The sequence below is a fragment of the Paraburkholderia franconis genome (genome assembly GCF_009362735.1).
GTDB classification, from domain to species: domain Bacteria; phylum Pseudomonadota; class Gammaproteobacteria; order Burkholderiales; family Burkholderiaceae; genus Paraburkholderia; species Paraburkholderia franconis.
The window spans coordinates 1-55878 of the sequence record NZ_WHNP01000051.1 but is presented as its reverse complement, the minus strand read 5'-3'; the positions used below and the strand labels follow the sequence as shown (position 1 = coordinate 55878).

General features: G+C 61.6%; 44 protein-coding genes and 8 pseudogenes. 34 read left to right on the top strand and 18 right to left on the bottom strand.

Annotated elements, in window-relative coordinates; translation table 11 throughout:
* Nucleotides 1–573: pseudogene (locus GCT13_RS34595) on the bottom strand (IS6 family transposase); the annotation flags it as partial.
* Nucleotides 574–617: 44 nt separating this feature from the next.
* On the opposite strand from GCT13_RS34595, the pseudogene GCT13_RS34590 reads away from it, so the two are divergent.
* From GCT13_RS34590 to GCT13_RS34525, 14 genes and pseudogenes are all read left to right on the top strand, one after another.
* A pseudogene (locus GCT13_RS34590) lies at nucleotides 618–1079 on the top strand (thiolase family protein); the annotation flags it as partial.
* Nucleotides 1080–1208: 129 nt separating this feature from the next.
* Nucleotides 1209–3749, top strand: coding sequence for a nitrite reductase large subunit NirB (gene nirB / locus GCT13_RS34585; RefSeq protein WP_152766064.1), 2541 nt, complete (start codon nucleotides 1209–1211; stop codon nucleotides 3747–3749).
* Nucleotides 3750–3780: 31 nt separating this feature from the next.
* A complete protein-coding gene (gene nirD, locus GCT13_RS34580; protein WP_152766062.1) occupies nucleotides 3781–4128 on the top strand; it encodes a nitrite reductase small subunit NirD in 348 nt (115 codons plus the stop codon).
* A pseudogene (locus tag GCT13_RS34575) lies at nucleotides 4125–5410 on the top strand (NAD(P)/FAD-dependent oxidoreductase). The gene nirD and the pseudogene GCT13_RS34575 overlap by 4 nt, the downstream one beginning before the upstream one ends.
* Before the next feature lies 1 nt (nucleotide 5411).
* Nucleotides 5412–8220, top strand: a pseudogene (locus GCT13_RS34570) (molybdopterin-dependent oxidoreductase).
* Between the two features lie 306 nt (nucleotides 8221–8526).
* A pseudogene (locus tag GCT13_RS34565) lies at nucleotides 8527–9167 on the top strand (substrate-binding domain-containing protein); the annotation flags it as partial.
* A 206-nt stretch (nucleotides 9168–9373) separates the two neighbouring features.
* On the top strand, nucleotides 9374–10624 hold the full coding sequence (locus GCT13_RS34560; protein WP_321574816.1) for an ROK family protein: 1251 nt from the start codon (nucleotides 9374–9376) through the stop codon (nucleotides 10622–10624).
* Nucleotides 10611–12164 (top strand): sugar ABC transporter ATP-binding protein, encoded by a 1554-nt coding sequence (locus GCT13_RS34555; protein WP_152766058.1) that lies wholly within the window; start codon nucleotides 10611–10613, stop codon nucleotides 12162–12164. Before GCT13_RS34560 ends, GCT13_RS34555 begins: the two co-directional genes overlap by 14 nt.
* Before the next feature lie 40 nt (nucleotides 12165–12204).
* Nucleotides 12205–13242, top strand: a complete 1038-nt coding sequence (locus tag GCT13_RS34550; RefSeq protein WP_152766056.1) for an ABC transporter permease subunit — start codon at nucleotides 12205–12207, stop codon at nucleotides 13240–13242.
* Nucleotides 13243–13353: 111 nt separating this feature from the next.
* Nucleotides 13354–14298: an ABC transporter substrate-binding protein gene (locus tag GCT13_RS34545; protein WP_152766054.1), complete on the top strand. Its 945-nt coding sequence runs from the start codon at nucleotides 13354–13356 to the stop codon at nucleotides 14296–14298.
* A 61-nt stretch (nucleotides 14299–14359) separates the two neighbouring features.
* Nucleotides 14360–15970 carry a glucose-6-phosphate isomerase gene (gene pgi / locus GCT13_RS34540; protein ID WP_152766052.1) on the top strand — a complete coding sequence of 537 codons (1611 nt, stop codon included), beginning with the start codon at nucleotides 14360–14362 and terminating at the stop codon, nucleotides 15968–15970.
* 9 nt (nucleotides 15971–15979) lie between these two features.
* Nucleotides 15980–16918, top strand: a complete 939-nt coding sequence (locus GCT13_RS34535; protein WP_152766049.1) for a carbohydrate kinase family protein — start codon at nucleotides 15980–15982, stop codon at nucleotides 16916–16918.
* A 9-nt stretch (nucleotides 16919–16927) separates the two neighbouring features.
* Complete coding sequence (gene zwf / locus GCT13_RS34530) at nucleotides 16928–18409, top strand: glucose-6-phosphate dehydrogenase (RefSeq protein ID WP_152766047.1); 1482 nt, start codon at nucleotides 16928–16930, stop codon at nucleotides 18407–18409.
* A 70-nt stretch (nucleotides 18410–18479) separates the two neighbouring features.
* Nucleotides 18480–19508 carry a hypothetical protein gene (locus GCT13_RS34525; protein ID WP_227747160.1) on the top strand — a complete coding sequence of 343 codons (1029 nt, stop codon included), beginning with the start codon at nucleotides 18480–18482 and terminating at the stop codon, nucleotides 19506–19508.
* A gap of 624 nt (nucleotides 19509–20132) precedes the next feature.
* On the opposite strand, the gene GCT13_RS34520 is transcribed toward GCT13_RS34525, so the two are convergent.
* From GCT13_RS34520 to GCT13_RS34485, 10 genes and pseudogenes are all read right to left on the bottom strand, one after another.
* Entirely contained in the window at nucleotides 20133–20471 is a 339-nt protein-coding gene (locus GCT13_RS34520) for a type II toxin-antitoxin system RelE/ParE family toxin (RefSeq protein ID WP_152766045.1), read from the bottom strand.
* On the bottom strand, nucleotides 20468–20704 hold the full coding sequence (locus tag GCT13_RS34515) for a type II toxin-antitoxin system ParD family antitoxin (RefSeq protein ID WP_152766043.1): 237 nt from the start codon (nucleotides 20702–20704) through the stop codon (nucleotides 20468–20470). Before GCT13_RS34515 ends, GCT13_RS34520 begins: the two co-directional genes overlap by 4 nt.
* A 211-nt stretch (nucleotides 20705–20915) precedes the next feature.
* Nucleotides 20916–21524, bottom strand: a complete 609-nt coding sequence (locus GCT13_RS34510) for a hypothetical protein (protein ID WP_227747157.1) — start codon at nucleotides 21522–21524, stop codon at nucleotides 20916–20918.
* On the bottom strand, nucleotides 21511–21861 hold the full coding sequence (locus GCT13_RS49755) for a hypothetical protein (RefSeq protein ID WP_227747156.1): 351 nt from the start codon (nucleotides 21859–21861) through the stop codon (nucleotides 21511–21513). Before GCT13_RS49755 ends, GCT13_RS34510 begins: the two co-directional genes overlap by 14 nt.
* Nucleotides 21862–22007: 146 nt before the next feature.
* Nucleotides 22008–22196: a glycoside hydrolase family 15 protein gene (locus GCT13_RS50655; RefSeq protein ID WP_407670905.1), complete on the bottom strand. Its 189-nt coding sequence runs from the start codon at nucleotides 22194–22196 to the stop codon at nucleotides 22008–22010.
* A gap of 135 nt (nucleotides 22197–22331) precedes the next feature.
* A pseudogene (locus GCT13_RS50650) lies at nucleotides 22332–22929 on the bottom strand (glycoside hydrolase family 15 protein); the annotation flags it as partial.
* A 156-nt stretch (nucleotides 22930–23085) separates the two neighbouring features.
* Nucleotides 23086–24231 (bottom strand): extracellular catalytic domain type 2 short-chain-length polyhydroxyalkanoate depolymerase, encoded by a 1146-nt coding sequence (locus GCT13_RS34500; RefSeq protein ID WP_227747155.1) that lies wholly within the window; start codon nucleotides 24229–24231, stop codon nucleotides 23086–23088.
* A gap of 624 nt (nucleotides 24232–24855) precedes the next feature.
* Nucleotides 24856–25440, bottom strand: coding sequence for a fasciclin domain-containing protein (locus GCT13_RS34495; RefSeq protein ID WP_152766041.1), 585 nt, complete (start codon nucleotides 25438–25440; stop codon nucleotides 24856–24858).
* An 80-nt stretch (nucleotides 25441–25520) separates the two neighbouring features.
* Nucleotides 25521–26243, bottom strand: coding sequence for an anti-sigma factor (locus tag GCT13_RS34490; RefSeq protein ID WP_152766039.1), 723 nt, complete (start codon nucleotides 26241–26243; stop codon nucleotides 25521–25523).
* Nucleotides 26240–26842 carry a sigma-70 family RNA polymerase sigma factor gene (locus GCT13_RS34485; protein ID WP_152766037.1) on the bottom strand — a complete coding sequence of 201 codons (603 nt, stop codon included), beginning with the start codon at nucleotides 26840–26842 and terminating at the stop codon, nucleotides 26240–26242. The genes GCT13_RS34490 and GCT13_RS34485 overlap by 4 nt, the downstream gene beginning before the upstream one ends.
* Nucleotides 26843–26998: 156 nt before the next feature.
* On the opposite strand from GCT13_RS34485, the gene GCT13_RS34480 reads away from it, so the two are divergent.
* The 5 genes from GCT13_RS34480 (at nucleotide 26999) to GCT13_RS34465 (ending at nucleotide 31122) form a co-directional block, all read left to right on the top strand.
* A complete protein-coding gene (locus tag GCT13_RS34480) occupies nucleotides 26999–27283 on the top strand; it encodes a DUF3303 domain-containing protein (protein WP_152766035.1) in 285 nt (94 codons plus the stop codon).
* A 668-nt stretch (nucleotides 27284–27951) separates the two neighbouring features.
* Nucleotides 27952–29199, top strand: coding sequence for a tyrosine-type recombinase/integrase (locus GCT13_RS34475; RefSeq protein WP_227747154.1), 1248 nt, complete (start codon nucleotides 27952–27954; stop codon nucleotides 29197–29199).
* On the top strand, nucleotides 29196–29642 hold the full coding sequence (locus GCT13_RS49750) for a site-specific integrase (RefSeq protein ID WP_227747153.1): 447 nt from the start codon (nucleotides 29196–29198) through the stop codon (nucleotides 29640–29642). Before GCT13_RS34475 ends, GCT13_RS49750 begins: the two co-directional genes overlap by 4 nt.
* On the top strand, nucleotides 29555–30133 hold the full coding sequence (locus GCT13_RS49745; protein WP_321574817.1) for a tyrosine-type recombinase/integrase: 579 nt from the start codon (nucleotides 29555–29557) through the stop codon (nucleotides 30131–30133). The genes GCT13_RS49750 and GCT13_RS49745 overlap by 88 nt, the downstream gene beginning before the upstream one ends.
* The gene (locus GCT13_RS34465) at nucleotides 30130–31122 is read left to right on the top strand and encodes a tyrosine-type recombinase/integrase (RefSeq protein ID WP_152766033.1); all 993 of its coding nucleotides are present in this window, start codon (nucleotides 30130–30132) and stop codon (nucleotides 31120–31122) included. The genes GCT13_RS49745 and GCT13_RS34465 overlap by 4 nt, the downstream gene beginning before the upstream one ends.
* A 463-nt stretch (nucleotides 31123–31585) precedes the next feature.
* Here the strand turns inward: GCT13_RS34465 and GCT13_RS34460 are convergent, their stop codons facing one another.
* The gene (locus tag GCT13_RS34460; RefSeq protein ID WP_152766031.1) at nucleotides 31586–33055 is read right to left on the bottom strand and encodes a mannitol dehydrogenase family protein; all 1470 of its coding nucleotides are present in this window, start codon (nucleotides 33053–33055) and stop codon (nucleotides 31586–31588) included.
* Nucleotides 33056–33149: 94 nt separating this feature from the next.
* Between GCT13_RS34460 and manD the strand changes: the two genes are divergently transcribed.
* Genes manD through GCT13_RS34435 form a run of 5 tightly spaced genes read left to right on the top strand, consistent with a single transcriptional unit; the run spans nucleotide 33150 to nucleotide 39091 of the window.
* Entirely contained in the window at nucleotides 33150–34358 is a 1209-nt protein-coding gene (gene manD / locus GCT13_RS34455; protein ID WP_152766029.1) for a D-mannonate dehydratase ManD, read from the top strand.
* Nucleotides 34359–34397: 39 nt separating this feature from the next.
* A complete protein-coding gene (locus GCT13_RS34450) occupies nucleotides 34398–35768 on the top strand; it encodes an MFS transporter (protein ID WP_152766027.1) in 1371 nt (456 codons plus the stop codon).
* Between the two features lie 52 nt (nucleotides 35769–35820).
* The gene (locus GCT13_RS34445) at nucleotides 35821–36858 is read left to right on the top strand and encodes an L-idonate 5-dehydrogenase (protein WP_152766025.1); all 1038 of its coding nucleotides are present in this window, start codon (nucleotides 35821–35823) and stop codon (nucleotides 36856–36858) included.
* Nucleotides 36859–36916: 58 nt separating this feature from the next.
* Nucleotides 36917–38215 (top strand): MFS transporter, encoded by a 1299-nt coding sequence (locus GCT13_RS34440; RefSeq protein WP_152766023.1) that lies wholly within the window; start codon nucleotides 36917–36919, stop codon nucleotides 38213–38215.
* Nucleotides 38216–38245: 30 nt separating this feature from the next.
* Entirely contained in the window at nucleotides 38246–39091 is an 846-nt protein-coding gene (locus GCT13_RS34435) for a GntR family transcriptional regulator (protein WP_152766021.1), read from the top strand.
* Nucleotides 39092–39371: 280 nt separating this feature from the next.
* Here GCT13_RS34435 and GCT13_RS34430 read toward each other — a convergent pair whose 3' ends face one another.
* On the bottom strand, nucleotides 39372–40115 hold the full coding sequence (locus tag GCT13_RS34430; protein WP_152766019.1) for an SDR family NAD(P)-dependent oxidoreductase: 744 nt from the start codon (nucleotides 40113–40115) through the stop codon (nucleotides 39372–39374).
* A gap of 12 nt (nucleotides 40116–40127) precedes the next feature.
* Nucleotides 40128–40541, bottom strand: coding sequence for a DoxX family protein (locus tag GCT13_RS34425; protein WP_152766017.1), 414 nt, complete (start codon nucleotides 40539–40541; stop codon nucleotides 40128–40130).
* A 130-nt stretch (nucleotides 40542–40671) separates the two neighbouring features.
* On the opposite strand from GCT13_RS34425, the gene GCT13_RS34420 reads away from it, so the two are divergent.
* The 5 genes from GCT13_RS34420 to aspA all read left to right on the top strand — a co-directional run bounded on the left by GCT13_RS34420 (nucleotide 40672) and on the right by aspA (nucleotide 46629).
* Nucleotides 40672–41031, top strand: a complete 360-nt coding sequence (locus tag GCT13_RS34420; RefSeq protein WP_321574811.1) for a winged helix-turn-helix transcriptional regulator — start codon at nucleotides 40672–40674, stop codon at nucleotides 41029–41031.
* Between the two features lie 259 nt (nucleotides 41032–41290).
* Nucleotides 41291–42205, top strand: a complete 915-nt coding sequence (locus GCT13_RS34415) for a LysR substrate-binding domain-containing protein (protein WP_152766015.1) — start codon at nucleotides 41291–41293, stop codon at nucleotides 42203–42205.
* A 178-nt stretch (nucleotides 42206–42383) separates the two neighbouring features.
* Entirely contained in the window at nucleotides 42384–43661 is a 1278-nt protein-coding gene (locus GCT13_RS34410; RefSeq protein ID WP_152766066.1) for a dicarboxylate/amino acid:cation symporter, read from the top strand.
* The gene (gene cuyB, locus GCT13_RS34405) at nucleotides 43658–45118 is read left to right on the top strand and encodes a cysteate racemase (RefSeq protein WP_152766013.1); all 1461 of its coding nucleotides are present in this window, start codon (nucleotides 43658–43660) and stop codon (nucleotides 45116–45118) included. The genes GCT13_RS34410 and cuyB overlap by 4 nt, the downstream gene beginning before the upstream one ends.
* Before the next feature lie 92 nt (nucleotides 45119–45210).
* Nucleotides 45211–46629: an aspartate ammonia-lyase gene (gene aspA, locus GCT13_RS34400; RefSeq protein ID WP_152766011.1), complete on the top strand. Its 1419-nt coding sequence runs from the start codon at nucleotides 45211–45213 to the stop codon at nucleotides 46627–46629.
* Between the two features lie 83 nt (nucleotides 46630–46712).
* Here the strand turns inward: aspA and GCT13_RS34395 are convergent, their stop codons facing one another.
* A complete protein-coding gene (locus GCT13_RS34395) occupies nucleotides 46713–47534 on the bottom strand; it encodes a D-alanyl-D-alanine carboxypeptidase family protein (protein ID WP_407670904.1) in 822 nt (273 codons plus the stop codon).
* 779 nt (nucleotides 47535–48313) lie between these two features.
* Between GCT13_RS34395 and GCT13_RS34385 the strand changes: the two are divergent.
* Together GCT13_RS34385 and GCT13_RS34380 are read left to right on the top strand one after the other, a co-directional pair.
* Nucleotides 48314–48783, top strand: a pseudogene (locus GCT13_RS34385) (IS5 family transposase); the annotation flags it as partial.
* A 39-nt stretch (nucleotides 48784–48822) separates the two neighbouring features.
* Nucleotides 48823–49095, top strand: coding sequence for a hypothetical protein (locus GCT13_RS34380; RefSeq protein WP_152766005.1), 273 nt, complete (start codon nucleotides 48823–48825; stop codon nucleotides 49093–49095).
* Between the two features lie 42 nt (nucleotides 49096–49137).
* Here the strand turns inward: GCT13_RS34380 and GCT13_RS34375 are convergent, their stop codons facing one another.
* Nucleotides 49138–49779 carry a response regulator gene (locus tag GCT13_RS34375; protein WP_152766003.1) on the bottom strand — a complete coding sequence of 214 codons (642 nt, stop codon included), beginning with the start codon at nucleotides 49777–49779 and terminating at the stop codon, nucleotides 49138–49140.
* The gene (locus GCT13_RS34370; protein WP_152766001.1) at nucleotides 49776–51191 is read right to left on the bottom strand and encodes a cache domain-containing protein; all 1416 of its coding nucleotides are present in this window, start codon (nucleotides 51189–51191) and stop codon (nucleotides 49776–49778) included. The genes GCT13_RS34375 and GCT13_RS34370 overlap by 4 nt, the downstream gene beginning before the upstream one ends.
* A gap of 201 nt (nucleotides 51192–51392) precedes the next feature.
* On the opposite strand from GCT13_RS34370, the gene GCT13_RS34365 reads away from it, so the two are divergent.
* Together GCT13_RS34365 and GCT13_RS34360 are read left to right on the top strand one after the other, a co-directional pair.
* Nucleotides 51393–53471 carry a carbon starvation CstA family protein gene (locus tag GCT13_RS34365; protein ID WP_152765999.1) on the top strand — a complete coding sequence of 693 codons (2079 nt, stop codon included), beginning with the start codon at nucleotides 51393–51395 and terminating at the stop codon, nucleotides 53469–53471.
* 12 nt (nucleotides 53472–53483) lie between these two features.
* On the top strand, nucleotides 53484–53690 hold the full coding sequence (locus GCT13_RS34360; protein WP_152765997.1) for a YbdD/YjiX family protein: 207 nt from the start codon (nucleotides 53484–53486) through the stop codon (nucleotides 53688–53690).
* A gap of 600 nt (nucleotides 53691–54290) precedes the next feature.
* Here the strand turns inward: GCT13_RS34360 and GCT13_RS34355 are convergent.
* A pseudogene (locus tag GCT13_RS34355) lies at nucleotides 54291–54989 on the bottom strand (aquaporin); the annotation flags it as partial.
* A 98-nt stretch (nucleotides 54990–55087) separates the two neighbouring features.
* Between GCT13_RS34355 and GCT13_RS34350 the strand changes: the two are divergent.
* Nucleotides 55088–55783, top strand: a complete 696-nt coding sequence (locus tag GCT13_RS34350; RefSeq protein ID WP_152765993.1) for an IS110 family transposase — start codon at nucleotides 55088–55090, stop codon at nucleotides 55781–55783.
* Nucleotides 55784–55878: the final 95 nt, after the last annotated feature.

Here is a 55878-nt window from a genome sequence, read left to right as displayed (position 1 = left end):
GCATCGCGGAAGCCGCGCATGCGGCGCTCCCGTTCACGCGTGGGCTGATGACCGTTTTCGGCTCGGTTGTTCAACCGGGCGCTGGCTTTGACGAAGACGTGCTTGACCTTCGCCAGTTCGGGAATCTCGGCTTTCGCGGCGGGATAGCTACGCAGCTGGTCGGTGATGATCTTGCGTGGTACTTCAGGGCACGCTGCAAGCACGCGCTTGAAAAACCGCTTGGCTGCCGCCTTGTCGCGGCGCTTCTGCAGCAGGACATCGAGTTCGGCGCCGTGCTGGTCGACCGCTCGCCACAACAAGGTAAGGTTCGCCGCGCAGCGAAACAAACACTTCATCGAGATGCCATGTGGTACCTGGCTTACGGCGCGCAGCCTTGACGCAATGGGCAAAGCCCTTGCCGAATTTGTCGCACCAGCGCCGGATCGTCTCGTAGCTGACAACGACGCCGCGCTCGAATAGCAATTCTTCAATGTCGCGCAGACTCAACTGAAACCTGAAGTACCAGCGCGCCGCGCAGCTGATTACCGCAGGCGGGAAGCGGTGCCCATGGTAGAGAGATTTCGTATTCTTCATCACGCCATTTTACGCGTCCGTTCTATCGGCAACGTGACAACGCCGGTGTGACGGCCGAAAACGTCGCGAAGGAATACGGCATCACGCGTGAAGACCAGGACAAGTTCGCGGCACTTTCGCAAAATAAGGCGGAAGCCGCACAGAAGTCCGGCCGTTTCGATGATGAAATCGTGCCGATCCAGATTTCGCAGAGGAAGGGCGACCCGCTGTCGTTCACAACCGACGAGTTCGTGCGCCACGGCGTCACGGCCGAATCGCTTGCGGGCCTGAAGCCGGCATTCTCGAAGGAAGGCACGGTGACGGCCGCGAACGCGTCGGGCATCAACGACGGCGCGGCCGCTGTCGTCGTGATGTCGGCGAAGAAGGCCGAGGCGCTGGGTCTCACGCCGATCGCGCGCATCAAGGCATACGCGAACGCGGCTGTCGATCCGAAGGTGATGGGCATGGGTCCCGTGCCGGCGTCGCGCCGCTGTCTGGAGCGCGCGGGCTGGAGCGAAGCCTCACTCTAGATCACAGGTTTTGGACAACGGCGTCCCCCGAATACAGTCGCACTGGCGATTGCATCCGCGGGACGTTTTTTTATTGCTGGACAAATCATGTCGCGAACCGCATCGCAAATGAACGAAACCTCTGTCATGAACGTCGTCGTCATCGGCCACGGAATGGTTGGTCACAAGCTCCTCGAGTGCCTCGTCGACGACCCCAGGCTCGCGCTGCATATCACGGTGCTGTGCGAAGAACCGCGCCCCGCATATGATCGCGTGCACCTGTCCGAGTTCTTTTCCGGCAAGTCCGCGGACGACCTCTCGCTCGTCAAGCCAGGTTTTTTCGAGCGCGAGAATGTGCTGCTCAAGCTCAACGCAAAGGCCGTCTCAGTCGACCGGAATGCGCGCACGGTGACCCTTTCGAGCGGCGAGACGCTTTGCTACGACAAACTGGTGCTCGCGACGGGATCGTCGCCGTTCGTGCCGCCGGTGGAAGGCCGCGACCGGCGCGATTGCTTCGTCTACCGAACTATCGAAGATCTCGAAGCGATGCAGGAATGCGGCGCGCGCTCGAAGACGGGCACGGTGGTCGGTGGCGGGCTGCTCGGTCTCGAATGCGCAAAGGCGCTGCGCGACATGGGCCTGCAAACGCATGTGGTCGAATTCGCGCCGCGCCTGATGGCGGTTCAGGTCGACGAAGGCGGCGGCCGCGTGCTGCGCGCGAAGGTCGAGCAGCTCGGCGTGACCGTGCACACACAGAAGAACACCACGTCGATCGTCGACGGGGCGGAAGGTACGCACCGTATGCAATTCGCGGACGGCTCGCATCTGGACACCGACATGATCGTGTTTTCCGCAGGCATCCGTCCGCGCGACGAAATCGCACGTGCCTGCGGCCTCGAACTCGGTCCGCGCGGCGGCATCGCGATCGATGCGAACTGCCGCACAAGCGACCCCGACATCTACGCAATCGGCGAATGCGCGGCATGGAACGGCATCGTGTATGGCCTCGTTGCGCCGGGCTACGACATGGCGCGCGTCGCCGCCAGGCATCTGCTGGGCGACGATGCGGGCTTCGCGGGCGCCGACATGAGCACGAAGCTCAAGCTGATGGGCGTGGACGTTGCGAGCATCGGCGATGCGCTCGGCAAGACGCCGGGCAGCCGCACCTGTCAGTTCAGCGACGAGCGCAAACAGGTCTACAAGAAGCTCGTCGTTTCCGGGTGCGGCAAGCAACTGCTCGGCGCGGTGATGGTCGGCGACGCAGCCGAATACGGCACGCTGCTGCAAATGATGCTGAACGGCATCGAACTTCCCGAAGCGCCCGAATTCCTGATCCTGCCGCAAAGCGACGGCAAGGCGAAGCCGGGACTCGGCGTAGACGCACTGCCCGGGACTGCGCAGATCTGCTCGTGCAACAACGTGTCGAAAGGCGACCTGTGCGCCGCCGTTTGCGCAGGCGCGACCGACATCGGCGCTTTGAAATGCGCGACGACCGCGGGCACGTCGTGCGGCGGCTGCGTGCCGCTCGTCACACAGGTGATGAAGGCCGAAATGAAGAAGCAGGGCCTCGCCGTCAACAACCACCTGTGCGAGCACTTTCCGTTTTCGCGCCAGGAGCTGTATCACATCGTGCGTGTGGAAGGCGTGCGCAGCTTCAGCGAACTGCTCGCAAAGCACGGTCATGGCCTTGGCTGCGATATCTGCAAGCCGGCCGTCGCCGGCATTCTCGCTGCATGCTGGAACGAATTCGTGCTGAAGAAGGAGCACGCGAGCCTGCAGGACTCGAACGATTACTACCTCGCGAACATCCAGCGCGACGGCACTTACTCGGTCGTGCCGCGCATGCCGGGCGGCGAAGTCACGCCGGATGGGCTCATTGCCGTGGGTCGGGTCGCAAAGAGATACGGCCTCTACACGAAGATCACCGGGGGCCAGCGCGTCGATCTGTTCGGTGCGCGTGTCGATCAACTGCCGCTCATCTGGGAAGAACTGATCGCGGCAGGCTTCGAATCGGGCCATGCGTATGGCAAGTCGCTGCGCACGGTGAAGTCGTGCGTCGGATCGACGTGGTGCCGCTACGGCGTCGGCGATTCGGTCGGCCTCGCCGTGGCGATGGAAAACCGCTACAAGGGCCTGCGTTCGCCGCACAAACTGAAGTTCGGCGTGTCGGGCTGCACCCGTGAATGTGCGGAAGCGCAGGGCAAGGACATCGGCATCATCGCGACGGAGAAGGGCTGGAACCTCTACGTGTGCGGCAACGGCGGCATGAAGCCGCGCCATGCGGAACTGCTTGCGTCGGATCTGGACCGGGAGACGCTCGTGCGCTACATCGACCGCTTCCTGATGTTTTATGTGCGCACCGCCGACCGTCTGCAACGCACGAGCGTGTGGCGCGAAAACCTCGAAGGCGGACTGCAGTATCTGATCGACGTCGTCGTGCACGACAAGCTCGGTATCGCCGCGGAACTGGAGGCGGAGATGCAGCACGTGATCGACACCTACGAATGCGAGTGGAAGCGGGCCGTCACCGATCCCGAGACCCGCAAGCGCTTCCGCCATTTCGTCAACAGCGACAGGCTCGACGAGAACGTGACCTTCGTCGAGGAGCGCGGCCAGATCCGTCCCGCAACGCCCGAAGAACGCCAGTCGAAACTCGCCGCCATTCCTGTCGTAGTCGAAACCGCCTGACCATTCACCTGCCTGACGTGAGGAACCCAGCATGAGCAACGATCAGATTTCAGCTTCCTGGCTGCCCGTGTGTGCGCTCGACGACATCGTGCCCAATACGGGCGTGTGCGCGCTCATCAACGGCGAACAGGTAGCGGTATTTCACGTCGCGGACGGTGACGGCGGCGTGTTCGCCATCGACAACTTCGATCCGGGCTCGCGCGCGGCTGTGCTCTCGCGCGGATTGATCGGCAGCTTCGGCGAGCGCATCGTCGTCGCCTCGCCGATCTACAAACACCACTTCGACCTACGCACGGGCGAGTGCCTGGAAGCGCCCGAGAATTCCGTCAGCGCGTACCCGGTGCGCGTGGAAAGCGGCAAAGTGTGGGTCGCCGCATGAGACGCGAAATCGACGCCCCGTCACAAGGGGGCGCACCGCGGGGTTGTGCCCCGGTTGCCGCGCCTGCGCGAGCGCGCCTCGTTGTGATCGGCAACGGCATGGCCGGCATGCGCACCGTCGAGGAACTGCTGAAGCTCGCGCCGGATCTCTACGACATCTCCGTTTTTGGGGCCGAGCCGTACGGCAACTACAACCGTATCCTGCTTTCACCGGTGCTCGCGGGCGAGAAGACTGTCGACGACATCATCCTCAATACGCGCGACTGGTATGACGAGAACGGCATTCGTCTCCATGCCGGCGATCCTGTCGTCGCGATCGACCGCAGGCGCCGCATTGTGCGCTCGCAAAGTGGCGTCGAAGTAGGTTACGACAGGCTGCTGATCGCAACGGGCTCGAAACCTTTCCTGATTCCGGTGCCGGGCCACGACCTGCCAGGCGTGATCGCGTTTCGCGACATCCAGGATGTGGAAACGTTGCTCGACGCGGCACGCAACCATCGTCATGCCGTGGTAATCGGCGGTGGTCTGCTCGGGCTCGAGGCGGCGAACGGGCTCATGCGTCAGGGCATGTCGGTGACGGTCGTGCACGTCATGGACAGCCTGATGGAGCGCCAGCTCGACCGGAGCGCATCGGCTTTGCTGCAGCAGGCACTGGAGCGCAAGGGTCTGCGTTTCCTGCTGAAGGCGAACACGGCGGAAATCGTCGGCCCGGATCGCGTAAGCGCAGTGCGCTTCGACGACGGCACGGAGATTCCCGCGGACCTCGTTGTGATGACGCCGGCGTGCGCCCGAACATCGACCTCGCGAAACAGGCGGGGCTGCATTGCGAGCGTGCGATTGTCGTCGACGATACGTTGCAGACTTACGATCCGCGCGTCTACGCGGTCGGCGAATGCGTGCAGCACCGCATGGCGACCTTCGGTCTCGTCGCGCCGATCTGGGACCAGGCGCGCGTGTGCGGCGCGCATCTCGCCGGCGCCGGTCATCGCCGTTACGTGCAGCGCGCGACCGCGACGAAGCTGAAGGTGACGGGCGTCGAACTGTATTCGGCCGGCGACTTCATCGGCGGTCCGGACAGCGAGGACCTCGTGCTGCGCGATCCGCGGCGCGGCGTCTACAAGCGGCTCGTGATCGAGGAAAACCGCGTGGTCGGCGCGGTGCTCTATGGCGACGTCAAGGAGGGCGCGTGGTACTTCGAACTGATCCAGAACCGGACCGACATTTCCTCGCTGCGCAGCCAGTTGCTGTTCGGCAAAGCCCTCTGCGAGACGCAGGCCGCCTGACATGGAACACACCGTGAGTTTCCCCATCGCTATTTCCAGCACGCCTGTCAGCCGCGACGCTGTCAGAACCACCTGTCCGTACTGCGGCGTCGGCTGCGGCGTGCGCGCAAGTGCGCGCCCAGACGGCGGGCATGACATCGCCGGCGACGAACTGCATCCCGCGAACTTCGGCCGCCTGTGCGTGAAAGGCTCGGCGCTCGGCGAAACGATCGGACTCGACGGACGGCTTCTTCATCCGAAGATGCGCGAATCGGCAAACGACGGCTTGCGCGACGTGTCGTGGGACGATGCACTCGATGCAGTAGCCGGCGGCTTTCGGCGGATCGTCAGTGAGCATGGACGGGATGCCGTCGCGCTCTACGTATCGGGGCAGTTGCTGACCGAGGACTACTACGTCGCGAACAAGCTGATGAAGGGCTATGTCGGCAGCGCGAATATCGATACGAATTCGCGCCTGTGCATGTCGTCTTCGGTTGCGGGACATAAGCGGGCTTTCGGCGAAGACGTCGTGCCGGTGTGCTACGAAGATCTCGAACTCGCGGATCTCGTCGTACTGGTCGGCTCGAACACGGCGTGGTGTCATCCGATCCTGTTCCAGCGGATCGTCAGGATCAAGGAAGCGCGTCCCGGGATGAAGGTGGTCGTGATCGACCCGCGCTACACCGCGACCTGCGAGATGGCCGATCTGCATCTGCCGCTTAGCGCGGGCACTGACGTGCGGCTCTTCAACGGCTTGCCCAGTTTTCTCGCCGAACACGGCGCGATTGACGCGGAGTTCGTCGATGGGCATACGAGCGGCTTTGCCGAGGCGCTGGCCGTGGCTTCAGCGGGCGCGGCAGCCGGCTTCGACCTGACGCAATGCGCGAAGGCATGCAAGGTCGATCCGCACGACCTGCTCGAGTTCTACCGGCTGTTCGCGCGGACCGAGCGCGTGGTGACGGTGTATTCGCAAGGCGTCAATCAGTCGAGCTCCGGCACCGACAAGGTCAACAGCATCATCAACTGTCATCTTCTGACGGGTCGCATCGGCAAGCCGGGGATGGGGCCGTTCTCGTTCACCGGACAGCCGAATGCGATGGGCGGGCGCGAGGTCGGTGGACTTGCGAACACGCTCGCCGCGCATCTCGAACTCGACAACGCGAAGCATCGCGAACTGGTGCAGCAGTTCTGGGGCGCGCCTGTCGTCGCGTCGCGTCCGGGGCTCAAAGCGGTCGAGCTGTTCGAGGCGATCGAAGAAGGCCGTATCAAGGCGGTCTGGATCATGGGCACGAATCCCGTCGTTAGCCTGCCCGACAGCGACCAGGCCAAGCGTGCGCTCGCACGCTGCGAACTCGTGGTCAGTTCCGACATTGTCGAGAGCACGGATACCAACGCGTTCGCTCATATCCTCCTGCCGGCGCTCGGCTGGGGAGAGAAGGACGGCACGGTCACCAATTCGGAGCGCAGGATTTCGCGCCAGCGTGCGTTTCTGCCCGCGCCGGGGGAAGCGCGCGCGGACTGGAAGATCATTTGCGACGTGGCGCGGCGCATGGGCTACGCGGGCTTCGAGTTCGCGAGCCAGCAGGAGATTTTCGATGAGCATGCGCGGCTGAGCGCATGGCGTAACGACAGCGGCACCCACGCAGCCGGAAGCGAAGACAAGGACGACGGCAGCGGCGTGCACCGCGCGTTCAATCTCGGCGGGCTCGTGGGCCTCGGCAGCGGCGGTTACGCCGCATTGCTGCCTGTCCAATGGCCTTTTCGCGCGAACGACGACGCTGCCGCGCCGGGCACTGCGCGTCTTTTCGACGATCGCCACTTCAGCCACGCGGACGGCAAGGCGCGCTTCGTCGCGACGCCGCCGCGCGCTCCGGCCAATGCGCCGGATGACGACTATCCCCTGACGCTGAACACGGGTCGCGTACGCGACCAGTGGCACACGATGACCCGCACGGGCAAGTCCGAGAAACTCGCAGGCCATGTCACGGAAGCATTCGTCGACATGCATCCGCAAGACGCGCTGCTGTGCGGCGTGCGTGAAGGCGACCTCGCACGGGTGTCAAGCCGCTGGGGTGCAATGGTCGCGCGCGTGCAATATGGCGGCGGCATGCCGCGCGGCAGCGTGTTCGTCCCGATTCACTGGAATGATCAGGTTGCCTCGGACGCCCGCGTGGGAGCAGTCGTGAATCCTTCGGTCGATCCCGTCTCCGGCGAGCCCGAGTTCAAGCACACGCCGGTGCGGGTCGACAAGTTTCATGTCGCATGGCACGGTTTCTCGCTAAGCCGGCGCGGGCCGGTGCTGGACATACTGGACCCGCATACAGGGCGCACAGTTCGTACGCCATGAACTTGCGGGCCGCAACCCGCTAGCCGAACACGGCGATCGTGGCGCGTGGGCGCGTGCGCTTTTCGGCGTCGACGATGCTCACGCCGACTGGCTCGAATACGAGGATCGTGCCGCGGGTATCTATCGCGCCGTTCATCTCGTCGACGATCGTATCGAGAACTGCATCTTTCTATCATCGCGTCCGGAGCTGCCGGCGCGGGAATGGCTCGCGAGTCTTTTTGCAAAGGGCAGGCTCGACGAAACGGACCGCATCGGCGTGCTGTCAGGGCAGCCAGTCGGCAAGGGCGCCGATACGGGGCCGACGGTCTGCTCATGCTTCGGCGTGGGGCGCAACACGATATGCGCAGCGATTCGCGAGCAGGGGCTCAAGACCGCTGCGGAGATTGCCGCGTGCCTGAAAGCCGGCGGCAACTGCGGGTCCTGCGTGCCGGAGCTGAAGAAGCTGCTGGTCGATACGGAACTGGCGCGCCTGAGTGCTGCGTAAGTGTCGGCTGAAACAGACGCAAGCCGCTGATGAAATCGGATGCAATGGTGAAAATGCAATCGGTGCCAGGCAGAGCCCCAGTCCAAAACCTGTCACGCGCTGTGCGTTTCGCCGCAAGGCGAGATTATCGGTGTCATGGAAGCCATAGTCTTCCAGACAAACATCCGTGCCGTGAATTCTGCCGTCGGTTCGGGCGGCCAGCGCACCGCTCAGTGCATTGTTTTCTCCTTGCTGCGCTTGCTGGGCCTATGGACACGACAATAGTTGCGCGTACCGCGTCGCGCTGATGGTTCGCGTCTTACGCAAGTTGCGCGCACGCTCATGGACGACACGCGCATCGCTTTCCTCGAGTAACGGAATTTTCCGTTTGTCGCATGCGGCCTCACGAACATCACGCAGCCCTACTGGTGGTTCGATTTCGACAACGAAGCGGGGCGCGAGCCGCAACCCAGCGGCTGATCGACTTCGGTCATCGCAGGATCGCGCTGATCAGCGCGCCGGTTGCCATGACCTTCGCCGCCCAGCGCCGGGAAGGCTTTGTGAGCGCGCTGCGCGACGCGGGCGTCGCTCCGCTACCTGAACTCATGGTCGAGTGCACGTTCGGCCGCGCAGGCGGTCGTGATGCAGCCACCGCGCTACTAAACCTCGCCGACCCGCCGACTGCGGTGCTCGTGGACAACAACCTCGCAGGCGCGGGCGCATTTCGGGCGATTATCGACAGTGGTCGCAAGCCCGGCCGCGATGTTTCACTGATCGTCTATGACGGCGTGCCTTCCGATGTCTCGCATCCCTATGCAGTGACGGCCGTCATGCAGCCTACCGGTCACGCGTCGGGCAGAGCCATCGCCGAACTCATGCTGGACGCGATCGAGGACCGCGATCGTTGCGCGCACAGGCTTGCGTTGCCTCGCATCGAGCCTGGCGATACGGATGGCCCGATGCATTGACAGTGCAACGCTGGTCCGACGTTTCTGCTCGTGCGCCGGACACGAAGCGTGTGTGCATACAGCTGCCGCGAGTAAGGGTGGCACGTAGTCGCAAACGCGAGCGGGGCGTACACGGGATTTCCCTAGGCTGACTTTCCTCCGCGCATCGGCTTAAATAAATCAATATGATTTATTTAATCTCTCTCGACGGTCGCCCCGGAGGAATCGTGAGACGTCCGCATATCGGCCAAGGCAGCAATTCAGCCAACGTGCGCCGCTACAATGAACGCCTGCTTCTGCAGGCGCTGCGTCGCGCCGGCCATGCGTCCAAAGCGAATCTCGCCCGCCTGGCCAACCTGACCGGAACGGCCGTGGGCAGCATCGTCACGTCGCTGGCCGAGGCCAGGCTGATCGAATTCACGGGCCGCCGCGTCGAAGGCCAACGGGGCCAACCCGCCTCGCTGATCCGTCTTCATCCCCGCGGTGCGTTCGGCATCGGTGTGCGGCTGGATCGCACCAGCATCGAAACCGTGCTGGTGAATTTCGCTGGTGAAGTGCTCGGACGTAAAAGACACGACCGGGTGCTCCCTCATCCGGCAGAAGTGCTGGAAATCGTCGAGCGCGACAGCCGGGAACTGCTGCAATGGCTCGCGCCCGACGAGCGCAAGCGCCTGAGCGGCGTCGGCGTCGCTCAGCCGTATAACCTTGACAGCTGGCTGCGCGAACTCGGACTTCCTGCCGAGACCTTCAGCGCCTGGGGTGACATCGATTTTGCCAGCGAGCTTGGCCGTGCGTTGTCCTTGCCGGTGTTCAGCGAGAACGATGGCAATGCGGCCGCTATCGCCGAACTGTTCTACGGCTGCGGGCGTGAGCGCGACGATTTTCTCTATGTCTTTTTGGGCCCAGCGATTGGTGGTGGAATCGCCATCGATGGTGACTGCCTGTGCGGTTCGGGCGGCAACGCCGGTGACTTCGGCGTGATGCCCGTGCCGCTCAGCCGCCTGCCGTCGGCTCCGCGTCCGGCCGGCAAGTGGGACATCCTGCTTTCGCGTGCTTCGCTCAATGCGCTCGCGCGACATCTGCGCTATCGAGGCGAGTCCATCGACAACCGCGCGAATCTCGAAGACTGTCTCGCTCGCCGTTTGCCCGCCGTCGACGAATGGATCGAAGACTGCATCGACGCGCTCGCCCCCGCCGTGCGCGCAGCGCTGTGCATGCTCGACGCGCCGCTGGTCGTTTTCGACGCGGATGTCGACGCCGGTCTTGTCGATACCCTGATCAAGCGTCTTTCTGCGGCACTTGCCGACAGCACGCCGGAAGCTCGCAGTACGCCTGAAATAGTTCGCGGCACATTCGGGTCGGACGCCGGTGCGATCGGCGCCGCGACGTTGCCGATGTTCTTCAATTTCTCGCCGCGCGCCGGCATCCTCAAAGGTGCCGATGCGCAATTGCAGGAGGTCAATCATGTCTCGCTCTGAGTCCACGCCCGCGCTGCTCGCGATGCGCGGCATCAGCAAGACTTTCCCCGCCGTGCGCGCTCTCCACGACGTGCGCCTCACCGTCCACGCAGGCGAAGTGCATTCGCTGATGGGCGAGAACGGCGCAGGCAAGTCCACGCTGATGAAAATCCTCTCCGGTGCCTATCAGGCCGATCCCGGCGGAGAAATAATGATCGACGGCGAGGCCGCTGTCATCGATGGCCCGCTCGCTGCCCGCGCGCTGGGCGTGGCCGTGATCTACCAGGAATTGAGTCTCGCACCCAACCTGACGGTGGCCGAAAACATCCACGCGGGGCGTGAGTTGCGCAAAGGCGGACGGCGTTGGGGGCTGGTCGATCGCGCCGCCATGGAGCGCAACTGCGAAGACGTGCTCGAGCGCCTCGGCGCGAGTTTTGGTCCGCACACGCGAGTTGGCGACCTGTCGATCGCGGAGCAGCAACTTGTCGAAATTGCCCGCGCGATCCATACGCGCGCCCGCATCCTCGTGATGGACGAGCCGACCACGCCGCTGTCATCGCGCGAAACCGAGCGCCTCTTCAAACTGATCCGGCAACTGCGCGACGAAGGGCTCGCCATCATCTACATCAGCCATCGCATGGCCGAAATCTATGAACTGTCGGATCGCGTCTCCGTGCTGCGCGACGGCGCCTATGTCGGCACGCTGGAGCGCGCCGAGCTATCGGCGGACAGTCTCGTGAGCATGATGGTCGGGCGCGATATCTCAGGGTTCTACAAGAAGGAACATGCGCCTTACGATCCGGGCAAGACAGTCCTGTCCGTGAAAGACGTCGCCGATGGGCGGCGTGTACGTGGATGCAGCCTCGACCTGCACGCCGGCGAAGTGCTCGGTATCGCGGGGCTCGTGGGGGCAGGGCGGACCGAACTCGCGCGACTGATCTTCGGTGCCGAACCGCGCGTGCGTGGCGAAATTGCCATCGACGGCCGCCCGCTGGCGTTGCGCACGCCTCGCGATGCGATCAACGCGGGTCTCGTCTATCTGACGGAAGACCGCAAACATCAGGGCCTCTTTCTCGACATGAGCGTGCGCGACAACATCAACGTCGCGGTGTGCGGGCGCGATGCGCGTCTGGGCGTACTCGATCTGTCACGTGGGGCCGGGCGTGCACGCGACGCGATCCGGTCATTGTCGATCCGCGTGCCGCATGCCAAAGTGAATGTGGGTTCGCTGTCGGGCGGCAATCAGCAGAAAGTGCTGCTGTCGAGGCTGCTGGAGACCCAGCCACGCGTGCTCATTCTCGACGAGCCGACCCGTGGCGTCGACATCGGCGCGAAATCCGAAATCTACCGAATCATCAATGAGCTCGCGAAGTCGGGCGTGGGAGTCATCGTCATTTCCAGCGAATTGCCCGAGATCATCGGAGTCGCCGACCGGGTGCTTGTGATGCGAGAAGGCATCGTTGCGGGCGAACTGGGCGGCTACACGGGCACGCCCATTACCCAGGAGGCCATCATCGAACTCGCGACCGGCTCGCAATCGGGCCTGGACGAAGCCGCCTGATCTTTTGCAATATTTGTTACACAATATTTAGGAGTGCGACATGCGCAATATCATCAATCAACCTGTGGCCGCGACTTCGAGTGGCCATCCCGCGCAGGGCGGGTTGCGTCCGAAATCGCCATCCGGCCATCGCGAGCGCATGAGAACCATGCTGCGCACAGCGGGCATGCTGCCCGTTCTGCTGCTGCTGTGCGTCGGCTTCGGCATTTTGACCGACGGATTCTGCACGCTGCAGAATCTGTCCATCGTGACCCAGCAGGCGTCGATCAATATCGTGCTGGCGGCCGGAATGACCTTTGTCATCCTGACGGGTGGCATCGATCTGTCCGTCGGTTCCGTGCTCGCGGCCGCGGCCGTCGCCGCCATGCTCGTCTCGACCGTTCCCGGCTGGGGCGGCCTGGGCGTGCCCGCCGCGCTGCTGGTGGGCCTCGCGTTCGGTATCGTCAACGGCGCGCTGATCGCCCTTCTGCGACTGCCGCCCTTCATCGTCACGCTAGGGGCGCTGACGGCTGTGCGAGGCATCGCGCGCCTGATGGGTCATGACACGACCATCTTCAATTCGCAGTTGCCCTTCGCGTTCGTCGGCAATGGTACCGTGCTGGGTGTGCCCTGGCTCGTGATCATCGCCGGCGTCGTGGTGGCCGCTTCGTGGTTCATTCTGCGCCGCACCGTGCTCGGCCTGCGGATCTACTCGGTCGGCGGCAATCCCGAAGCCGCCCGCCTTTCGGGCATCAAGGTGTGGGGCGTCCAGATGTTTGTCTATGCGATGTCCGGCCTGCTCGCGGGGCTCGGCGCGGTGATGTCGGCGGCGCGCCTGTATGCCGCCAATGGCCTGCAACTCGGTCAGTCCTATGAGCTCGACGCAATCGCCGCTGTCATTCTGGGCGGCACCAGCTTCGTTGGCGGCGTGGGATCGATCATCGGCACGCTGATTGGCGCGCTGATCATCGCGGTGCTGTCGAACGGCCTCGTGTTGCTCGGCGTCTCCGATATCTGGCAATACATCATCAAGGGTCTCGTCATCATCGGCGCCGTGGCACTCGATCGCTACCGCCAGCGCGGTTCAGCCCGCACCTGATTGCCGACACGCTACAACCTGAGCGCACTGCCGCTGCCGCCGAAAGCGGACGGATGCGAGACGGTCCTCTTGCACCCGATCCTTCTCACGGACCATCCAGGAAACATCGACATGTTCAAGCAGAAAACCGCCCTGTCCACCATCGTCCTCGCGCTCAGCCTCGCCCTGCCGGCTGCACACGCAGCGGACAAACCGCTCAAATCGATCGGCATCAGTGTCGGATCGCTCGGCAATCCTTACTTCGTGACCATTGCTCAAGGCGCCGAAAAAAAGGCGAAGCAGATCAACGCCAACGCGAAGATCACCACGGTGTCGGCAGACTATGACCTGAACAAGCAGTTCACGCAGATCGACAACTTCATTTCCGCTCATGTCGACATGATTCTGCTGAACGCCGTGGATCCGAAGGCCATCGAACCGGCTGTCAAAAAAGCCCGCGCGGCGGGCATCGTCGTGATCGCCGTGGACGTTGCCGCCGCGGGTGCCGACGCCACCGTGCAAACGAACAATGTCCAGGCGGGCGAACTGTCGTGCGCGTTCATTGCGAAAAAGCTCAACGGGAAGGGCAATGTCGTGATCGAAAACGGGCCACCCGTGTCTTCCGTCGTGGATCGCGTGAACGGCTGCAAATCCGCGCTTGCGAAGGCGCCCGGCATCAAGGTGCTGTCGGATGACCAGGATGCGAAGGGATCGCGCGAGGGCGGCATGAACGCGATGCAAGGTTATCTCACGCGCTTTCCGAAGGTAGACGCGGTGTTCACGATCAACGATCCGCAGGCGGTCGGCAGCGACCTTGCGGCGAAGCAGCTGCATCGCGGCAGCATCGTGATCACGTCGGTCGATGGCGCGCCCGATATCGAAAGCGCGCTCAAGAGCGACACGCTCGTGCAGGCGTCCGCAAGCCAGGACCCGTGGGCGATGGCGCAAACCGCAGTGGGTGTCGGCTACGGAATCATGAACGGCCAGAAGCCCGCCAACCCGATGATCCAGATGCCCCCGACGCTGGTTACGCGCGACAACGTGAACAGCTACAAGGGCTGGTCTTCGGCGCACTGAGCACGTGCGCTGCTTCAAGTCGAACCAGGTTCTTCACGCCCCGATCAAGCGAACAACACCCATGTCATCTCTCACCCAGTCGCCCGCCTGGCGGGCGCTCGCTGAACATCACAAATGCCTCGCGCAGACGTCGATCGCCGATCTGTTCGCGCGTGACCCGCAACGGTTCGAGCAGTTTTCGCTGGAAGCGGCGGGCATCTACGCCGACTACTCGAAGAACCTGATCACGCCCGTCACGCTCGATCTGCTGGTGGCGCTTGCACGCGAGGCGGGTGTCGAGGAAAAGCGTCGCGCGATGTTCGCGGGGGAGCGCATCAACATCACCGAAAAGCGGCCCGTACTGCACGTCGCGCTGCGCGAGCGCAGCGGCGCACCCATAGTCGTGGATGGCGAGGACGTCGTGCCGCACGTGCAGGCGGTGCTTGCGCAGATGCGCCGCTTTACCGATGCCGTGCGGACCGGCGTCTGGCGCGGCTATACGGGGCGCCCGATCACCGATGTCGTCAACATCGGCATCGGCGGATCGGACCTCGGCCCCCGCATGGTCTGCGAGGCGCTCAAACCGTATGCACATGAACAGTTGACGCTGCACTTCGTATCGAACGTCGATGGCGCGGATATCACACAGGTGCTGAAGACCGTAGATCTCGAAACGACGCTGTTCGTCATTTCGTCGAAGACATTCACCACGCGGGAAACCCTCATCAATGCGCGCACGGCGCGCGCCTGGCTCATCAGCGGCGGCGCGCCGGAATCGGCCGTGGCGCAGCATTTCGTGGCCGTCTCGACGAATGCCGAAGCCGTGACGGCGTTCGGCATCGACACCGCCAACATGTTCGGCTTCTGGGACTGGGTGGGCGGCCGGTATTCGCTCTGGTCTGCGATCGGCTTGCCCATCGCGCTGCAGGTCGGCATGGACGCGTTCGAGTCGCTTCTCGCCGGCGCGTACGCGATGGACCAGCACTTCTTGCAGGCGCCCCTCACGCGCAATCTGCCTGTGCTGCTCGCGCTGATCGGTATCTGGCACATCAACTTCTGCGGTCTCACCAGTCATCTGATCGCGCCATACGACCGCTATCTGCATCGGCTGCCCGCGTACCTGCAGCAACTCGATATGGAAAGCAACGGCAAGTCGATCGCGCTGACGGGCGAGCGCGTCGACTATGCGACGGGACCCGTCATCTGGGGCGAACCCGGCACCAATGGCCAGCATGCGTTCTTCCAGTTGCTGCATCAGGGTTCGTCAGTGATCCCGGCGGATGTGATCGCCTGCATGCAGCCCCATCACGCACTCGATGTTCACCACGAGATCCTGCTCGCGAACTGTTTCGCGCAAACGGAAGCGCTGATGAAGGGCTCGCACGTGCCGGATGAACCACATCGCAGCTTCGACGGCAACCGCCCGACCAACACGATTTGCGTCGACAGGCTGGCCCCTGCTTCGCTTGGCGCGCTGATCGCGCTCTACGAGCACAAGGTCTTCGTGCAAGGCGCGGTCTGGAATATCAACTCGTTCGATCAATGGGGTGTCGAACTCGGCAAGCGGCTGGCCGTGCAGATCGAGCAGGAAATAGGCGCAGCAGAAGCACCCCTGACGCACGACAGTTCTACCAACAACCTGATCAGCCGGTTCAAGGCGCGGCGCAGGCAACAGATCGAACCGTCACTCTGAGTGCATCCCATGACGAACCCACTTCCTCAGTTGGTCGTGTTCGGCGAGGCGCTGACCGACTTCATCCGTGAAGCGGATCATAACTGGCGCAGCGCGGCAGGCGGTTCATGCTGGAACGTCGCACGCGTCGGCTCGCGCCTCGCCGTGCGCACCGCTTTTGCGGGCACCGTGAGAGGCGATCATTTCGGCGAGGAATTGATGCGGCTTACCGCGCAAGCCGGTCTCGACATGCGTTTCACGCGGCGTGTCGAGCGTGCGCCGCTTCTTGCAATGGTCGTATCGAAACATCCGCCGCAGTACTTTTTTATCGGCGACAACAGTGCCGATCTCGCGTTCGATCCCGATGCGCTGCCGTCCGGCTGGCTGGACGCCGCGCAGATCGTGCACTTCGGCTCGTTGAGCCTCGCGCGCGAGCCGCTTGCGTCGCGTCTGCTCGATGTGGCGGGCGCGGCCCATGCCGCCGGCAAGCGGATCTCGTTCGATCCGAACTACCGCGACCTCATGGCGGGACCTGAATATCGAACCACCTTGCGGCGCATGGCGGAGCTTGCGACGTACATCAAGGTGTCGGACGAAGACCTGCGAGGTCTCTTTCCCGAACTCGACGAAACCTCGGCGCTCGCGCAACTCAGGAGATGGGCGCCCACGGCCGCGATCCTCGTCACACGGGGTGCCTCTGGGATGCATCTCTTCACCGCGCGCGAGACGCTCTTTCAGCCTGCGTTTGCCGCGCAGATGGTCGACACGGTCGGCTGTGGCGACGCCTGCGTGGGCGGCTGGATGGCAAGTCTGCTGATGCGGCCTGATGCTTCGCCCACGTCGCATCTGCGGTTTGCGGCTGCCTGTGCCGCCGTGGCGTGTGAACGGCAGGGCGCCTATCCGCCCACGTCCGCCGAAGTAACGGCGATGCTCGAATCAGCCAGCCTCTGTACGGATCTTCACGACTGAAGGAACGCCATGCCGAAGACTTCCATCGATGATACGAAACTGCCCGCGTTCACGTTCGTTCTGTTCGGCGGAACGGGCGATCTGGCGATGCGCAAGATCCTGCCTGCTCTCTATGCGGCGCATCGTGAAGGGATGCTCGCGGCTGAAGGGCGAATCGTTGGCGTTGCGCAATTGCGGCTCGACGGTCACGCGTATCTGCGCTGGTGCGACGAACACGTCCGACCGCACTTGCCCGAGCCACTGCTCGACGATGCGACATGGCGCAGCTTCCGCGAACGCCTCGCTTACGTCTGGCTCGACGCAAGCCAGCCGGAAGCGTTCGTGGCGCTACGCGAAACGCTCGGTACGATGCACGGCCGGCCTATTTTCTATCTGGCGACGGGACCATCGCTATTCGTCCCGATCTGCCGTGCGCTGGCGTCGGTCGCGCTCGTCGAGAACTCGCGGGTGGTGCTGGAAAAGCCGCTTGGACACGACCTCGAATCGTCCAACGCGATCAACGATGCAGTCGGCGAAATCTTCGCCGAAGATCAGATCTACCGGATCGATCATTACCTCGGCAAGGAAGCCGTGCAGAACCTGCTCGCGCTGCGCTTCGGCAACTCCCTGTTCGAACCGCTCTGGCGCCGCGAATGGGTGGAAAACATCCAGATTACGGTGGCCGAGGAACTGGGCGTCGAAGGGCGGGGCAACTTCTACGATCAGACGGGCGCGTTGCGCGACATGGTGCAGAACCATCTCCTCCAACTGCTCTCGATCATCGCGATGGAGCCGCCGCAGTCGATGGATGCCGACGCCGTTCGCGACGAGAAACTGCGTGTGCTGCGCGCGCTCAAGCCGCTCGCTGATGACGGGATCCGCCAGAACGTGGTGCGAGGCCAATATCATTCCGGCGCGATCAGGGACACGTTTGTCTCCGCCTATCAAGCCGAACCCGGCGTGAGCGCCGGCAGCACCACGGAGACGTTTGTCGCGTTGAAAGTGGAAGTCGAGAACTGGCGCTGGGCAGGCGTGCCTTTCTTTCTGCGCACGGGCAAGCGGCTCGCTGGGCGCCTTGCCGAAATCGTCATCAACTTCAAGCCCGTGCCGCATTCCGCGTTGGGCGCAAAGGCGCTGCGTCCCGGTTCGAACCGGCTGACGATCCGTTTGCAGCCGAACGAATCGATCCGCCTGAGCGCGCTCGCCAAGCAACCCGGCATCGGGATGACGCTGCAAGGCGTGCACCTCGATCTCGCGTTCGACCAGTTCTTCACGCAGGGACGAATGGAAGCGTACCAGCGGCTGCTGCTCGACGTGATTGCCGGACGTCTCGCGCTCTTCGTGCGGCGCGACGAGCAGGAGGCTGCATGGCGATGGGTCGCGCCCATCATCGACGACTGGACTACGCGGGACGGTGAGCCCAAGCCGTACACGTCAGGCACCTGGGGACCCGCCGCAGCAAGCGCCTTGCTCGCGCGCAACAATGCATGCTGGCAGGAAGAAGAGAACTGAATTGAAAACATCCGTACCGCCGATTCACCACGCGCAGCGCGATACCGCAAACCGTCCGACAGAAACGATCATGGATAAAGTCTGGCAGCTCGATTGGCAGTTTGGATCGTTCGAGGTCCACGCGCGCGGCGGAATGCTCGGTGGCGTCACGCTGAAAAAGGGTGACCGTCGATACCAGCCTTTTTACGAAGCCCCCTGGATCAGCGACGGAACCGCGCCGCCGGCTGGACTGCTTGGCCAGCTCAGAAGCGAGTTTCCCTGTGTGCCGTTTGGGGTGCCGTATGAGCCTGAGACGGTCGTTGCAGACTGGCGGGATAGTGTTGCCGCTGCCGTGATGCACGACGACCATCCGCTCGATACGAGCGACAATCTGTTGCATGGTTATGTGTGCGTCGGCGAATGGACGCTCGTCAGTCAGACTGCTCACGAAATTCACATCGCTCTCGACTATCCTGTCAGTTCATCCATTGCGCGTGTCGTTCGCGTGATTCGCGCCGACCCGCACGGGCCTGCGATCGATTTCTCGGTAAAGGTGGAAGCGCGCAGGAAAACGCGCCGCCCGATCGGCCTGCATCCGAATCTGGCGTTGCCCAAGGTGGCCGGCGCGTTTCAGATCCATCCGGGCGTTTTCCAGTTCGGCATGGTTCATCCGGCTGGGCCTGAGCCAGGTGTATCGCGTGCCGTTCCCGGCGCGATGTTCGACCGGCTCGACAGCGTTCCCGTGCGCGACGGCGGAACGACCGCGTTCGACCGGTTCCCGTTCGAGCACGACACGGAAGAGATCATCCAGCTGTGTGGCGTCGATGGAGTCGTCACGCTCACCGACGACGAATTGCAGGTCACGTACCGGCTCACGTGGGACGCTTCGGCGCTTCCTTCGCTCCTGCTCTGGATCAGCAATCGCGGGCGCAGTTACAGCCCCTGGAACAGCCGTAATGTGTGCCTTGGCGTCGAACCCGTGTCCAGCGCATTTGAACTTGGCTGCCGTGCCGGGTTGGCTGAGAACCCGATTAACGAACGTGGTGTGCCGACGGCGCTTTCGATAGAGCCAGACCGGCCACTCGAAATTGCGTACCGTTTCGAAATAATGAATCGATAAAGGGCAGGGCGGCGGGCCTCGCCGCCGTATTCGTAGTAAACGGACGCGGGCGCATAGACGGCGGGTGGCGGCGCTTCATACACGACGGGCGGCTGCTCGACATAGACGACATCGACGTGCGCCAACGCTGCCGTCGAAGAACAGGCCGAGATGAGACCAGCTGCGCAAATGAGTCTGAGGCGTTTCATGTTGTTGCTCCCTTCCGGGCGTCTGCGGATGAATGCCATCCGATAGCGCGTGATGGGAATGTTAGGTATGCAATCGTTTGTATGATGCATCGGTCACGTCGCGTCTGTAACCGTGAGTAACCGTCCACCATATCGCGGGCGATTTCATACCGGGGCATGCTCGATGACCCGATCACGACGCCGTCAGCGAGTCGCCCGACACATGCACGCGCTGTCCGACCTGCACGGGCGGCTGTGTCGCATCTGCGCAAGCCGACGTGTGATGCTGCCGTCGCCTGTTTCGAAGGTCTGATCGAGGTAATGCCCGGATGGCCTCGTCGTCGATCAGATGGTCCGCCGCGTCGAATTTTTATCGCGTCGTCATGCTGTGATTCGAATGAAAAAGCCCGCTATGCCCGTGAAGGCTGCTCGCGGGCCTGGTGACGTGCGGACGGTGTCAATGAATCTCTCCGTCGTTGCTTTCCAGCCACGCCGGAATATCACGCTTGCCGTTCAGCACGCGCCAGACTTCGACATGAGCGTTGCGCTCAATGTAGAAGATCAAGTGCGGATAGCGATCAAGCGGCCACGAACGCAGGCCCGGGATGTCCAGCTCGTACGCGTAACGCGGAGACCCGAAGTTGGGGTGCCTGGAAAGACGCTCGTATGCCTTCTCGATCTCCGCAATGAATCCGAGCGCTGCCTGCTCCGAGCCTTCGTCCACGAGGTAATGCGTCACCTCGTCCTCTACGTCCTGCCTGGCCAGCCGCGTCGGGATGACGGGCTTAGCCGTCATTTGCGAGAGGTACGCACGCGAGCGCGCAACGATTCGAAGTAGTCGGCGTCGACAGGTGCTGCGAGGCCTGACGTCGCGCCTTGCAAGATCATCGCGCGCAGACGCTTGCGATCCTGATCCTTTCGGATCAGTTCGCGGACGTACTCGCTGCTCGTGCCGTAGCCGCCCTCGCCGACCTGCTCGTCGACGTAGTCCTTCAGCGAATCCGGCAGGGAAATGTTCATCGTGGTCATGAAACGACTCTAGCACGAATTGGCAAATTTTGCCAAACCGTACTATCAGTAGTGTATTGATTTAAAGCACCCGCCGGCACACACGGAACAGAACAAACAGACGAGAGCCTGCTTGCCCATAGTGAAAGGTGGGCAGTGAACCGGGACGCATGTAGCAATCCCGCTTCACCGCCTCATTGCCGACGACGACTATAAAAAATTCCGTACGGGACTAGCCATAGTGTCGGGCGCGAACTTTAGCGGCTGCGGCCAGAGCCTCCTGATAAGCAGCTCTTTTGGCTCTGGCCTCCGGCTTCATTTGCTCGCGATTCTCGCGGCTCTTATGGAACGTCTTCGATTCGATGAAAAGACGCAGGCTCCCGCCCGTGACGGATCCCAGGTTACGCAGCACGGGAAGTTGATCCGGATCGACCCACAGGATCTGTTGCATCTCGTTCGTCGTCGGATCGACCCAGCTGATGTATCCGCCGGGGAGAATCTGCCGCGGCTTCTTCACCGCTCCTGTGAAGCTATAACGCGCATCGGGCGCGACATCGGGGTCGTAGAAGTGCGGCGTAATGAAATCGGATACCGCTATACCGTCAATCAGATAAGTATAGGGGTCGGCTTCACATGGGTCGCAGGCTTCGACCAGATATTCGAAGCGACCCGTCCCATCCTGGATTTTGCCGTCGACGATCTCTATCGCATTCGAGGTCTGTAGCCGGTTGCCATTCGGGTCGATGAGCATTCCAATGGTTTCGTGACTCGCATCGACTGCCCACTCGTCACTGCCGGGCGTAACGATCACCTTCGCGTACGGCTGGTTATGACGCGTCATATGGAAGCCGCCTTCGTCGGGGGGGCAGGGTTTTGACGAGCTGCACCGGCCACACGCCCTGCGGGATTGTTTTATGGTCGGTGAGGTATGAGACCGAGGCGCTCACTGGCCAATATTTTGGCAGGTCCCGCGTCACCTGAACATTCAGCGCCGCGGCAACCGCGGCCATCGTTTGCGTATCGACCGTGCCCGTCGTGTCGACAAGCCCAACTTTCGTTGCCAACATAATTGCCTCCTGTACATCCGGACGGATGATGCGAACAGCCATGTCGGGCGGATTTCCGCCGGGTATTTCCGCATCGTCACGCGTCGAAAGGCGGCGGGCGATGCGGTTCAATGCGACTGCGGTAGCCGGTAGCAGACAGTCGCTATTTCTCCAGCGCTGCGCGCCTACCAGTTCACCGCGTCGCACAATGCGGCGCTGCCGGACGATGGCGTATTCAGCGTGCGATTGCCGCCGCCCGGCAAGTTCTGCCTAGTGCATCAGCATTCCCGGTGACGTACAGGCGTTGATGGCGAATAGCCCGAATTCTCTTCCCAGCGATCCTGGTACGTCCGCGGTCCCGTGTGGAGAATGTAATCGGCTGTCAAACGGATGGCGGGCCACAGTTGGTTATAGACGGCCGGACCGAGACGCCACGCGAGCAGAAACGGCATGGCCTGCTCGTCCATCTGCGTACCTTGCCAGTACTGCCAGCCGCTGACCCACGAATTCTGCGGAAAGCGGCCGATCCGGCTGAAGCCAGGGTCGAACCAGCACATTTGCGCAACGTCGCCGCCTGTCGCCGACGAATAGGTCCAGTCCATCTTTCTGTCGGGCGATGCTCCGCCAAGCAGATCCGTCCAGGCATCGCTGCGTCCGACAAAGCCGTTCGACACCATCGTCGTGCCGGTCTGCATCATCCACGGTAGCGAAGATGCGAGCGCCGCATAGCGGGAGTTGCGGCTGGCTACGAGCATCGTCCGGCCATCGCTGCTGACTGCGGCGGATGCCGTGTTGCCTGAGCCGACGTTATCCAGATGCGGCTTGAAGAGCGGATACAACCGGAAGTCACCCAGTGTTTTTTCGCTCAGTACCTGTAAGGTGACACGTTCGATCAGCGAATTGCGTGTGGGATCCGTGTAGATTGTCTTGCGAACCTGCCAGTCGTGGGTGGCATCGCCCGTTGTGACCTCCCAGCTCATCGCGCGGATCGGTCTGTTTCGCGCTGTACGACGCGAGCTTTTCTTCGTCGACCAAGGTGCCGGCGGCATCGCCGATGAGAAACTGAAGGTCGACCGTCTCCGTCGTATCCAGCACCGGGTAATACACCTCCGACACGATTCCACGGTACCCGGTGAAATAGATCTGCGAGGAGGGACTCAGTGCAGTGCCGAGAAAGAACTTCTGCGCTGGTCCGTGCATCGCCGCGACGCCCGGACTGCCGAACGCTTCTTCCGCAGCCGTCGCGTGAGCGAGGCTGACCAGCAACGCGGTTGCGGCCGCAGTCGCTGCCCGACGCATGGTTACGAGTCTCATCGCGTCATCCTCGAATCGCCGTACTCCCGCAATGCCGGTCGATCAACGCCTGACGCCAGAGGTCAGCTGTCCGATCATGTTACGGATCGAGCGCATCTGAATGCCTTGCTGGTCGGCGAAGTGACTGTCCGTGTAGCCCCACCAGTCCCAGCAGCCGTTCGGGTTGAGTCCGGGAATGGAAACAGCCTGCGGAAACAGCACGACGATCCGGTTGTTGTCCGCCCACTGCGCGTAGCCTGCGTGCCGGATGAATGTCGTGCCATAGAACAGGCCCGCAGACCGCGAGCTGAGCGGCAGATAGTCCTGACCCTGCTCGCAGCCATGCAGCGCGACGTGCAACCGGCAAGCTGCACCGGCATCACAGGCGTTCGGTACATAGAGCCAGCCGGTCGTATCCATGCCCGTCGTCCAGGTGAAACTCGAAGGGCGGTTCGTGGGCAGATAGCGGGTCTGGTCAAAACGGATGAAGCGACCCTGTCGCGTCGTCGTACCAGGTGCCACGAGCGGGTCGGGACCGTAGATCCACCCAAGGATGTCTTTCGCGCCATCAACATGGCACTTGCCGATAAAGGGTGATTCACTCCTGGCGCACGCGACTCCATAGTTCGCGGTGGGCATCGTATGGCCGGCATCGGCGAGCTCGACCTTCGAGATGCTTTGCGCCGGCACGCCCAGTGCGGCATAGAACTGCTGTAATTGCGTGACGACTGGCGGCGGTACGGTCGCGTCGCTCGCGCCCGAGATTGTGATGATGCGTTGCCGCGTGATGTTCGCGACATCGTCAATGCTGTGACTTGCCGAAGAAGCCCTCGCCAACGAGACGAGCTTCGGCACATCAGTGCTGGTTTGCGAGACGTCGCAGGCGCTGGACGGCTGGATGGTGCACGAGCATCGGGACGTGGCAATCAGAAGGTCATTTTGGGAACAGTAGTACGGACCGGCCGCGATAACCCCCACGCCCTTGATGATCGACGAATAGGCAACTGCCAGTTGCACCGCCATGAATCCGCCTGACGAGAGTCCGGAGACGGACGTTTCCGAGATGTCAATGTTAAGCGCCGGTAATGGCGGATAGGTGGCTGGATTGCCGTAAGCATGTGCTGACAGCATCGACAAGGCGATGGCACGGACGTAAAGAATGACTCTCACGGCTCGCCTCCCCTTGGGGTGCATTGCCTGCAGACGCATCGCCGAAAACTTTACTCCACGCCTTGCGTACGGCCGTGCGATCGCGACGCGGGAATTCCTTTCGATAGGACGAAGAGCGGGGTGCGCATTTGAAGCCCGATTTCACGCGATCCCCCTTGTACCCGACGGAGCGAGGCATTACTGGATGCAGGTCGTTTCGAGCCAATACGTCGTTAGCGTGTGACCTGAAGCACCTGACCGCGCACATGTGAGCGTGGCTGGAAGAAACGGGCTAGAGTGCGACGTCGCCAAAGTTTTCAGCCGATCAACTACGGCTACAGCAAGCTCGGCCCGAGGAACTGGATCCGCCGAGCCTTCATGATTTCGCATACGCTCGCAGGCAGCCAAGTGCACTTGGTCGCAGTCCCGTATGGACCGTGCGTAGGCCAAGGCCGTGTGCAAGTTGCTTTTTGCCGTCGAGCCGATATACGCGGAAGATCCGTGTATAGCGTCGTCCGGATGTAAGTGAGGCTCGCCACGGGAACAATGTGCTGCTGGAGTGGCGCCTCTCTATATTCCTTGTCGCGCCAGCGGCTTCTCTGAGTGCCACGCATTGGCGCTGCGTGCCGCCCGGCCTACGGACGGGTGCCGGACGGCACGCGCCTCACAAGACGAGGTGAGCCCTCATGGCATCAATACGGCGTCGACCACGTGAATCACGCCGTTGGACTGAATCACATTGCTGATCGTGACATGCGCGACGTCGCCCTTGTCGTCGCTGACCGTGAGCCACTTGCCATCGCGACCGAGCGTGAGGGTGTCGCCTTGGACCGTCGTCAGCGTTGCCTTGCCGCCGCCTTGTTTGATCGCCCGGTCGAAATCGCGCACGGTGAGCCGGCCCGGCACCACGTGGTAAGTGAGCAATTTGATCAGGCTGTTCTTGTGTTCCGGCTTGAGCAACATGTCGACCGTGCCGGACGGCAGTGCCGCAAACGCCTTATTAGTCGGGGCGAACACCGTGAACGGTCCGTCGCCCGAAAGCGTGTCCACCAGGCCTGCCGCCTTGATCGCGCTGACCAGCGTGGTGTGGTCGCTCGAGTTGACCGCGTTCTGCACGATGTTCCTGCTCGGATACATCGCAGCGCCGCCGACCATCACCGTTTCGTTCGTGGTCGTCGAATCCGCCGCGACTACGGGCGCGCTGAGGCCGAGCGCTAGCGCGAACGTGAGCGCCGCGCCGATGAATTTCCTGCTGTCGTGAATTCGCATTTTGTCATCTCCGTCGAATGTGCCAGCCTCCGGGATCGGAAGCGGCAGCAGATACGAGCGGAGTGATCGTGCGGATGCGTTCAGGTCCCGCGCACCGCTCCAGTGGCCAGGATCGGGCCGGTGGGCTGCCCGGTAGGCGAGCCGCCGCGCGGCTCCAGCGAGACCGCCAGCACCGCCTGGGTCGTCATGCGCGCCAGTACGTCGCGGGGCAATGCGACCGTGGTGGGTTGATCGGAGGCGATGACGCCGAGCGAGATGGCCTTGGCACTAGGCGGAATCAGCCAGAGTTCGGTCGAACGGCCCGCCGCGACGGCCGTAACGCTTGCCGGGACGACCACGACGCGGGCGCTCCTGAGATCGACCGTCGCGGTCCAGTGCGCGATGCCACCGCTTGGCGCGATATTGGCAACGAGGTACTCGCCCGCCACCGTCGTTACAGACGACTGACGAATCGACACGACGGTGACCGTCACCAGCGATGCCGCCGCGAGGCTCGCGCCGATCCCAATCCAGCGCCAGAATGGCAGGCTGTCCCACCATCGCGCGCGTGGCTCGGCGTGCACCGGCGTGACGAAACCCAGGTCGGACCGCACGCGGGTCCATACGCTTGCGGGCGGCGCAATTTCACCGATGTCCTCGGCCAGCGGCGCCAGGTGCTGCTGCCAGCGCGCCACTCGCGCGGCAAGACCCGGATCGCGCCGCATCGCAGCTTCAACCTCGCCGCGTTCAGCCGCGTCGAGCAGGCCCAGCGCGTACTCGGCGCAACGCAGCTCCTCGTCATCGTGGTCAAAGGACGTGCTCATCGTTCGAGACAGGCTTTGAGCTGCATCAGGCTGCGCCGAATCCAACTTTTCATGGTGCCCAGCGGCACGCTTGCACGTCCCGCCAGCTCACTATACGTGACGCCGGAGAAAAAGGCCTCACGCACCGCCTTGCGCTGTTGCTCGCCGAGCGCTTCCAGGCAGCGCTCGAGACGCCGCCGCTCCTGACTCCGCTCGGCGATCGCCGCCGGCGACGGTTGGTCATCGACGATATCCGGATCCGCCGCATCGTCCAACTGCGCTTCGCGGTGCTGGCGCAGCCGGTCGATCGTGCGGTTGCGCGCCAGGGTCACCAGCCAGGTGATCGCGCTGGCGCGTGACGGATCGAACGTGTCCGCGCGCCGCCACACGGTGGTGTAGACCTCCTGCAGCATGTCTTCGGCCTCGCCGCGATCGCGCAACATCCGCACACAGACACCAAACAGCTTGGATGACGTGAGGCGATAGAGCTCGGCAAAGGCCGCCTGGTCGCCTCGCGCCACACGCAGCAGAATCCGGTTCAAGCGATCCCGACGGCTGGTGTCCGATTCGCCCAGCGGACCAAGGTCGTCGCCCCCAGTATTGCGTGACGTGTCCATCATGCCTGCAACCGATTGAACGCTGCACGAAAACTGCTCTCGGCTGGCAGTGTATCAGCGAGCCGCGCATTGCAGACAGTTCCGTTCACGACCCTGCATCCGCCGGATTCGACGGCACGTATATGAGGTGCCAACGGGCAACCATCAAGGAGGCAGGCAATGAAATTCATTCTGACATTCACATGGGCCCCGGACGCGCGTGTCCGGGCCGAAGCCATCGAACGATTCCAGAAGACCGGGGGACTGCCGCCCGAAGGCGTCACGTTGCTCGGCAGGTGGACGAGAGTCGATCTGAGCGGTGGCTTCGATTTGCTCGAGACAACCGACCCAAAGAAGCTCACCCAGTTCGCCTACATGTGGAACGACTTGATGGCGCTGCAGATCACGCCCGTCCTTGAGGACCAGCATCTGAGCGAGGTCTTCCAAAGCGCGCCAAAGCAGTAGTCGCGGAAACGCACGCAATGGAGTCCCTGCCGGCGGTGGCCATCGGCGACGGTATCAGTAACCGTTTGTTTGATGGGTGCAAAGCCTCGCGGACTGGGAGGCGGCGAGGGAAGTCGGCGAGTTGGCTGCGTTGGAGCTCGAGTCGCGCCGGCATGTCCAATGTGCGCGTCGAGATCTTGGGCCCATCGAAGCTCTTGCCCGAACCGGCTCAGGCAGCGGAGTAGAGAGCGGCCGCGTTGCTTGCCGATGATGGCATGGATCGGGGTGGCTCTTGACGACCATGTTGTACTCGATGGGCGTGTCGCGGCCGATCCACCGACGTAGACCGGTCGGGGTAGCCGCGCCGCACTGCTGCGGCGCGGCCCCCTAAGGTAGGGTCGAGAACTGGCGCGCGCACGGTAGGCTCCGGTGGTCTCTCCACCGCTTTCGCGGTGGACCTCAGTCCGGCTGCCATAGTCACGTTTCCAGCTCCCGCCACGTCAAACCGTGCATGCGGTTTTCCCGCAACAAATGAGTTCGACCACATTTTTTGCGATAGGTGGCGTTGGCTCAAATGTGGTCTTGCGGGAACGGGACGAGGTTCGTCAGCAGTGTAGGCCTATTGAAGGCCACATAAATTGGCGTCGGCGTAGCGTCGGAGATCCGAAGGTCAAATCGGAGATCCGATCATGTTCGATACGTTGTTTCATTACCCTCGTGTACTGGCTCGTCATTGCAATGGTCCATCGGCCGATGATCGAGAGCGCTATCTGGCCCACTGCGCACAGGGCGGCGCAGCCCATTCAACGCTGTTGGGCCTTGCCCCTGAGCTCCTGGCTATCTCGCGGCGGATAGCGCTCGACAACGGGCGATTGGTTCCGTCCGCGGAGGTCGAGATGGCAGCCGATCGCTGGGTTCGTTACCAGCGACGGCATCAGCGAATCCTGACGGGACGGTTCTCTCGGGAACGGTTTATTCAGACCGCGACGGCCTGGCTTCGCTTCCTGGGACGACTGCAGGAGCAACAATCGGAGACGCCGCCATTCGCCGATCTGGTTCAACGGTTCGACAGCTACTTGCGCGAGGAGCGCGGGCTGTCGTCACACACGATCCACAATCGATGCTGGCACGTTCAGGCGTTTTTGTGCTGGCTCAGCGAGCAAGGAAGCAGCATCGGTGAGATGCGGCTCGAACAGGTCGACGCCTTTTTTACGGTGAGACGAGAGCAAGGCTGGTCCCGGGTATCGATGGCCAGCCTTGCCGGCGCGCTGCGAAGTTTCCTCCGCTACGCGGGCGAGCAAACCTGGTGCTCGAAGAGACTCGCCGCCGGTATCGAAGGACCACGTCTGTTCAGCCACGAGACGCTTCCAGTCGGGCCGAAGTGGGAAGACGTGCAGCGACTCATTCGCAGCACCGATACGGATAGTCCCCATGATAACCGGGACCGGGCCATTCTGTTGCTCCTGGCGGTCTACGGACTGAGAAGGGGGGAAGTCGTTGCCTTGACTCTGGACGACGTGGACTGGGAACATGACATCCTTCACATCAGCCGTCCAAAGCAGCGGGGCAAACAGGACTACCCGCTTGCAATCGAGGTAGGTGGAGCAATTCTGCGGTATCTGGAACAGGTGCGACCTCACATTGTCTCGCGCTCCTTGTTTCTCACCATACGAGCGCCGTTTCGTCCGCTCGCGCCTACGAGTTTGCACTACCTGGTCAACCGACGATTGCGGGTTCTGAACATCAGTTGCCGTCGTGGTGGACCGCATTCCCTTCGACACGCGTGCGCGACCCGCCTCGTGGCTGAGGGACTCTCGCTCAAGGAAATCGGTGACCACCTGGGTCATCGCAGCGCCTATGCAACGCGCACCTATGCCAAGGTCGATCGGGCTGGCCTGAGGCAGGTTGCCGACTTTGCCTTGGGAGACCTGCTATGAAACTGGCTGAAGCGGTCGCCGCGTACGTGGCCTACAAACAGTCACTGGGGATGCGCTTTGCCACTGAAGCGCGTACCTTGAAGTCCTTTTATCGAACGCTCGGCGACATCGATATGCGCGAGGTCGACGCGGATCGTGTCTATACTTTCCTCGCCGGCAATGGTCCCATCACGGCTTTCTGGCATCGCAAGCTCAGCGCGCTGCGCGGCTTCTACCGTTTTGCCATTGCTCGCAGCTACACCAACAGTTCGCCATTACCCTTAACGGTACCAAGGGAACCCCGAACCTTCGTGCCGTACATCTATTCGCGAGAAGAGATGAAGCGTCTACTGGCGGCGACGGCGGATCGTGAGCGCTGCAATCTGTCGTCGCTACCCTGCCGGACACACTCCTTTTACTGCTCTATGGTACCGGGCTTCGCATCGGCGAGGCTGTCGGTCTGAATCTGGCGGATGTAGATCTGGACTCTGGAATCCTTTGCATCCGTGAAAGCAAATTTTACAAGACCCGGCTGGTGCCCACCGGACCAGATCTAACATCGGTGCTGGTTCAGTATGCCGCCGAACGCAACAAATGGCCGCCGCTCAGTCCTGACGCCGCTTTCCTGCTGACGGAACGCGGACAGCGCCTGTCCAGAGCCGGCGCCGAGTATGCCTTCAAACAGTTACGCGAACGCGCACCGGTATATCGTGACGATGGCGCGCGGTATCAGCCACGACTTCATGATATTCGGCACACCTATACGGTTACCCGGTTGGTCTCCTGGTATCGCGAAGGTGCCGACGTACAACGCTTGCTGCCTCAGTTGGCAACCTATCTTGGTCACGTGCATATTGCCGCCACTCAACGCTACCTGACCATGACGCCTGAGCTGCTGCGACAGGCGAGCGTACGGTTCGAGCGCTACGCTCGGGGAGGTGACGATCATGCATGACGCAATGCTACTTGGCCCATGGGTCCCGGCGTTTCCTGCTCGAGCACCTGATCGGCGAGCGGAACCTCGCTCGCAACACCCAGCAGAGCTACCGCGACACGCTGTGCCAACTGATTCCTTTCGTTTCGGCTCGTGCCCATAAACCGGTCGACCGGCTGGCAATGACAGATGTGTCGGCCGAGACCGTCCGGGACTTCCTCTCAGATATCGAAGTCTGTCGCGGATGCAGCGGCGCGACGCGGAATCAGCGCCTTGCTGCTATCCATGCTTTGGCTCGATTCGTTGGCGAGCACAGCCCGGAACATATCCAATGGTGCGCCCAGCTGCGCAGCATCCCCTACAAGAAGACTACAAGAGCGGCGATACCCTATCTCGACAAACCTGAAATGGATGCGCTCCTTGCCTGTCCAGATCGGCGTACGTCTCAAGGTCGCCGTGACTACGCCCTGTTGCTGTTTCTCTACAATGCCGGTGCGCAGGCGGACGAAGCGGCCCACCTCACCATCGGCAGCGTCGATGCGATCTCCAGCAGCGTGAGCATTCTCGGCAAGGGACGCAAACCGCGTCAGTGTCCGTTATGGGCCGACACCGTCCACGAGCTGTGCAACCTCGCTGGCCAACGTCCACCGCAGGAACGGGTATTCCTCAATCGTTGTGGGCAACCCCTGACGCGTTTCGGCATACACGCGGTCGTAGAGCGTTACGCTGTCAAGGCGCGAGCCAAGATGCCCTCGCTCGCATCCAAGCGCGTCAGCCCGCACAGCATCAGACATTCAACTGCGACCCACCTGCTTCGATCCGGTGTCGATATCATTACCGTACGGGCGTGGCTTGGTCATGTCTCCATCGATACGACCAACGTCTACGCCGAAATTGACCTGGAGACAAAGGCCAACGCCCTGGCGCGGCTTGCTATCCCCAGCGATCGGAAAGCGAACAAGCGGTGGGCCAACGATCCGGCGCTGATGGCGTTTCTCCGGTCCTTGTAGCAGGCTTTTATGTGGCGTTCAGCTGGACGGATCCTGTGACGATTCCGGCTCGGGCGCCGCAAGACCACATTTGAGCCAACGCCACCTATCGCACAATGTGGTCGAACTCATTTGATGCGGGAGATCTGCATGTCCGGTTCGATGAGCGGGGTGTGGAAACGGGGCTACGGCGAGGTTACTTGGGCACCGCCAAACGAAAGGGGCGGCAACAGACAAACCGAACCTACCGCTACCGCGCCACATCTCGACTCTACCGATTTGGTTCGTTCGCTGTGCGCCCGGATTCGGGCCGGAAGCGGTTTGTTACCGGTCCGTGTGGAGGCGCAGTCGAACGTCGGTTTCCCGACGGAATCTGTACAGCCTGCAAGTCAACAATCTCCGGACGACCTTCGCGGCGTGGAACGATATCTCCGTAGCGATGGATGGCCGTGCGCCGTTGACTAGCGAAAGAAGACACGCCACGTCAGCCGCGCTCAATCGCAATGGCTTGTAGTGCCCCGTGCTGGATGAGCCGGACAGCCTGCACTAGCTGTCGCCGGAAAACGTCGTGGTTCGCCAGTTCGGGCGGGAACACCTCCTTGACCGACAGCATGGTTTCGACGAGTTGTTCCGGGTCGGTGGGGACATCTGCACTCAGGCGCACAGCCATCGGGTCGTTGATTTCATAGCGCGTGCCATCGTCGGCGTGGCCGCGCAGGAACACGAGCCATGCTGCAACGGCCAGTGTCAACCGTTCGATCGATTGTCCCGCGTTCATACGGGCCTCGATTGTCGCCAGCAGCCGAGGGGGGATCTTCTGACTGCCATCCATCGCAATCTGCGCGGTGCGATGCTTGAGCGCCGTGTTTGCGTAGCGCGCGAGCAGCGCATCTCGATAGGCGAGCACATCGAACGAGGGTGGGACGTCAAGCGTAGGCGCGATTTCGTCCGTCATCATCGCGTGGACCAGTGCTCTCAGAGGTGGATGGCCGATCGCTTCATCGATCGTCGAGAAGCCAGCGAGCATCGAGAGATACGCGAGCGTCGAGTGCGTCCCGTTGAGCATGCGCAGCTTGGCGAGTTCGAACGGCATCACGTCGTCGACGAGTTGCGCGCCGACTCGCTCCCACGCGGGGCGTCCTGCCGGAAAGCGATCCTCGATCACCCATTGGCGAAACGGCTCGCACGGCACGGGCACGGCGTCGTGAAAATTTAATGCGCTCAGCGCGGCGTCGCGTTCCGCATCGGTGGTTGAGGGCACGATGCGGTCCACCATCGTCGACGGAAACGCGACATGTGAGTCAATCCAGTCGGCGAGTTCCTCGTCGAGTACGCGTGCGTAAGACGCGACTGCCTGCTTCAGTGCGGCACCGTTGTGCGAGAGGTTGTCGCATGACAGCACGGTGAAAGGCGGCGTGCCGGCGTCGCGTCTTTGCCCGAGCGCGGCGGTGAGAATGCCCGGTACAGTCGACGGATTGTCAGGATGCGCCAGATCGTGCGTGATTCCTTCGTGGCTCAGGTCTACATCGCCCGTTCGCGTATCGCGGCAGTAGCCTTTCTCTGTGACCGTCAGCGAGACGATCCGCACGTTTTCATCGGCGAGCAATTCGAACAGACGCGCGCGATCGTGTGGCATTGCGAGCACTTCCTTGAGCGCGCGAATCACCGTGACGCGCACGCCTTCGGGTCCGCGTTCCACCACGCTATACAAGCCGTCCTGCGCCATCAACGCGTCGCGCTTGACCACGTCGCCCTGCAACGTCACGCCGCAGATGCCCCAGTCGCCGCCTGCCGAGAGCATCGCTTCCTCCGTATAAACGGCCTCGTGCGCGCGATGAAAGTTACCAATCCCCAGATGGACGATGCCGATGCGCGGATCGCGCCATGCCGGCCCGAGCACGTGGTCGTTCAATGAGTCGAGGGCACTACGGCAAAGCGATGGTCTGTCGGTCATGTCTGGTCCCAAGCGCGGGAAAACCCGTTGTTGACGATTGAATATACTTGTATGGTAGCATCAGCTCCATCGAATGCGACTCAAGGAAATCCCCATGAAAATCGTCCGCGCCGATGTGATCGTCACGTGTCCCGGCCGCAACTTCGTCACGCTCAAGGTGGTCACGGACGAGGGCGTCCACGGCATCGGCGATGCCACGTTGAATGGCCGCGAACTCGCGGTGGCTTCGTATCTCAAGGACCATGTCTGCCCGTTGCTCATCGGGCGCGATCCGGGACGAATCGAAGATATCTGGCAATTTCTCTACAAGGGCGCGTACTGGCGCCGCGGCCCCGCAACGATGACTGCAATCGCCGCTGTTGACATGGCGCTGTGGGACATTCTCGGCAAAGTGGCGAACCTGCCGCTGTACCGGCTGCTGGGCGGTGCGTCGCGTGAAGGCGTGATGGTGTACGGCCACGCGACCGGGCGTGATATTCCCGAGGCGCTCGACCGCTATGAAGAGCACATTGAAGCCGGCTACAAGGCGATCCGCATCCAGTGCGGCGTGCCGAACATGCGTTCGGTCTATGGCGTCTCGAAGGGCCCCGGCATGTATGAGCCCGCGACCAAAGGTGCCGTCGAGGAGCAAAGCTGGTCATCGGAAAAGTATCTGGACTTCGTGCCGAAGCTCTTCGAAGCCGTGCGCGACAAGTTTGGCTTCAATACCCACCTGCTGCACGACGTGCATCACCGTCTCACGCCCATCGAAGCAGCGCGCCTGGGCAAATCCGTCGAACCTTATCGGCTCTTCTGGATGGAAGACCCGACGCCCGCTGAAAACCAGGCGGGCTTCCGTCTGATCCGCGAACACACGGTCACGCCAATTGCAGTCGGTGAGGTGTTCAACAGCATCTGGGACTGCAAGCAACTGATCGAAGAGCAGTTGATCGACTACATCCGCGCGACGTTGACGCACGCAGGTGGCATCACACACCTGAAGCGCATCGCCGACTTCGCTTCACTTTATCAGGTGCGCACGGGCTGTCACGGCCCGTCGGATCTGTCGCCTGTCTGCATGGGCGCGGCGCTCCACTTCGACCTGTGGGTGCCCAATTTTGGCGTGCAGGAATACATGGGTTTCCCGAAGGAAGCGCTCGACGTGTTCCCGCATGCGTGGACCTTCGATCGCGGCATGATGCATCCGGGCGAGGCACCGGGTCATGGCGTCGATATCGATGAGGAAGTGGCCGCGCGCTATCCCTACGACCCGGCGTATCTGCCCGTTGCGCGGCTCGAAGACGGCACGCTGTGGAACTGGTAAGCCCCCATCGATAGATAGAACGACGGCCAGGAGACAGGCATGGCAGACAAGAAAACCAGTGCGATGTTGCGGCGCGTGGCGGCTGCATCGACAATCGGCACCGCCGCCGAGTACTACGATTTCTTCGTGTACGGCACGGCCGCGGTGCTCGTGTTCGGCGCGAAGTTCTTCCCGTCGAGCGATCCGCTGATCGGCACGCTCGCGGCATTCGCAACGTATGCCGTGGGCTTCGTGGCGCGGCCGCTTGGTGGCATCGTGTTCGGGCATTTCGGCGATCGCATCGGACGCAAGAAGGCGCTGATCGTCACGATCCTGGTTGTCGGGCTTGGAACGTTCGTGATCGGCCTGTTGCCCGACTATTCGCAGATCGGCATCTGGGCGCCTGCCTCGCTGATCCTGATTCGCGTGCTGCAGGGTTTCGGCGTCGGCGGCGAACAGGCGGGCGCGGTGCTGCTGACGGCGGAGTATGCGCCACCTCGCGAACGCGGCTTTTTTGCGAGTCTCGTGCAGCTCGGCGCGCCGGCAGGCTTTCTGATTCCGTCCGGTCTCTTCGCGTTGCTGAGCGCAACGCTCACGCATGCGCAACTGATGGACTGGGGCTGGCGCCTGCCGTTTCTGGGCAGCATCGTGCTGGTCGTGGTGGGCCTGTATATCCGGCTGCGCACGGAAGAATCGCCGATTTTCGCCAGCATCCGCGAGACCAAGGCAGTCGAGTCGCGGCCGGTCGTCGAGGTGGTCAAACAGTTCGGACCGACTATCGTGAAAGGCGTCGGCGCAAAGCTGATCGAGGCGTGCACCTTCGCGATGTACACGATGATCGTGCTCGCCTACGGACGTGCGCACAACATCAGCGAAAGCCTGCTGCTGCAGACGATTATCGTCGCCGTGGTACTTGAACTGCTCGCGATTCCGATGGCGGGCGCGCTATCGGACCGCATTGGCCGGCGCACGACTTTCATCGCGGGCGCGGTGCTGCAAGTGCTGCTCGTCGTACCGTTGTTTCATGCAGTCGACAGTGGCAACCGCCTCGCAATTCAGGCGGCGATGATTCTCGCGATCTCGGTTGGTCACGGCCTGTGCTATGCGCCTCAGGCCTCGCTTTTCCCCGAGCTGTTTCCGGCGCGCGTTCGATGCAGCGGCATTGCGCTCATCTGGCAGATCGGATCGCTGATCGGCAGCGGTGTGCTGGGACTCGTCGCGGTCAAGCTGATTCAGGCGACGCACGGCAATTCGATTGGGCTTGTCATCTATGTGGCGCTGCTCGGAATCATCTCGGCCGTCTGCATTTTCCTTCTACCCGAAACCGCTCCCGCGCGACGCGGCGGCGATCTCCATGACTGGGGCGCGCCGCAACGCGAAGCGGCCTCGCGCGAACCGCACGCTTCCGCTGCATTCGCCGCGCGCCACTGATCGCACCACTGAGCACGCCGATACGGCAACACCTCGATACAGGACCACGACCATGTTTGCAGCCGTTCTTCACGAACCGAAGAAACTCCTCATCGACGAACTCGATGCGCCTCATCCGCAAGCCGGTCAGGTCCAGATTCGCGTGCGTGCCGGCGGCATCTGCGGCTCGGATCTCTCGTACTACTTCAAGGGCAAGAGCGGCGACTTTGCGGTGCGCGAACCGTTCGTGCTGGGCCATGAAGTCGCGGGTGAAGTCGCGGTGCTCGGCGAAGGCGTGAGTGGTCTCGCCGTGGGGCAACGTGTCGCCGTGAATCCCGGACTCAACTGCGGCACCTGCAGGTACTGCGTCAAGGGCATGCCGAATCATTGCCTGAACATGCGTTTCATGGGCAGCGCATCGACGTTTCCACATATGCAAGGCATGTTCCGCCAGTTCATTGCGGTGAGTGCGCATCAGTGCGTGCCCGTGCCGGACGGACTCGACTTCGCGCAGGCGTCGATGGCCGAACCGCTCGCGGTGGCGCTGCACGCGCTGCGGCTCGCCGGGTCGCTCGTCGGAGCGAAGGTGCTGCTGGTGGGTTGTGGACCGATCGGTTGCATTCTGCTCGCGGTGGCGAAGCGTGCGGGCGCACACCGGATCGTTGCGCTCGATCTCGCGGAGAAAGCGTTGCAGATGGCGACGACACTCGGCGCCGACGAAAGCGTGCTCGCCACCGATCACGCACGCATCGATCAATGGGCGCAGCAGCGCGGCACTTTCGATGTGGTGCTGGAAGCGTCGGGCAGTACGGCTGGGCTCGATACTGCATTACGCGCCACGCGCGCGGGCGGCACGGTTATTCAGGTCGGCAATCTGCCGGCGGGGCAATCGCCCGTGGCGGCGAATCTCGTGATGTCGAAAGAGCTTCGGTATCAGGGTTCGTTCCGCTTTACCGACGAATACGCCGTCGCTGCCGAAGAACTCGGCGCGCACAAGATCGATCTGCGCCCGCTGATGACGCACGTATTCTCGCTCGAAGAAGCCAACCGCGCTTTCGAAGTCGCGCATGACCGCACCCAGTCGATAAAGGTTCATCTGCACTTCGACTAACCCTTTCCACATGAACCGCCCGGACACACAAAGAGGCGGAGTACTGGAGACACACACCATGATCAAGAGCCAGCGATGGTTCGTCGTCGGCCTGCTGTTTCTCGCGGGCGTCATCAATTACCTCGACCGCGCGGCGCTCTCGATTGCCGCGCCGCTGATCCAGAAAGACCTGAACTTCTCGCATGCGCAGATGGGCATCGTGTTCAGCAGCTTCTTCATCGGCTATGCGCTGTTCAATTTCATCGGCGGCGTGGCTTCCGACAAATTCGGTGCGAAGAAAGTGTTCGGCGGTGCGATGGGTATCTGGTCGATCTTCTGCGGCGCGACGGCGCTCGCGAGCGGGATCGTTTCCCTGATCGTGCTGCGCGTGTTGTTCGGCATGGGTGAAGGGCCGTTCAGTTCGTCGAACAGCAAGATGGTGAACAACTGGTTCCCACGCCGTGAAGTGGCGAGCGCGATCGGCGTCATCAGCTCGGGTACGCCGCTCGGCGGCGCGCTCGCGGGCCCCGTCGTCGGCTATATGGCGATCGAGTTCGGATGGCGCTGGGCGTTCGTCGCGATCATGGTGTTCGGCCTCGCGTGGCTCGTGCTCTGGTCGATGACCACGACCGAGCATCCGCGGCAGAACAGTCGTGTGAAGCCGGCCGAACTCGATCTGATCGTCTCGGGCCAGCAGCAGGTTTCGTCGATGGAACATGCGCCTGCCGGCAAGAAGACGGGACTCGGCTTCTACCTGAAGCAACCGATCATTCTGGCGACCGCGCTCGCGTTCTTCTCCTACAACTACGTGCTGTTCTTTTTCCTGTCGTGGTTTCCGACCTATCTGACGGAAGCGCATCATATGTCGCTGCACGACATGAGCATTGCTACCGTAATCCCGTGGGTGCTCGGCAGTATCGGACTCGCGGCAGGCGGTTTCATCACCGATTTCATCCTGCGTCTGACTGGCAAGCCGTTGTCGTCGCGCCGGATCGTGCTGTCGGTTTGTCTCGGCGCGGCGGCCGTGTGCGTCGGGTTCGCCGGACGCGTGCAGAGCATGCAGGGTGCGGTGGCGCTGATGTCGGTGTCGATCTTCTTCCTGTATGTCACGGGTTCGGTCTACTGGGCGGTGATTCAGGACACCGTGCGCCGTGAGAACGTGGGCGGCGTCGGCGGGTTCGTGCATTTGCTCGCCAATCTCGCGGGCGTGATTGGACCGGCCGTGACCGGCTTCATCGTGCAGGTGACGCACGGCGCTTACGGCAGCGCGTTTGTGCTGGCGGGGGCGATTGCCGTGATCGGCGCGCTGTGTGCGCTTGTTTTCATCCGCGAGCCCAGATCGCAAAAAGAGCCAGCAGAGCGTAAACTAGTATGGTAGTTTTGCGATATTAGTCTTCGATTACCCGGTATGGACACGAAAATAGCAAGCCCGAAGGCCGCGTCGCGGCGCGAGAAAGGAACCGGCGCGCTGACCGTTGCACCACCTGCCGCGAGTCGCGCACGCGTGGTGTCCAGCGAGCAGAAAACGCCGCTGCGCGGCGCGCTGGCGGGTTTGTCCGTCGAATCGCACGAGCCGATCGGCAAGCAGATCTTCCGCTCGTTGCGTGAGGCGATTTTTACCGGCCTGCTCGCGCCCGGCACACCGCTTTCGGAGAAAGAGGTGTCGGAGGCGTTTCAGGTGTCCCGTCAACCCGTACGCGAAGCATTCATCAAGCTCGTCGAGGCCGGCGTGCTGCAGGTGTTGCCTCAGCGCGGCACGTTCGTGAAGCGGATTTCCCCGCGCAAGGTACGCGAGGGGCGTTTCATTCGCGAGGCGATCGAGGCTGCCGTTGTGCGCAAGGCCGCCGACGCCATCACCGATGCTCAACTGGCGGAGCTCACCGCGAATCTGCGTGAGCAGAAGGCAGCCGCCAGGCTCAACGACACGGCCGCGTTTCTCGCCTGCGACGAGCAGTTTCACTTTCTGATCGCTCAGTCCATCGATTGCGTTGCGGCGTGGGAGACGATCCAGGACATCAAGGCGCAGATGGACCGGGTGCGCTATCTGAGCCTGCATGAAGTGTCGCCGCTGGATCTGCTGATCAAGCAGCATGCGCTGATCGTGAGCGGGCTGAAGGCGCACGATCCCGACGCCGCGGAAAACGCGATGCGCGCGCATCTGCGAGAGATTCTGGTGTCGCTCGGGCCGGTGGCGCAACTGAATCCGGACTGGTTCGAACCGGACGAACCAGAGGCGATGAGGCTGATGCTCTAGCGCTTTTTTGCTCTGCGGGGACAGATTGCTCCTCTTATTGCGATCGATGGGACGGGGTCTTGTACAGCGCGGGCCTAACACTTCTACATCACGCCAAGGAACAGGTCACTTCTCTGACGGATATTGGTTTTCGCCCATCGAGCTAGCAATCTGGACGGCGCGGTTTCGATGCTCATACGAGCGCATCGAAAATTAGGTGATCGAAGAGACTTGCCTTCGAGACGACGTGGCATTCCAGGACCCCGTGCGGTCATGCAGAAAGGGGATCTGCTCTCGTGGATTAGCGTGCGTTGTCGATGATCCAGCCTCCGTCAGGGGTGAGGCTGTAACCGGTCAGGAACTGCGCGTCCTTGCTCGCCAGGAAAAGGACAACGGGCGCAATGTCATCGTCCGGCGATCCATAGCGGCCGAGCGGATTGGTTGGCGCGGGCACGTTGGCTTCCTTGCCCCATGTTTCAGCGACCGGTAGGACATTGTTCACGGTTATCTTATCGGCGCCCCATTCTTTCGCTGCAGTTCGCATCAGGGCACGAACCGCCTCTTTCGCCATGTTGTACGGTCCGTAACCCACAAGGCCTACAACGCCCGCCATCGAGCCAAAATTGATGACTCGCCCCACACCGCTCGCCTTGAGATGGGGATAGCAGGCCTGCATCGTGCGCAGATAGGCAATCGGGCCGACCTCGAAATTGCGCTGCAATTGCTTCACTGAGAGATCGATTATCGACGAGAAGGGAGCGTTGGGGTCGAAGGCGTTGTTCACGAGAATGTCAATGCGGCCGTAGGTTTCGACGACCTTTGCGATCGCCGCGTTGATTTGCTCTACGTCGCTGACGTCGCATGGCACGCCAAGGGCCGTGCCGCCGGAGGCCTTGATCTCCTCGACAACGGTATCCACATTGGCGGGGGTGAACGAAAGAACCGCTACTTTTGCGCCTTCCGCTGCGAACAGCTTAGCGGTAGCGCGACCGATACCTCGACCGGCGCCCGTGACGATAGCTACTTTTCCGTTAAGTCGGCCCATATACATCTCCATTCAGTTGAAACTTTGGTGGATTGGCTGCGTCAGGCTCGGCGCATAGGGCGATGGAACCTGTCGAGCAGCGTTTTGGGTGGCGAATGAGATGGCGAGGAGCACGAGGCCCACGACTGCTGGCACGGCCGCCTTCGGATTGCGCACACCGAGATGTGCCATGCCAGACAAGATCAGGTGATAAAAAATGCCGGCATAGGCGAAATCACTGAGAGGAACACTCAGCCGCGAGAGAATGGCGACAGGGCCCAGGATCTTCACGACGATCATGAAGGGCACTAGATGATCGGCGGAGTAGCCCAGCGCGATTTGGGCCTGCTTCACCAAGTCTCGTTTGGTCACGTACAGGTAAACGGAGACCAGATACAACAGCGACAACAGTGCTGTGCTGATCCAATATACATAGTTCTCAAGCATGAGGTTTTCCTTTGCAAGTCATCCAGTCGACTTGGCATGAGAATGTCGCGTAAGTTGAAATCTCGCAAGTAGGATGAAAAAATGGCACTTAAGTATGGGAAACCGGACCAATAGCGATGACGAGATCAACATGCACGACGAAATGCGGCGTGCCTTCGCGCTCCTTTCCGGCAAATGGAAGCTTGAAATAATGTGGCTACTCAACCAGCGGATCTATCGCTTCGGCGAGCTGAGAAAAGCAATTCCCGGCATCACGCAGCACATGCTGACAGCGCAGCTTCGTGAACTGGAGGCGGATGGCTTGGTGTCGCACACCGTATTCGCGGAAGTACCCCCGCGCGTCGAGTACGAGATCACTCAGAAGGCCCGCGGGCTTGGACCCACGATGGAGGCACTAACGGCCTGGTGGAATGAGTATGAACGGAGCGTGCCGATAAAGCCCACTTCGCGTGGGCGAAAAGCCAAAGCGCCCAGGTCAAAGATGGGATGACAATGGCGCTAGCGACGTCGCCGGACGATCGGCGCAACCGCGTTGAGCAGTTCCAACGGCTCCAATGGATGAGTCGTCTGCAGATTCACCGTATGCTAAAGCCCACGGAGGCGGGGACATCGGTCGCGATCCGACCAGTCGATCGTGGATCCGGCCACAAGCAGCCGCTCATCGGTGAGCTGGCATCTGCAGCCGAACCGATCTCTATGGTCACTGTACGGCTAAAATCGACGATTCCGAAGACGGTCCGAAGGCCAACATGGAAATCAAATGGATTGAAGATTTCATCGCTCTTGCACAGTATCAGAGCTTTTCCCGCGCCGCTGAATTTCGCAATGTCACGCAGTCCGGCTTCAGCCGCAGAATCCAGTCACTCGAGCAGTGGGTCGGCGCTGACCTGATCGACCGCAGCAGCTTTCCTCCCGTCCTGACACCCGCTGGTCAACTGTTTCGCGAAGTTGCCGACGATGTCCTTGCCCGACTTCTCGATACGCGGGCCATCATTCGCACCGAACAGCGTATTGGGGGGAAGAGTCTGCAGATTTGCGCGGGACATACAATTGCGTTGAACTTTCTTCCGACATGGCTCAAAGCGCTCGCGCCACAATTCGGGGAGGTACGGGCGCGCGTAATTCCGACGAACGTCCACGACTCGATTCTCATGCTCGTGAACGGCAATTGCGAGCTGATGTTTGCCTATCATCATCCGGAGCTCCCCCTCCATCTCGACCCCGCGAGGTACGAGCATCTCACCGTCGGTCTCGATACCCTGATGCCAACCAGCAGGTCAAACGAGCGTTCGGCTCCCAAGTTCCGCCTGCCGGGGACCAAGCAACGTCCGCTGCCCCTTATCTCCTACACCGAAACAAGTTACTTCGGACGTTGCCAGGCGCTGCTGTTGAAGAAGGCATCGGACGCGCTGTCGTTGCGACTGCACTACGAGTCCGACATGGCGGAAGTTCTGAAGAAACTCGTCATGGAGGGGGAAGGAGTGGCCTGGCTTCCCAGGAGCACGATTACGAAAGAGCTTGCCGATGGCGACCTCGTACCAGCAGGGCCGGCGAGCTGGCACCTGCAGGTGGAACTGCGCGCATATCGTGATGCAACGAATCGCAGCGAATTCCTGGATACGCTCTGGCATCACCTGCGCGCCGGCTCCGCCACGCTGGAATAGGGTTTTCCCGCGTTATGCGAATTTCGCATGGGCGCATGTCATAACAGCATTCGCGTCTTTTTGAACGTCCCTACCATCCGTTCTACGGTGAAAGCGGAGCTTCCAGCGCCGCTTTCATTTCTTCTCCCGCGCGTGGCGGCCACTTCCCGTCGTCCACGCCGTCACAGGACGGATGACCATGAAGAATCGCCTTACCCTGAGCATCGCGGTAGCCATGCTCCTTGGAGTCGGAGCTGGCTACGCGTGCCACACGAACATTACTGACCTCGCCACGCTGAAAGCGGTCGCTGGCTACTTTTCAATTGTCACGGATATTTTCCTGCGTTTGATCAAGATGATCATCGCGCCGCTGGTCTTCGTTACACTCGTGTCGGGGCTGGCGGGGATGGATAGCGGCGACGATGTGGGCCGGATTGGGCTGCGCTCGGTTGGATGGTTCATCAGCGCATCACTCATCTCTCTGGCGCTCGGGCTCGTCATGGCCAACGCGCTGGAACCCGGCGCAGGTCTGCATCTGACTGAGAACTCCAGCGAAGTGAACACGGGGCTCAACACGGCGGCACTGAACGTCAAGGACGTGATCACGCACGCATTCCCGACTAGCCTGCTGGACGCGATGGCCCGCAATGACATCCTGCAGATCCTCGTCTTCTCACTCTTCCTTGGTGTCGGCCTTAGTGCACTCAAGCGCGACTCGCGTGTCGGCGTCGTCATCCAGGCGATTGACGGAATGGTCCCTGTGATGCTTCGGCTCACGAACTACGTCATGCGTGCTGCGCCGCTTGGCGTGTTCGGCGCCATCGCTTCTTCCGTGACGCTGCGTGGCCTTGACGTGATCTACACCTACGGCAAGCTCATCGGGTCGTTCTACCTCGGGCTGCTGATCCTCTGGGCAATCCTCATCGCAATCGGTTACGTGTTTCTTGGCCGCAAGGTGGGGAGTCTGCTGAAGGCTGTCCGTGAACCGGCGATGATTGCATTCTCGACGGCAAGCAGCGAGGCCGCATATCCGCGACTCACCGAGCAACTGGAGAAGTTCGGCGTCGACAAGAAGGTGGTCGGCTTCACGTTGCCGCTGGGCTACGCATTCAACCTCGACGGTTCGATGATGTATCAGGCGTTCGCGGCGATTTTCATTTCCCAGGCCTTTGGTGTCCAGATGCCAGTGTCGCAGCAGATCTTCATGTTGCTGATTCTGATGTTGAGCAGCAAGGGAATGGCAAGTGTGCCGCGCGGGTCGGTGGTCGTCGTTGCGGCTGTCGCGCCGATGTTTCATCTGCCTGTCGCCGGCGTGGCTTTGGTCCTGGCGATCGACCAGATTCTCGATATGGGTCGCACGATGACCAACGTGATTGGTAATAGCGTTGCGACAGCTGTCATCGCAAAATGGGAAGCCGCACGCGAAGCAAAGTCGACGGACGCCTCCTTTGAGCAGGTGGAGGCCAGTGCACGATGAGCGCGACTGTGGCGGAAAGCCGACGCAAGCTAGGCATAGTCGGAGGATTGGGCCCGCTGGCAAGTGCCGATGTGTTCTTCAAGATCGTGAAGGCGACGCCGGCATCCTCCGACGCCGAGCATGCCGAGGTTATCTTCGAGCAGCGCCCGTTCAGGGGAGCGGGGGCGGGCAGTACTGCAACGACGGAGCGCAAACTGTACATCTTCGACATGATCCGGGATTTCGAGAAGCGCGGGGTAACGATGGTCGTGCTCCCGTGTTTTCTGAGTCACACATTTATCGACGAACTGAAAGCGAATACGAGCCTGCCTATTGTCGATATTGTCGAAGCAGTTCGCAGCCACGTGCAGCGGAAGTTCCCCGACGCGAAACGTATCGGCGTGCTCGCATCCGATTATGCTCGTGAAAAGCGGCTCTTTGAACGGTATTTCGCCGCTCCCGAATTCGAGGTCGTGCATCCGCGTATTACCGACGATACCGATACGGTAACCGAAGCTATCTATGGCTCTGACGGTATCAAGAGCGGAAATCTCCGTGGCCGCCCTGTGGAGTTGTTGCGCACTGCGTGCGAGAGCCTCGTGGATCAGGGCGCCGACGTCATCGTGCCGGGCATGACGGAGATCGCCCTCGTCGCCGAGGAAATCGGACAGTTGCCGGTGCCACTTGTCGATTCCAACATGGCGTATGCACAGTATGTCGTGTCTGGCCGTCCCGGTTCACCTGCCCCGGTTTTCAAGGTCGGCGTGGTGGGTGGCGTAGGTCCCGCTGCGACGGTCGATTTCCTTGACAAGGTCGTCCGTCATACGCCGGCGTCGCGCGACCAGGATCACATCAAGCTTCTGGTTGAGCAGAATCCGCAGATTCCCGACCGAACAGAAAACCTGATCAGTGAAGGGGTGGACCCGACGGTCTCGCTCTACGCCACGTGCAAAAAGCTGGAAGATGGTGGCGCCGACATCATCGCAATCCCCTGCAACACTGCACATGCGTTCGTTGACCGGATCCAGCCGTATCTCGGGATACCTATCGTCAACATGCTCACCGTCACGGTGCGCTACCTGCGTGAATCCTTTCCCGTCTTGCGCGATATCGGCGTGCTGGGCACGTCAGGCACGATCAGCAGCGGTGTCTACCAGAAGGCTCTCGAATCGCAGGGGCTGCATCAGGTGGCCCCTCGCGCTGCGTTGCAGGCGCGTGTGATGGATGCTATCTACGGAAAGAATGGCGTCAAGGCAGGTTTCACGACTGGTCAGTGTCAGGAAGACATCACCGCAGCAGTCGTCGGACTGATTGCCGAGGGCGTTGAAGTCATCATCCTCGGATGTACAGAGCTCCCAATCCTTCTTCCGGCTGGCGAATTTGTCAGCCGTAACGGTGGGCGCGTGCAACTGGTTGACCCCACTGAAGTCCTCGCGAGGCAATGCATCGCCTACGCGAAGGGCGGCCCCAACAACTGAGCTGAGACCAGCTCGACCCCAAAAGCTTTCGTCGCCCGGTTCGAGAACTGACCGGGCGCCTCATCGGTTTGCCTTTTCCTTTGGAGCATCAAATGCTGGTTTCGACTCAACGTATCGAGCACGATCTTCTTGGCGACCTGCCGGTTCCGCAGGAGGCGTATTACGGCGTCCATACCCTGCGCGCGCTCCAGAATTTCCCGATCACGGGCATTCCAATTTCGACATACCCGAATCTCGTCAACGCGCTTGCCAGCGTCAAGGAGGCGGCTGCACTTGCCAATCACCAGCTGGGCCTGCTGCCGGAGCACAAACTGAAGGCTATCGTGCAGGCCTGCCAGGCGGTTCGTCAGGGCGTGGCGCATGACCAGTTCGTGGTCGACGTCATTCAGGGCGGCGCGGGCACGTCCACGAACATGAATGCAAACGAGGTTATTGCCAATCTCGCGCTGGAGTACCTCGGTTGTCAACGTGGCGACTATGCAGCGTTGCACCCCAACGAGGACGTCAATCTGGGGCAAAGTACCAACGACGTTTATCCGACTGCGCTAAAAATCGCTGCTTATATGGGTATTGTTCAACTCGTGCATGCAATGGACGTGCTACGTGCCTCGTTCGAACGAAAGGCCGAGGAGTTCAAAAACGACCTCAAGATGGGGCGGACGCAGTTGCAGGACGCGGTGCCAATGACGCTGGGCCAGGAGTTCAGTACCTTTGCCGTGATGCTGGGCGAAGACGAAGATCGCCTGATGGAGGCATCAAAGCTGATCTGCGAAATCAACCTGGGGGCGACCGCGATCGGTACTGGAATCAACACGTCGCCTGAATATGCGCCTCTTGTATGCCATCACCTTGCTTCGGTCACAGGAATTCCCGTCACCACTTCGCCGAATCTCGTTGAGGCAACACAGGACGTCGGCTCGTTTGTGCAACTGTCGGGTGTACTGAAGCGCGTAGCCGTCAAGCTCTCGAAGGTCTGCAATGACCTCCGGTTGCTCTCCAGTGGTCCGCGGGCAGGCTTTGGGGAAATCAACCTCCCTCCCGTTCAGGCGGGTTCCAGCATCATGCCGGGCAAGGTCAACCCGGTTATCCCGGAAGTGATGAACCAGATTGCGTTCGAAGTGATCGGTAACGATGTCACGGTCAGTTTCGCGGCAGAAGCAGGTCAATTGCAGTTGAACGCGTTTGAGCCGGTTATTGCGCACAGTCTTTTCAAGAGCGTCGCGCATCTTCGGGCGGGATGCCTGACATTGGCATCAAAATGCGTGGACGGCATTACCGCGAACCGTGAGCGACTGCAGTCACTTGTCGAGAACTCGATCGGCATTGTGACCGCGCTGAACCCCTACATCGGGTATGTGAATGCAACCCAGGTCGCGCAGCAGGCACTCGTTTCCGGCCAGAGCGTGGCGGAGATTGTCATTGAGCGTGGCCTTCTCACCCAGGTACAACTGGATGAAATTCTTCGGCCGGCGATGCTGACCCAGCCCAGACAGTCCATCGTCTTGCGATGATCAGGTGAGGGGCGCGGGGGCCAGTCGCTGTCCGCCCCGGCCTCGAGCATGTTACGACCTCGCGTCCTCAACTGCCGACGACTTCAAGGGCTGCTGGTCTGCACCAGCTTTGGCTCGGCCACGCGCGTAACGACATGATGTCTCGCATCGTCCGTGAGGGGATAGTCCTTGTACGCTGAGAATGCATAGTTCAGGAGGCTGCCCGCACCCGTTATACGGTCGTTAGCCGTGGGTGCGCCCAGGACGACAGCGAACACGCGACGCATCATCGGAGGGGAGCTCTGCTTCCGTTTTGCAGTGGCAACAATGCAGTATCCGGCTGCCTGCGTGTGACCAGTCTTCATACCGTCGACTGAAGGGTCCTTCCCGAGCAGCCAGTTCTTGTTCCGCTTTTCGAACTTCCCATAGGCGAAGTGCTGCTCGGATGAGAAGGTGTAGTACTCTGGGAGATCCTTGGTCAGGCGCAAGGCCAGCGTGGAAAGGTCGCGGGCGGTCGAGTAGTTTCCAGGCGTTGTGGTGCCCGACGGCGTTGAAAAGTGGGTGTGGGCCATCCCGAGCTTTCGGGCGGTGTCGTTCATCAGCTGCTCGAATCCGGCAGGCGAGCCACCAACGCGCCTGGCCAGCACCAGGGCGGCATCGTTTGCCGATGCGGCAATGAGACCCTGAACAAGATCTCTGACAGGTACGTGCTGCCCCGGCACCAGATACATCCTTGCCTCATCGCCGCCGACCTCACCAATGTCTGGCGCGTCAACAGCCACTTTCTCGTCCCAACGCACCGACCCGCGCTTCAGGGCATCAAGCGCGATATACGCTGTCATGAGTTTGGTGAGCGATGCTGGCTGCCGCTCAGCGTCCGCGTTGTGTTCGACCAGTACCTGGCCCGATTCGCCATCAACTAACATCCATGACGCTGCATGAATGTCATACGGTGGTTGTGCTGCAGCACTTGCGCCTGGTGCGCTGAGGCACGATGCAATGCCTATCGCGGTGAGCGAGAGCAGAAAAAGAGAGTTTGATAGCCGTGACGTCAAGGTTTGAAGCGTTGTGAATAGGTTGTGGTAAGACCGCACGCTGTGGATGCATCCTGTCGCGGGTGCTGCGGGGAATGCGAACAGTCTGTATAGGCGGGTGGAAGGCGGCCATGATATGCGGAAAGGGCCCGCCGCATGATGCCGGTCTCGCATGGATCCATGTCGAACTAGCAAGATACCAGCCACACAGACGAGATTTGCCAGTCTACGCGCCCGCCGCGCCGCTCGGTCTGTTTCAAGATGCGGAGGCGCCGAACGTCTGAAGCATTCCGGGAGCAGCCATCAAAGCTGTTTCAGCTCGACCGGCCGATGTGGGTCGATCTGAGCCGGTCGCCCTCAATGCCACGTAGGAATATCGAACCGCGAGAAGCAGCGACCGCGGACCTGAGAAGTCACGGATTTTCGAACTGCGCTATCGCTCCTGCGCTTCTTGCTCGCAAGAGCCGTCACGCGGTGGCAACTCAGTTGCCGGTGCGTGGTGGTGCGAGCCATTTCGCCATTCGTCGCAGATTTTGTGCGGTTGCTGCGAGAAGGAACTCATCGTGTGCGCCTGTTTGCCCACGCAGTCGCAAGCGGTCGACCCTGTTCGCAATACGCCTCGTTTCATCAGGCGCAGATTCATGGATGCTCCGGGCAGTTTTGCGGATTGGGCACACCAGCATTCGGCCGGTGTTACAAAAAAGTGGGCTGCAAGCGCACGGTCGTTCCCGGGGGTGGACCGAGCACCAAGCTGTATCTGGCAATCGGTTCGACGGGGCGTCCGTTGCGACTGATCGTCACTGAAGGGCAGATCGCCGACATCTCGAGTGCGGTATAACTGTTTGAGCATTTGCGCACCCGAGCGGTTATCGCAGACAAGGGCTGCGACTCCGACGCGTTCGTGAAAGCGATTCGGGCTACCCGCGCGAAGGGTGTCATCCCACCGCGCTCGAATCGCAAGACAAATCGCCGCTACGACTGTGGGCTGTACCGTACGCGCAACCTGGCTGAGCGCTTCTTCAATCGCATCAAGCATTTTCGCCGTGTCTGCACTCGATATGACAAGCTCGCCGACAGCTATCTCGAGCTTGCGTCGCTTGCCTGCGCATTTGGGCCGGTTGTAAATGTGCACATCACCTAGCATCTAATAGCATGAAGCGATCAACGGCTGAAATCGTGCGTGAATACGGACGCTTTGCGAGCATCGACGGCGTGCATGGCGCGCGATCACGGTGCTGACGTCAGAGCCGGCATGGGCCACGCGGGCTGCATGTCGGCCGGTGACATGACCAGCAAAGGGACGAGCAACACCAACGGCCACGTCTCAGCGGATCGCGACAAAGGACGCGACCGCGCGAGCGACCGGGTAAGCGAGCGCGCGCAAACGCATATCGGTCATCACTTCAATCGTGGCAAGCACACCGCGATGGGACGCACGGATACGCACACGTAACACCATCCGATCGACGCGATATTGAACTCAACGGCGGTCGGCTCAACCCGACCGCCGATGCTCGACCGCGAACTTGATCAGCTCCGCCTGCCCTTCAATCTCGAGCTTGCGCTTCAGATTCAGCCGATGCGTTTCGACGGTTCTCACCGATAGCCCGTTGCGTTGTGCGATCTGCTTGCTCGACAGCCCTTCGGCAAGCTGATCGAGAATATCGCGTTCACGCGGCGTCAGACGTTCGATAGGATCGCGAATCGCCGAAGCGTGGATGAGCCGCGCACCCAGCCCTTCGCTAAAGAACGTCTTGCCCGCCAGCACTGCGCCGATCGCGCGAATGATTTCAGCACCGGGCGAATCCTTAAGCACGTAGCCGCTCGCGCCGGCGCGCACCGCTTGCGTTACATACTCGACGTTGTCGTGCATCGATAGCATCAGCACGCGTATGCCCGGAAAGCGCTCGTGAAAGAGCCCAGCCAGCGCGATTCCATTCATGCCGTTCATGCCGACGTCCATCAGCACGAGATCCGGCTCGTGCGCAGCCGCGAGCGTCAGCGCTTCTTCCGCATTGCCCGCTTCGCCGACGATGGCAAAGCCCGGCACAGCCTCCAGCCGCGCGCGCAAGCCGTCGCGCACGAGCGGGTGATCGTCGACGAGGATGAGGCGCGCAGCGTCCTTTGAATCGCTCATGAGTGGTTCGCCTCCAGTTCTTCCCGAAGCGTGCCGTTCACGAAAAGCGGCACGGTCGCCGTGACTATTGTATGGCCCGCGCGCGAATCGAATTGCAGGTTGCCGTTGAGCGCCTCGAGCCGCTCGCGCATATTGCGCAGACCGACGCCCGCATGCGGATCGGCCTGCACGCGCTCGACATCGAAGCCGCGTCCGTCGTCGCTGATCGAAAGCGTGACATTGCCGGCCGACACTTCGAGCGACAACGCCGCGCGAGTCGCGTGCGCGTGCCTGAAGATATTGGTCAACGCTTCCTGCGCGATACGGAAGAGCGCCGTCTTCACCGTATCGGGCAAGTGCGCGGCGTGATCGTGCGCAATCTGCGTGAAGCCAATTGACAGATGACTCTGCGCGCTCAGTTCGCGCGTCAGCTGTTCGAGCGCCGCGGCAAGGCCAAGATCGTCGAGCATCGAGGGACGCAGCGCATGCGAAATACGACGCACTTCGCGCAATGCATCGCCAAGCCTTCCGATGCCCGTGGACAACACAGCTTCCGCCGGCTGCACACGCGCCTCGCTCAGTTCGAAACGCGCCAGCGCCGATTCGAGCAACAGCTTCACGGACACCAGCATCTGACTGATGCCATCGTGCAGTTCGCGCGAAAGCCGCGCCCGTTCGATTTCCTGCGACTCGACAACCTGCTGCGCAAGACGCTTGAGCTTCGCATCCGCGCTGCGGTACTCGCTCACGTTCAACACCAGCGCGCAAACAGCGATTACGCAAAGGCCGGCCAGTGCAATCGCACCGATCCATAACATCGTGTGCTCGATATCGGCGGATGCGCGCTGGTCGATGCGCGCAAGCGTCGTATCGACGTCGTCGAGATAGATACCCGTGCCGAGCATCCATCCCCAGCGCGCCAGCGGCACGACATAGCCGAGCTTCGGCGCGAGCTTGCCCGTGGACGGACGATGCCACACATAGCGTACGTATCCGCCGCCCCGCGCCGCGGCAGCGATCAGTTGCTGGATGGTCAGCGAGCCAGCGGGGTCGCGCAACGTCCACAGATCGCGGCCGACGAGGGCCGGCTCGCGCGGATGCATCAGCGAGCGTCCATGCATATCGTAGACGAAGAAGTAGCCGTCCTTGCCAAAGTCCATCTTTTCGAGCACGGCGAGCGCGCGGTCGCGCAAGATCGCGTCGTCGCGCGCGCTTCTGCCCGCCTCGTCGTAAAGCGGCTTGATCGCGCTGGTCGCGAGATCGACGTAATGCCGCAACTCGATTTCCTTGCTCGCCATATAGGACGATTGAGTCGTGTCGTGCTGCGCCGTAGCAAGCGCCGTCGCCTGATGGCGCACACCGAATGCAATGCCGGCGATCGCGGCCAGGAACGGCACGACAGCGAGTAGCAACATCTTCGCTTTGAGTTTCATCTGGAAAAACCGGTCGGAGAGCCTACGTAGAACTACGTAGCGCGCTTACGTAGTTGTGCGCTTGTGGCGCACTCGACGAAGACGAATACTACACGCCCAAAGCATGGCACATCTTCGACCATGCGCGGCGCCTTCTCAACGCGCTGCAATGGGCCCGGCCAGCGGCGCTGACGGGCGTTCGTAACTATATTGGAGACACCCATGAACCGGGCATCCAGTTTTCTGGTGTGGACGGCAGTCGCGCTCCTCGGCGCGTTCGCGTTCGGCACCATCGCGCTCGCGCATGGCGAGAAGGTCAGCGCCCTTTGGGTCGTGATCGCCGCCGTGTGCGTCTATCTGATCGCTTATCGCTTCTACAGCCGCTTCATCGCGAACCACGTCGTGCAGCTCGACGGCAAGCGCCTGACGCCTGCCATGCGGCACAACGATGGCCTCGACTACGTGCCGACCAACAAGTATGTGCTGTTCGGCCATCACTTCGCGGCGATTGCGGGCGCGGGTCCGCTCGTCGGCCCCGTGCTCGCCGCGCAGATGGGCTACGTGCCTGGCATGCTGTGGATTCTCGCGGGCGTCGTTTTCGCGGGCGCAGTGCAGGACTTCATCGTGCTCTTCATTTCGACGCGCCGCGACGGACGTTCGCTCGGCGATCTCGTGAAGATGGAACTCGGCACCGTGCCCGGCGTCATCGCCCTTTTCGGTGCGTTCCTGATCATGGTGATCATTCTCGCCGTGCTCGCATTGATCGTCGTGAAGGCGCTGATGAATTCGCCGTGGGGCACGTTCACCGTCGCCGCGACGATTCCGATTGCGCTCTTCATGGGCGTCTATACGCGCTACATTCGTCCGGGCCGCATCGGCGAAGTGTCGGTGATTGGCTTCGTGCTGCTGATGGCATCGATCGCATTCGGCCAGCAGGTGCACGACTCCGCAGCGCTCGCCGCGTGGTTCACGTTCAGCGGCACGCAGCTCACGTGGATTCTGATCGGCTACGGTTTCATCGCATCGGTGTTGCCCGTGTGGCTGCTGCTCGCGCCGCGCGATTATCTGTCGACGTTCCTGAAGGTCGGCACGATTCTTGGTCTCGCGATCGGCATTCTGATCGTCGCGCCGGAACTTAAGATGCCCGCGCTGACGAAGTTCGTCGACGGCACGGGTCCCGTATGGTCGGGCAATCTGTTCCCGTTCCTCTTCATCACGATCGCTTGCGGCGCGGTGTCGGGTTTCCATGCGCTGATTTCATCGGGCACGACGCCGAAGCTGCTCGACAACGAAACCAACGCGCGCTTCATCGGCTATGGCGCGATGCTGATGGAATCGTTCGTCGCGATCATGGCGCTCGTCGCGGCCGCCGTGATCGAGCCGGGCATCTACTTCGCGATGAACGCGCCCGCCGCCGTGCTCGGCACCACGCCCGATGCCGTTGCGCAGACTGTGTCGCAATGGGGCTTCGTGTTGACGCCCGACATGCTGACGCAAACCGCGAAGGCCGTCGGCGAGACGACGATCGTCGCGCGTGCAGGCGGCGCGCCGACGCTGGCCGTGGGCATGGCGCAGATTCTTCATCAGGTGATCGGCGGGCAGGCGATGATGGCGTTCTGGTATCACTTCGCGATCCTGTTCGAAGCGCTTTTCATCCTGACGGCCGTCGATGCGGGCACGCGCGCGGGACGTTTCATGCTGCAAGACCTGCTCGGCACGTTCAACCCTGCGCTCAAGCGCACGGATTCGCTGCCGGCCAATCTGATCGCGACGGCGCTGTGCGTCGCGGCGTGGGGCTACTTCCTGTATCAGGGCGTGGTCGATCCGCTTGGCGGCATCAATACGCTGTGGCCGCTCTTTGGCATTTCGAATCAGATGCTCGCGGGGATTGCACTGGTGCTTGGCACGGTGGTGCTGTTCAAGATGAAGCGCGAGCGGTTCGCGTGGGTTACGCTCGTGCCGACCGTGTGGCTTTTGATCTGCACGATGGCGGCCGGATGGCAGAAGATTTTCGATGTAAATCCGAAGGTTGGTTTCCTTGCGCATGCCGAGAAACTCGGCGAAGCCGCCGATGCAGGCAAGATCGTCGCGCCCGCGAAGTCGATTGCGCAGATGCATCGGATCATGTTCAACGACTATGTCGATGCGGCGCTGGCTGGGGCGTTTATTTTCGTCGTTGTGAGTGTCGTCGTGTATGGGGCGCTTGCTGTGCTGCGCGCACGTCGTGATGATCGGCCTACGGTGGCTGAAACACCGTTTGAAATTTTGCCTGCGGGGCAGCGTGCGAGTGGCACTCGTTGAGCGGGGTGTGCGATGTTTTCTGGTTTAAGCGATGATGTGCGCAACGCCGGGCGATATCTCGGGCAAGCCATGCGGTTGATGGTCGGCTTGCCCGACTATGACACGTACATCTCACATATGAAGCGGTTGCATCCCGACCGCGCTGTGATGAGCTACGCAGAGTTCTTTCGCGAGCGGCAGGCGGCTAGATATGGGGGTGGGGTTGGGAAGTGCTGTTGACGTTTTCTGCCCGCGGGCGCTGAGTTTTTGTATGCCTGGCTTACCGCGGGCATCCGCGATGCGCCTCGCGGCGCGGGCGTTGCCTCCTGCGCGGGGCGACACTCAATTTCTTTGCCGCCGCTAATCGGATCGGTGACCGCAATGCCTTGTCCAGCAAGGTTTTCGCCGAAAATTGGCTCGTTATATCCCCGTCCGTACCACACAGATAATTTGTAGAAAATCCACGCGAACCGAATTTTTAAAATTCACAGGAAACGCCCGTGCGTCCGACCCGTGCGCAGATATAGGCCGAAGATCGCCAGCGTCACCACGGTCCGATTTGCGCGCCCGCTGTCGGCTTTCTTCAGGCGTAGAAGTACCGCATCAACTTGGCGCGTTTGGGTTCGTCATCAGCAGCCCAACCGTCGGTCTGCGGTCGGCGATGATGAGACGGTCGTTGACATCCTCTTTGTGACATTCGAACGGCAGCTAGCAAGCAGGTAGTGGCCGTCCCAGCGGAGGTTAAGAAACGGTGTGCTTTTTGCCTGAGCGCACACTTATCAGCGCTAACGCCTAGGCCCTTGAGGGCCTGCTGAGGCGATAACTGACCAGAGGCTCGCGTCAGCGAGCGTCTCCGTGCTCGCCTGAGGATTCAATCAGATTCGGGTGGCCGACGCGTTGCTTGCGTTGTTCAAACGCTGCGTTCAGTGCGAGGCCAAGTGCCGTGCCAACCAGCTGCGCAATGGCGAAGCCGGGTACGCTCGATGGCGCAATACCTGCGAAGCTGTCACTGAACATGCGGCCGAATGCAGCGGCCGGGTTCGCGAACGACGTTGACGCCGTGAACCAGTATGCAGCACCGATGTACGTAGCCACCAGGATCGACGCGCGTCCGGCCGGTGCGCGTAAGATAACGAGCAGCAAGCCGGCGGTGGCCACTGCTTCGGCAATCCATTGCCCGGTTCCCGTGCGAACCTTGCCCGATAGCTCGACGTTGGGCAGATCGAACATTGCATGCGCAAGCCACGCGCTGAGCAGTGCGCCGACCAGCTGTGCAGCGATATACGGCAGCAGTTCACGCGCAGGCAGTTCGCCACGCATCGTCATGACGGCACTGACGGCCGGATTGAAATGGGCACCGCTCAATGGTCCGAAGACCTCGATCAGCACATACAGCCCGCCCACTGTTGCCAGCGTGTTGGCGAGCAAGGCGATCGCCACATTGCCGCCTGCAAGTCGTTCCGCCATGATGCCGGAGCCGATCACCACCGCGAGCAGCGCGGCAGTACCCAACAGCTCGGCGAAGACCTTGCGCTTGAGAGGTTTTGATAATCATATAGCCGACCTCCCTCCGTTCGAATCGAACGGCCGGCGTACAGTCAGGGTGCGAACACCGACGTGACGCACAGGAGGCCGGCATGGACAAGTTTAGTGGAATCGACCTGCACTCGAACAACAGTGTGGTCGTCGTCAGCGATGACGCTGACCGGGTTGTCTACCAGCGACGGTTGCCGAACGATCCAGTGCAGATCCGGGCGGCGCTGGCGCCGCACCGCGAAGATCTGGTGGGCGTGGTCATCGAAGCAACGTATAACTGGTACTGGCTTGTGGATCAACTGATAGACGATGGCTACCGGGTGCATCTGGCCAACCCCGCGGCAATCAGGCAGTACGAGGGACTGAAATACAGTGGTGACTTCACCGATGCCGCCCATCTCGCACAGCTGCTGCGTCTGGGACTATTGCCTGAAGGCTACATTTATCCACCAGAACAACGTCCGGTGCGGGACCTCTCTCGCAAGCGGATCCAACTGGTGCAGTGTCGTACGGCCCAGATCCTTGCAATCGAGAATCTGTTCTCACGCCATACTGGTGGGCAGAAGAAAGGCGAAGGCAATACGAAGAACGGCRACAAATATCTGGCGTGGGCGTTTGTCGAGGCGGCCAACTTCGCGATACGCTCGTGCCCGGAAGCCCGGCGCTTTTACGAGCGCAAGAAACGCGCGCGAAACGCGATTGTGGCGATCAAGGCGCTGGCGCACAAACTGGCGCGCGCCTGCTATCACATGCTTCGGGAGCACAAGTCATTTGAGGTAACCCGCTGCTTTGGCTAAAAGGTGGTGCAAGGGGAACGAGCCCAGTATTGCGACTGGTGCAAAGCCATGGTTTTGATTGGGCCTTCCCTTTGCCCCACCGACTGTTTGCGGAT

Bases quoted from the DNA above. Each gene is read 5' to 3' on its own strand.
- nirB (WP_152766064.1), top strand. From the start codon at position 1,209: ATGAACGTCGTCGTCATCGGCCACGGAATGGTTGGTCACAAGCTCCTC.
- nirD (WP_152766062.1), top strand. From the start codon at position 3,781: ATGAGCAACGATCAGATTTCAGCTTCCTGGCTGCCCGTGTGTGCGCTC.
- GCT13_RS34555 (WP_152766058.1), top strand. From the start codon at position 10,611: ATGTCTCGCTCTGAGTCCACGCCCGCGCTGCTCGCGATGCGCGGCATC.
- GCT13_RS34550 (WP_152766056.1), top strand. From the start codon at position 12,205: ATGCGCAATATCATCAATCAACCTGTGGCCGCGACTTCGAGTGGCCAT.
- GCT13_RS34545 (WP_152766054.1), top strand. From the start codon at position 13,354: ATGTTCAAGCAGAAAACCGCCCTGTCCACCATCGTCCTCGCGCTCAGC.
- pgi (WP_152766052.1), top strand. From the start codon at position 14,360: ATGTCATCTCTCACCCAGTCGCCCGCCTGGCGGGCGCTCGCTGAACAT.
- GCT13_RS34535 (WP_152766049.1), top strand. From the start codon at position 15,980: ATGACGAACCCACTTCCTCAGTTGGTCGTGTTCGGCGAGGCGCTGACC.
- zwf (WP_152766047.1), top strand. From the start codon at position 16,928: ATGCCGAAGACTTCCATCGATGATACGAAACTGCCCGCGTTCACGTTC.
- GCT13_RS34525 (WP_227747160.1), top strand. From the start codon at position 18,480: ATGGATAAAGTCTGGCAGCTCGATTGGCAGTTTGGATCGTTCGAGGTC.
- GCT13_RS34520 (WP_152766045.1), bottom strand. From the start codon at position 20,471: ATGACGGCTAAGCCCGTCATCCCGACGCGGCTGGCCAGGCAGGACGTA.
- GCT13_RS34515 (WP_152766043.1), bottom strand. From the start codon at position 20,704: ATGACCACGATGAACATTTCCCTGCCGGATTCGCTGAAGGACTACGTC.
- GCT13_RS34510 (WP_227747157.1), bottom strand. From the start codon at position 21,524: ATGACGCGTCATAACCAGCCGTACGCGAAGGTGATCGTTACGCCCGGC.
- GCT13_RS50655 (WP_407670905.1), bottom strand. From the start codon at position 22,196: ATGGACGAGCAGGCCATGCCGTTTCTGCTCGCGTGGCGTCTCGGTCCG.
- GCT13_RS34500 (WP_227747155.1), bottom strand. From the start codon at position 24,231: ATGCGTCTGCAGGCAATGCACCCCAAGGGGAGGCGAGCCGTGAGAGTC.
- GCT13_RS34495 (WP_152766041.1), bottom strand. From the start codon at position 25,440: ATGCGAATTCACGACAGCAGGAAATTCATCGGCGCGGCGCTCACGTTC.
- GCT13_RS34490 (WP_152766039.1), bottom strand. From the start codon at position 26,243: ATGAGCACGTCCTTTGACCACGATGACGAGGAGCTGCGTTGCGCCGAG.
- GCT13_RS34485 (WP_152766037.1), bottom strand. From the start codon at position 26,842: ATGATGGACACGTCACGCAATACTGGGGGCGACGACCTTGGTCCGCTG.
- GCT13_RS34480 (WP_152766035.1), top strand. From the start codon at position 26,999: ATGAAATTCATTCTGACATTCACATGGGCCCCGGACGCGCGTGTCCGG.
- GCT13_RS34475 (WP_227747154.1), top strand. From the start codon at position 27,952: ATGTTCGATACGTTGTTTCATTACCCTCGTGTACTGGCTCGTCATTGC.
- GCT13_RS49750 (WP_227747153.1), top strand. From the start codon at position 29,196: ATGAAACTGGCTGAAGCGGTCGCCGCGTACGTGGCCTACAAACAGTCA.
- GCT13_RS34465 (WP_152766033.1), top strand. From the start codon at position 30,130: ATGACGCAATGCTACTTGGCCCATGGGTCCCGGCGTTTCCTGCTCGAG.
- GCT13_RS34460 (WP_152766031.1), bottom strand. From the start codon at position 33,055: ATGACCGACAGACCATCGCTTTGCCGTAGTGCCCTCGACTCATTGAAC.
- manD (WP_152766029.1), top strand. From the start codon at position 33,150: ATGAAAATCGTCCGCGCCGATGTGATCGTCACGTGTCCCGGCCGCAAC.
- GCT13_RS34450 (WP_152766027.1), top strand. From the start codon at position 34,398: ATGGCAGACAAGAAAACCAGTGCGATGTTGCGGCGCGTGGCGGCTGCA.
- GCT13_RS34445 (WP_152766025.1), top strand. From the start codon at position 35,821: ATGTTTGCAGCCGTTCTTCACGAACCGAAGAAACTCCTCATCGACGAA.
- GCT13_RS34440 (WP_152766023.1), top strand. From the start codon at position 36,917: ATGATCAAGAGCCAGCGATGGTTCGTCGTCGGCCTGCTGTTTCTCGCG.
- GCT13_RS34435 (WP_152766021.1), top strand. From the start codon at position 38,246: ATGGACACGAAAATAGCAAGCCCGAAGGCCGCGTCGCGGCGCGAGAAA.
- GCT13_RS34430 (WP_152766019.1), bottom strand. From the start codon at position 40,115: ATGGGCCGACTTAACGGAAAAGTAGCTATCGTCACGGGCGCCGGTCGA.
- GCT13_RS34425 (WP_152766017.1), bottom strand. From the start codon at position 40,541: ATGCTTGAGAACTATGTATATTGGATCAGCACAGCACTGTTGTCGCTG.
- GCT13_RS34420 (WP_321574811.1), top strand. From the start codon at position 40,672: ATGCACGACGAAATGCGGCGTGCCTTCGCGCTCCTTTCCGGCAAATGG.
- GCT13_RS34415 (WP_152766015.1), top strand. From the start codon at position 41,291: ATGGAAATCAAATGGATTGAAGATTTCATCGCTCTTGCACAGTATCAG.
- GCT13_RS34410 (WP_152766066.1), top strand. From the start codon at position 42,384: ATGAAGAATCGCCTTACCCTGAGCATCGCGGTAGCCATGCTCCTTGGA.
- cuyB (WP_152766013.1), top strand. From the start codon at position 43,658: ATGAGCGCGACTGTGGCGGAAAGCCGACGCAAGCTAGGCATAGTCGGA.
- aspA (WP_152766011.1), top strand. From the start codon at position 45,211: ATGCTGGTTTCGACTCAACGTATCGAGCACGATCTTCTTGGCGACCTG.
- GCT13_RS34395 (WP_407670904.1), bottom strand. From the start codon at position 47,534: ATGTTAGTTGATGGCGAATCGGGCCAGGTACTGGTCGAACACAACGCG.
- GCT13_RS34375 (WP_152766003.1), bottom strand. From the start codon at position 49,779: ATGAGCGATTCAAAGGACGCTGCGCGCCTCATCCTCGTCGACGATCAC.
- GCT13_RS34370 (WP_152766001.1), bottom strand. From the start codon at position 51,191: ATGAAACTCAAAGCGAAGATGTTGCTACTCGCTGTCGTGCCGTTCCTG.
- GCT13_RS34365 (WP_152765999.1), top strand. From the start codon at position 51,393: ATGAACCGGGCATCCAGTTTTCTGGTGTGGACGGCAGTCGCGCTCCTC.
- GCT13_RS34360 (WP_152765997.1), top strand. From the start codon at position 53,484: ATGTTTTCTGGTTTAAGCGATGATGTGCGCAACGCCGGGCGATATCTC.